The organism is Microcoleus sp. A006_D1 (assembly GCF_036702805.1).
Classification (GTDB): Bacteria; Cyanobacteriota; Cyanobacteriia; order Cyanobacteriales; family Microcoleaceae; genus Microcoleus.
The window spans coordinates 1-55,773 of the sequence record NZ_JAUBVZ010000018.1 but is presented as its reverse complement, the minus strand read 5'-3'; the positions used below and the strand labels follow the sequence as shown (position 1 = coordinate 55,773).

General features: G+C 43.0%; 67 protein-coding genes, 1 other RNA gene and 1 pseudogene (1 of these 69 only partly in view). 37 read left to right on the top strand and 32 right to left on the bottom strand.

The genetic code is table 11. The features are described 5' to 3' along the window. Window positions 1–87, bottom strand: partial view of a hypothetical protein gene (locus QUB68_RS24680; protein ID WP_332997400.1) — the 5' portion only. It extends 63 nt beyond the left edge of the window; the window shows 87 of its 150 coding nt (coding positions 1–87); its start codon is at window positions 85–87; its stop codon lies beyond the left edge, outside the window. A 34-nt stretch (window positions 88–121) separates the two neighbouring features. Between QUB68_RS24680 and QUB68_RS24675 the strand changes: the two genes are divergently transcribed. The 3 genes from QUB68_RS24675 (at window position 122) to QUB68_RS24665 (ending at window position 1,599) form a co-directional block, all read left to right on the top strand. Next, the gene (locus QUB68_RS24675; RefSeq protein WP_332997399.1) at window positions 122–322 is read left to right on the top strand and encodes a hypothetical protein; all 201 of its coding nucleotides are present in this window, start codon (window positions 122–124) and stop codon (window positions 320–322) included. A gap of 62 nt (window positions 323–384) precedes the next feature. Further along, a complete protein-coding gene (locus tag QUB68_RS24670) occupies window positions 385–564 on the top strand; it encodes a hypothetical protein (protein WP_332997397.1) in 180 nt (59 codons plus the stop codon). Between the two features lie 222 nt (window positions 565–786). Further along, window positions 787–1,599: a hypothetical protein gene (locus QUB68_RS24665; RefSeq protein ID WP_332997395.1), complete on the top strand. Its 813-nt coding sequence runs from the start codon at window positions 787–789 to the stop codon at window positions 1,597–1,599. Between the two features lie 97 nt (window positions 1,600–1,696). Here the strand turns inward: QUB68_RS24665 and QUB68_RS30010 are convergent, their stop codons facing one another. The 17 genes from QUB68_RS30010 to QUB68_RS24585 all read right to left on the bottom strand — a co-directional run bounded on the left by QUB68_RS30010 (window position 1,697) and on the right by QUB68_RS24585 (window position 13,097). Next, window positions 1,697–1,885, bottom strand: coding sequence for a transposase (locus QUB68_RS30010; RefSeq protein ID WP_442923122.1), 189 nt, complete (start codon window positions 1,883–1,885; stop codon window positions 1,697–1,699). Window positions 1,886–2,202: 317 nt separating this feature from the next. Beyond that, window positions 2,203–2,841: a hypothetical protein gene (locus tag QUB68_RS24660; RefSeq protein WP_332997393.1), complete on the bottom strand. Its 639-nt coding sequence runs from the start codon at window positions 2,839–2,841 to the stop codon at window positions 2,203–2,205. Between the two features lie 217 nt (window positions 2,842–3,058). Continuing rightward, on the bottom strand, window positions 3,059–3,634 hold the full coding sequence (locus tag QUB68_RS24655; RefSeq protein WP_332997391.1) for a hypothetical protein: 576 nt from the start codon (window positions 3,632–3,634) through the stop codon (window positions 3,059–3,061). Between the two features lie 63 nt (window positions 3,635–3,697). After that, window positions 3,698–4,123, bottom strand: coding sequence for a hypothetical protein (locus QUB68_RS24650; protein ID WP_332997389.1), 426 nt, complete (start codon window positions 4,121–4,123; stop codon window positions 3,698–3,700). 140 nt (window positions 4,124–4,263) lie between these two features. Further along, a complete protein-coding gene (locus tag QUB68_RS24645; protein ID WP_332997387.1) occupies window positions 4,264–4,860 on the bottom strand; it encodes a hypothetical protein in 597 nt (198 codons plus the stop codon). A 44-nt stretch (window positions 4,861–4,904) separates the two neighbouring features. Continuing rightward, the gene (locus QUB68_RS24640) at window positions 4,905–5,540 is read right to left on the bottom strand and encodes a hypothetical protein (RefSeq protein WP_332997385.1); all 636 of its coding nucleotides are present in this window, start codon (window positions 5,538–5,540) and stop codon (window positions 4,905–4,907) included. A 7-nt stretch (window positions 5,541–5,547) separates the two neighbouring features. Next, window positions 5,548–6,561, bottom strand: coding sequence for a hypothetical protein (locus tag QUB68_RS24635; RefSeq protein ID WP_332997383.1), 1,014 nt, complete (start codon window positions 6,559–6,561; stop codon window positions 5,548–5,550). 14 nt (window positions 6,562–6,575) lie between these two features. Beyond that, window positions 6,576–7,277 carry a hypothetical protein gene (locus tag QUB68_RS24630; RefSeq protein ID WP_332997381.1) on the bottom strand — a complete coding sequence of 234 codons (702 nt, stop codon included), beginning with the start codon at window positions 7,275–7,277 and terminating at the stop codon, window positions 6,576–6,578. A gap of 6 nt (window positions 7,278–7,283) precedes the next feature. After that, window positions 7,284–7,862, bottom strand: a complete 579-nt coding sequence (locus QUB68_RS24625) for a hypothetical protein (RefSeq protein ID WP_332997379.1) — start codon at window positions 7,860–7,862, stop codon at window positions 7,284–7,286. Window positions 7,863–7,906: 44 nt separating this feature from the next. Next, window positions 7,907–8,533, bottom strand: coding sequence for a hypothetical protein (locus QUB68_RS24620; protein ID WP_332997377.1), 627 nt, complete (start codon window positions 8,531–8,533; stop codon window positions 7,907–7,909). Window positions 8,534–8,608: 75 nt separating this feature from the next. Beyond that, a complete protein-coding gene (locus QUB68_RS24615) occupies window positions 8,609–9,268 on the bottom strand; it encodes a hypothetical protein (protein WP_332997375.1) in 660 nt (219 codons plus the stop codon). Window positions 9,269–9,291: 23 nt separating this feature from the next. Next, window positions 9,292–9,987 carry a hypothetical protein gene (locus QUB68_RS24610; protein WP_332997373.1) on the bottom strand — a complete coding sequence of 232 codons (696 nt, stop codon included), beginning with the start codon at window positions 9,985–9,987 and terminating at the stop codon, window positions 9,292–9,294. A 50-nt stretch (window positions 9,988–10,037) separates the two neighbouring features. Further along, window positions 10,038–10,601, bottom strand: coding sequence for a hypothetical protein (locus QUB68_RS24605; RefSeq protein ID WP_332997371.1), 564 nt, complete (start codon window positions 10,599–10,601; stop codon window positions 10,038–10,040). Between the two features lie 13 nt (window positions 10,602–10,614). After that, window positions 10,615–11,031, bottom strand: coding sequence for a lysozyme inhibitor LprI family protein (locus QUB68_RS24600; RefSeq protein WP_332997369.1), 417 nt, complete (start codon window positions 11,029–11,031; stop codon window positions 10,615–10,617). Between the two features lie 37 nt (window positions 11,032–11,068). Beyond that, complete coding sequence (locus tag QUB68_RS24595) at window positions 11,069–11,569, bottom strand: hypothetical protein (protein ID WP_332997367.1); 501 nt, start codon at window positions 11,567–11,569, stop codon at window positions 11,069–11,071. 114 nt (window positions 11,570–11,683) lie between these two features. Then, window positions 11,684–12,295 (bottom strand): hypothetical protein, encoded by a 612-nt coding sequence (locus QUB68_RS24590; protein ID WP_332997365.1) that lies wholly within the window; start codon window positions 12,293–12,295, stop codon window positions 11,684–11,686. Between the two features lie 7 nt (window positions 12,296–12,302). Continuing rightward, on the bottom strand, window positions 12,303–13,097 hold the full coding sequence (locus QUB68_RS24585) for a hypothetical protein (RefSeq protein WP_332997364.1): 795 nt from the start codon (window positions 13,095–13,097) through the stop codon (window positions 12,303–12,305). Window positions 13,098–13,531: 434 nt separating this feature from the next. On the opposite strand from QUB68_RS24585, the gene QUB68_RS24580 reads away from it, so the two are divergent. Then, entirely contained in the window at window positions 13,532–13,702 is a 171-nt protein-coding gene (locus tag QUB68_RS24580) for a hypothetical protein (RefSeq protein WP_332997362.1), read from the top strand. 116 nt (window positions 13,703–13,818) lie between these two features. Here QUB68_RS24580 and QUB68_RS24575 read toward each other — a convergent pair whose 3' ends face one another. Together QUB68_RS24575 and QUB68_RS24570 are read right to left on the bottom strand one after the other, a co-directional pair. Then, a complete protein-coding gene (locus QUB68_RS24575) occupies window positions 13,819–17,088 on the bottom strand; it encodes a helicase-related protein (RefSeq protein ID WP_332997360.1) in 3,270 nt (1,089 codons plus the stop codon). A gap of 2 nt (window positions 17,089–17,090) precedes the next feature. Further along, the gene (locus tag QUB68_RS24570; RefSeq protein WP_332997358.1) at window positions 17,091–20,372 is read right to left on the bottom strand and encodes an Eco57I restriction-modification methylase domain-containing protein; all 3,282 of its coding nucleotides are present in this window, start codon (window positions 20,370–20,372) and stop codon (window positions 17,091–17,093) included. Window positions 20,373–20,999: 627 nt separating this feature from the next. Here QUB68_RS24570 and QUB68_RS24565 point away from each other — a divergent pair. Next, window positions 21,000–21,485: a hypothetical protein gene (locus QUB68_RS24565; RefSeq protein WP_332997356.1), complete on the top strand. Its 486-nt coding sequence runs from the start codon at window positions 21,000–21,002 to the stop codon at window positions 21,483–21,485. A gap of 138 nt (window positions 21,486–21,623) precedes the next feature. Here QUB68_RS24565 and QUB68_RS24560 read toward each other — a convergent pair whose 3' ends face one another. After that, complete coding sequence (locus QUB68_RS24560) at window positions 21,624–21,995, bottom strand: hypothetical protein (RefSeq protein ID WP_332997354.1); 372 nt, start codon at window positions 21,993–21,995, stop codon at window positions 21,624–21,626. A 665-nt stretch (window positions 21,996–22,660) separates the two neighbouring features. Between QUB68_RS24560 and QUB68_RS24555 the strand changes: the two genes are divergently transcribed. The 3 genes from QUB68_RS24555 (at window position 22,661) to QUB68_RS24545 (ending at window position 24,553) form a co-directional block, all read left to right on the top strand. Next, window positions 22,661–23,251 carry a ParA family protein gene (locus QUB68_RS24555; protein ID WP_332997352.1) on the top strand — a complete coding sequence of 197 codons (591 nt, stop codon included), beginning with the start codon at window positions 22,661–22,663 and terminating at the stop codon, window positions 23,249–23,251. Beyond that, a complete protein-coding gene (locus QUB68_RS24550; RefSeq protein ID WP_332997350.1) occupies window positions 23,248–23,499 on the top strand; it encodes a CopG family transcriptional regulator in 252 nt (83 codons plus the stop codon). Before QUB68_RS24555 ends, QUB68_RS24550 begins: the two co-directional genes overlap by 4 nt. Before the next feature lie 151 nt (window positions 23,500–23,650). Beyond that, window positions 23,651–24,553 (top strand): DNA/RNA non-specific endonuclease, encoded by a 903-nt coding sequence (locus QUB68_RS24545; RefSeq protein ID WP_332997349.1) that lies wholly within the window; start codon window positions 23,651–23,653, stop codon window positions 24,551–24,553. Between the two features lie 3 nt (window positions 24,554–24,556). On the opposite strand, the gene QUB68_RS24540 is transcribed toward QUB68_RS24545, so the two are convergent. Then, window positions 24,557–24,727, bottom strand: a complete 171-nt coding sequence (locus QUB68_RS24540) for a LysM peptidoglycan-binding domain-containing protein (RefSeq protein WP_332997347.1) — start codon at window positions 24,725–24,727, stop codon at window positions 24,557–24,559. A 100-nt stretch (window positions 24,728–24,827) separates the two neighbouring features. Further along, entirely contained in the window at window positions 24,828–25,223 is a 396-nt protein-coding gene (locus QUB68_RS24535) for a nuclease A inhibitor family protein (RefSeq protein WP_332997346.1), read from the bottom strand. A gap of 484 nt (window positions 25,224–25,707) precedes the next feature. On the opposite strand from QUB68_RS24535, the gene QUB68_RS24530 reads away from it, so the two are divergent. Then, window positions 25,708–26,088, top strand: coding sequence for a hypothetical protein (locus QUB68_RS24530; RefSeq protein ID WP_332997344.1), 381 nt, complete (start codon window positions 25,708–25,710; stop codon window positions 26,086–26,088). 467 nt (window positions 26,089–26,555) lie between these two features. Further along, complete coding sequence (locus tag QUB68_RS24525) at window positions 26,556–28,262, top strand: pentapeptide repeat-containing protein (RefSeq protein WP_332997342.1); 1,707 nt, start codon at window positions 26,556–26,558, stop codon at window positions 28,260–28,262. 174 nt (window positions 28,263–28,436) lie between these two features. Here QUB68_RS24525 and QUB68_RS24520 read toward each other — a convergent pair whose 3' ends face one another. Beyond that, complete coding sequence (locus tag QUB68_RS24520) at window positions 28,437–29,603, bottom strand: hypothetical protein (RefSeq protein WP_332997340.1); 1,167 nt, start codon at window positions 29,601–29,603, stop codon at window positions 28,437–28,439. A 469-nt stretch (window positions 29,604–30,072) separates the two neighbouring features. Beyond that, window positions 30,073–30,438, bottom strand: a complete 366-nt coding sequence (locus tag QUB68_RS24515; protein ID WP_332997338.1) for a hypothetical protein — start codon at window positions 30,436–30,438, stop codon at window positions 30,073–30,075. Between the two features lie 206 nt (window positions 30,439–30,644). Between QUB68_RS24515 and QUB68_RS24510 the strand changes: the two genes are divergently transcribed. Beyond that, on the top strand, window positions 30,645–31,022 hold the full coding sequence (locus tag QUB68_RS24510) for a hypothetical protein (protein WP_332997336.1): 378 nt from the start codon (window positions 30,645–30,647) through the stop codon (window positions 31,020–31,022). Between the two features lie 47 nt (window positions 31,023–31,069). Here QUB68_RS24510 and QUB68_RS24505 read toward each other — a convergent pair whose 3' ends face one another. From QUB68_RS24505 to QUB68_RS24495, 3 genes are all read right to left on the bottom strand, one after another. Then, window positions 31,070–31,627: a hypothetical protein gene (locus tag QUB68_RS24505; RefSeq protein ID WP_332997335.1), complete on the bottom strand. Its 558-nt coding sequence runs from the start codon at window positions 31,625–31,627 to the stop codon at window positions 31,070–31,072. Between the two features lie 43 nt (window positions 31,628–31,670). Next, window positions 31,671–32,660, bottom strand: a complete 990-nt coding sequence (locus QUB68_RS24500; protein ID WP_332997333.1) for a winged helix-turn-helix domain-containing protein — start codon at window positions 32,658–32,660, stop codon at window positions 31,671–31,673. A 75-nt stretch (window positions 32,661–32,735) separates the two neighbouring features. Continuing rightward, on the bottom strand, window positions 32,736–33,107 hold the full coding sequence (locus QUB68_RS24495; protein ID WP_332997331.1) for a hypothetical protein: 372 nt from the start codon (window positions 33,105–33,107) through the stop codon (window positions 32,736–32,738). Window positions 33,108–33,242: 135 nt separating this feature from the next. Between QUB68_RS24495 and QUB68_RS24490 the strand changes: the two genes are divergently transcribed. Then, entirely contained in the window at window positions 33,243–33,947 is a 705-nt protein-coding gene (locus QUB68_RS24490) for an iron-containing redox enzyme family protein (RefSeq protein ID WP_332997329.1), read from the top strand. 79 nt (window positions 33,948–34,026) lie between these two features. Here QUB68_RS24490 and QUB68_RS24485 read toward each other — a convergent pair whose 3' ends face one another. Beyond that, entirely contained in the window at window positions 34,027–34,407 is a 381-nt protein-coding gene (locus QUB68_RS24485; protein WP_332997327.1) for a hypothetical protein, read from the bottom strand. 199 nt (window positions 34,408–34,606) lie between these two features. On the opposite strand from QUB68_RS24485, the gene QUB68_RS24480 reads away from it, so the two are divergent. From QUB68_RS24480 to QUB68_RS24375, 22 genes are all read left to right on the top strand, one after another. After that, window positions 34,607–38,716, top strand: coding sequence for a toprim domain-containing protein (locus tag QUB68_RS24480; RefSeq protein ID WP_332997325.1), 4,110 nt, complete (start codon window positions 34,607–34,609; stop codon window positions 38,714–38,716). A gap of 634 nt (window positions 38,717–39,350) precedes the next feature. Beyond that, the gene (locus QUB68_RS24475) at window positions 39,351–40,397 is read left to right on the top strand and encodes a hypothetical protein (RefSeq protein WP_332997323.1); all 1,047 of its coding nucleotides are present in this window, start codon (window positions 39,351–39,353) and stop codon (window positions 40,395–40,397) included. Window positions 40,398–40,488: 91 nt separating this feature from the next. Further along, window positions 40,489–42,051 (top strand): AAA family ATPase, encoded by a 1,563-nt coding sequence (locus QUB68_RS24470; protein ID WP_332997321.1) that lies wholly within the window; start codon window positions 40,489–40,491, stop codon window positions 42,049–42,051. A gap of 9 nt (window positions 42,052–42,060) precedes the next feature. After that, complete coding sequence (locus tag QUB68_RS24465; RefSeq protein WP_332997320.1) at window positions 42,061–42,345, top strand: hypothetical protein; 285 nt, start codon at window positions 42,061–42,063, stop codon at window positions 42,343–42,345. Window positions 42,346–42,364: 19 nt separating this feature from the next. Next, an RNA gene (locus QUB68_RS24460) (hammerhead ribozyme type II) lies at window positions 42,365–42,430 on the top strand. Beyond that, window positions 42,430–42,606 (top strand): hypothetical protein, encoded by a 177-nt coding sequence (locus QUB68_RS24455; RefSeq protein ID WP_332997319.1) that lies wholly within the window; start codon window positions 42,430–42,432, stop codon window positions 42,604–42,606. Before QUB68_RS24460 ends, QUB68_RS24455 begins: the two co-directional genes overlap by 1 nt. A 382-nt stretch (window positions 42,607–42,988) precedes the next feature. Then, entirely contained in the window at window positions 42,989–43,549 is a 561-nt protein-coding gene (locus tag QUB68_RS24450; RefSeq protein ID WP_332997317.1) for a Rieske 2Fe-2S domain-containing protein, read from the top strand. 91 nt (window positions 43,550–43,640) lie between these two features. Next, window positions 43,641–43,862: a hypothetical protein gene (locus QUB68_RS24445; protein WP_332997315.1), complete on the top strand. Its 222-nt coding sequence runs from the start codon at window positions 43,641–43,643 to the stop codon at window positions 43,860–43,862. Between the two features lie 154 nt (window positions 43,863–44,016). Next, on the top strand, window positions 44,017–44,247 hold the full coding sequence (locus tag QUB68_RS24440; protein ID WP_332997313.1) for an HNH endonuclease: 231 nt from the start codon (window positions 44,017–44,019) through the stop codon (window positions 44,245–44,247). Beyond that, on the top strand, window positions 44,231–44,599 hold the full coding sequence (locus QUB68_RS24435; protein ID WP_332997311.1) for a helix-turn-helix domain-containing protein: 369 nt from the start codon (window positions 44,231–44,233) through the stop codon (window positions 44,597–44,599). Before QUB68_RS24440 ends, QUB68_RS24435 begins: the two co-directional genes overlap by 17 nt. Before the next feature lie 109 nt (window positions 44,600–44,708). Next, a complete protein-coding gene (locus QUB68_RS24430) occupies window positions 44,709–45,260 on the top strand; it encodes a hypothetical protein (protein ID WP_332997309.1) in 552 nt (183 codons plus the stop codon). 10 nt (window positions 45,261–45,270) lie between these two features. After that, window positions 45,271–45,567, top strand: coding sequence for a hypothetical protein (locus tag QUB68_RS24425; RefSeq protein WP_332997307.1), 297 nt, complete (start codon window positions 45,271–45,273; stop codon window positions 45,565–45,567). A 30-nt stretch (window positions 45,568–45,597) separates the two neighbouring features. Then, the gene (locus QUB68_RS24420; RefSeq protein ID WP_332997305.1) at window positions 45,598–45,894 is read left to right on the top strand and encodes a hypothetical protein; all 297 of its coding nucleotides are present in this window, start codon (window positions 45,598–45,600) and stop codon (window positions 45,892–45,894) included. A 560-nt stretch (window positions 45,895–46,454) separates the two neighbouring features. Continuing rightward, window positions 46,455–46,793, top strand: a complete 339-nt coding sequence (locus tag QUB68_RS24415) for a DUF3846 domain-containing protein (protein ID WP_332997303.1) — start codon at window positions 46,455–46,457, stop codon at window positions 46,791–46,793. A 65-nt stretch (window positions 46,794–46,858) separates the two neighbouring features. Continuing rightward, window positions 46,859–47,092: a hypothetical protein gene (locus tag QUB68_RS24410; protein ID WP_332997301.1), complete on the top strand. Its 234-nt coding sequence runs from the start codon at window positions 46,859–46,861 to the stop codon at window positions 47,090–47,092. Beyond that, window positions 47,089–47,253: a hypothetical protein gene (locus QUB68_RS24405; protein WP_332997299.1), complete on the top strand. Its 165-nt coding sequence runs from the start codon at window positions 47,089–47,091 to the stop codon at window positions 47,251–47,253. Before QUB68_RS24410 ends, QUB68_RS24405 begins: the two co-directional genes overlap by 4 nt. Next, window positions 47,225–47,512: a hypothetical protein gene (locus QUB68_RS24400; RefSeq protein ID WP_332997296.1), complete on the top strand. Its 288-nt coding sequence runs from the start codon at window positions 47,225–47,227 to the stop codon at window positions 47,510–47,512. Before QUB68_RS24405 ends, QUB68_RS24400 begins: the two co-directional genes overlap by 29 nt. Before the next feature lie 177 nt (window positions 47,513–47,689). Then, the gene (locus QUB68_RS24395; RefSeq protein ID WP_332997294.1) at window positions 47,690–47,899 is read left to right on the top strand and encodes a DUF2997 domain-containing protein; all 210 of its coding nucleotides are present in this window, start codon (window positions 47,690–47,692) and stop codon (window positions 47,897–47,899) included. A 12-nt stretch (window positions 47,900–47,911) separates the two neighbouring features. Next, window positions 47,912–48,532: an HNH endonuclease signature motif containing protein gene (locus tag QUB68_RS24390; protein ID WP_332997292.1), complete on the top strand. Its 621-nt coding sequence runs from the start codon at window positions 47,912–47,914 to the stop codon at window positions 48,530–48,532. 20 nt (window positions 48,533–48,552) lie between these two features. Further along, entirely contained in the window at window positions 48,553–48,963 is a 411-nt protein-coding gene (locus tag QUB68_RS24385) for a DUF1257 domain-containing protein (RefSeq protein ID WP_332997290.1), read from the top strand. Window positions 48,964–49,136: 173 nt separating this feature from the next. Then, on the top strand, window positions 49,137–49,307 hold the full coding sequence (locus QUB68_RS24380; protein WP_332997288.1) for a hypothetical protein: 171 nt from the start codon (window positions 49,137–49,139) through the stop codon (window positions 49,305–49,307). 45 nt (window positions 49,308–49,352) lie between these two features. Beyond that, complete coding sequence (locus QUB68_RS24375; protein WP_332997286.1) at window positions 49,353–50,555, top strand: RNA-guided endonuclease InsQ/TnpB family protein; 1,203 nt, start codon at window positions 49,353–49,355, stop codon at window positions 50,553–50,555. Window positions 50,556–50,946: 391 nt separating this feature from the next. Here QUB68_RS24375 and QUB68_RS24370 read toward each other — a convergent pair whose 3' ends face one another. Further along, on the bottom strand, window positions 50,947–52,185 hold the full coding sequence (locus QUB68_RS24370; protein ID WP_332997284.1) for an RNA-guided endonuclease InsQ/TnpB family protein: 1,239 nt from the start codon (window positions 52,183–52,185) through the stop codon (window positions 50,947–50,949). 107 nt (window positions 52,186–52,292) lie between these two features. Here QUB68_RS24370 and QUB68_RS24365 point away from each other — a divergent pair. The 3 genes and pseudogenes from QUB68_RS24365 to QUB68_RS24355 form a co-directional block, all read left to right on the top strand. Further along, window positions 52,293–52,526 (top strand): annotated as a pseudogene (locus QUB68_RS24365) (hypothetical protein); the annotation flags it as partial. A 92-nt stretch (window positions 52,527–52,618) separates the two neighbouring features. Then, window positions 52,619–53,440 carry an ATP-dependent DNA ligase gene (locus QUB68_RS24360; protein ID WP_332997567.1) on the top strand — a complete coding sequence of 274 codons (822 nt, stop codon included), beginning with the start codon at window positions 52,619–52,621 and terminating at the stop codon, window positions 53,438–53,440. A 175-nt stretch (window positions 53,441–53,615) separates the two neighbouring features. Continuing rightward, window positions 53,616–54,089, top strand: a complete 474-nt coding sequence (locus tag QUB68_RS24355) for a hypothetical protein (protein ID WP_332997282.1) — start codon at window positions 53,616–53,618, stop codon at window positions 54,087–54,089. A 91-nt stretch (window positions 54,090–54,180) separates the two neighbouring features. Here QUB68_RS24355 and QUB68_RS24350 read toward each other — a convergent pair whose 3' ends face one another. Then, window positions 54,181–54,399 carry a hypothetical protein gene (locus QUB68_RS24350; RefSeq protein ID WP_332997280.1) on the bottom strand — a complete coding sequence of 73 codons (219 nt, stop codon included), beginning with the start codon at window positions 54,397–54,399 and terminating at the stop codon, window positions 54,181–54,183. Window positions 54,400–54,438: 39 nt separating this feature from the next. Then, on the bottom strand, window positions 54,439–55,773 hold a 1,335-nt coding region (locus QUB68_RS24345; protein ID WP_332997279.1), incomplete at its 5' end, for a hypothetical protein.

The window sequence follows — 55,773 nt, the reverse complement described above, 5'->3', positions numbered from 1 at the left end:
AATTGTTACTTTATCTGGCGCAACGTCGCAGGAAAATGAGGCACCATCTCCCATGAAAGTAGCGATCGCCTCTCCACTTTCTCTCATCCCAGACTTTGAGTGTGTTAACGAAGTTAGTCAATTGAGTGCCCGTGACTGTGACCCGGTGAATAAGACTTTGCGGATATGGGGTAAGGGACGTGGCATTAAGTCGGAAGTAGTGGACTTGGGAGCCGTGACTGTTCAAGCGATCGCCGATTGGCTGGAAGTTAAACCAATTCGAGCCGGGGAAACTGACCCCTTATTCACAGCGCTTGATTTTCCTAACTGGGACATCGGTTAATCGGCGACGGTATCCCCAAGATTGTTGTCCGTCACAGCGAAAAAGCTAGTATTAAAAAGCAGATGTCCCCTCACCGCATCCAAGACTCAGTTATCACGGCGGCACTGGATGCGACGGATGGGAATGTGCGGAAGGTTCAGAAATTCAGCAGGCACAGGAACCTCAACACGCTGATGATTTACGATGATAACCGGGGTCGTGACCAAGGAGATGTTACCGATTTATTGGATGAAATGTTTTAGTCGATCGAACAGTTACATACTTGGCTTCAATAAAAAGCGAGCGCATTAATTGAGAACTCGACATCTAAATATTTTGGGCAAAGGTAAGGTTATCCCTGGACAAACTAAAACTGCGTAAACTAACCCGTTGCAAAATTGAGAGCCAAGTAAAGGTTAAATAGGTATCTTTAAAAGCACCAACTTGTTTATGAATAAAAGTAGCGAATTAACTAGAATGCAATAATGAGTAGTGGATTTTCTTTCTGGCTTTGTTATGTCAAATTACTGGTCGGTGAGCCAGATACAAACTCCTGTCGGTGGAATTTAGTCTATTGCTCACTTCCTGCAAAAGTCTGTTCTGATTTACTGGGTTTTCAGAATGAAAATTTAAAAATAATTGCTATTTTTAAATTTCATCCTATGAATTGTTGTGCCATTGCAGAGATTGATGAACCTGAAGAGCTTAAAGACTCAATAAAGGTTTTAATGGTTGGAGATAATTTGTTAAATTTTACTGTGGCAGCGAGAATGTTCATGTTCAAATCGAATTTGGTTGCATATTATGGGTTTGACGTAGAAACAGCAATGAAAATCGCAACTAACAAACAAGTGAATATAATTATAGTCGATAAGATGTATTCAGGTAAATACAATGATAGACGAGTAGAGGGGATGGAGATTGTTCAAATGTTAAAATCTAATCCAGAAAACGCACAAATTCCCGTTATTTTAAAATTGTGTGGTCAAGTCATGGTAGGCGATCGGGATAGATACTTAGCAGAAAGTGGTGCTGACGATGCCATTCGGTTAGACCCTGCTAGTTGGGACTTCCTTATCGAAAAAATAAAATATAACCTCTCTGTGAAGGATTGCAGTCAAAACACGACAATTAATTTAGACAACAGATTTAACAATTCCCAGCCAGTTAAAATACAAAAAGAATCAGTATTAGAGTTTATAGCATTCAAAATATACCAACTCATTATGATAAGCGGTCAAGTTATTTTTTTAATTTTTGCTTTTTTACAACGCTACAAGAAATTATTTAGAAAATGATGCAAATAACTTGTTTAATTTTAATTTATGGGTTAACTCATTTGTCACAACCATATTGTTTAGGGTAAACAAAAAGTTCAGCAACTTATCTTTATCCTTAACCACCAGATGCACTCTTGAAGCCAAGGAAGCAGTCAACCGAGGTTTTGCCCCCTGCTGCCAGGTTCTTGAATACTTTGTGTAACTGAATGCGACAGTTATGGCAGACCTTGAGACTGGTGAAATCCATAAAACTGATACCCCTAGAGGTGCCTGAGAGAGCCTTGCATGAGAAAACAAGCCAGATCGATGCCTGTAAAGCATGGCAACGTCAATTTGGCGAGCGGTTTCCCTGTAACTTATCGTCAGAAAAAATAACTAGATTCCCCGACGTTTTAGGTGAGTTATATTGAGATAACAGACTGTGAACTCAGTAGCAAAGGAAAGATACGGAGTTCAGGAGTTAGGAAGGCGATCGCTATGTGAAATTTATCGGAAATAAGAAGCTTAGCCACAAGGAAAATTAACCAGCTTTGAAAGGCAAACTAAACTAAACGTTTAGTTTCCGATACCATATTGCGATTGCTGATGTACAAGGTTTTGCGATCGCCGAACCTATCCGTTTTAGGTTAAATTACTTCTTATCTGCGAAAGAGCTTGATTCAAACCCTCACTGTGAATCCAGCCCACGTAGCCGCCATAAATCATTCTGCCATCGGGATCGCCTAAAAAAATGTGGTCAACGCCGATGGGGTTTTTCCAAGCCCTAACCGCCGTCCCATCCCTGAGCCTAATTATTGGATGGGAACTTTTAAAATCCCTGTGGTGTGCTGGAGTCATGCCTGGAACAGCTTGTAAAATAGCGATTGCCGAGCCTGTGATATCAGGAATATTAGTAACGATCGTCGCTGCCGCACAACCACACCCATCCGTCACCGTCATTTGAAGCCTTTCCTTAATGTCGCCGTCAAACAAGGACAATTTCTCAATCTCTTTTAAAAGTTTCCCGTGCGGTTCAGATAAGCGCCTTTGGCAATAAATCGCTGTCAGCAAGTCCTCCACCCCCACTTTTGTCAAAGCATCTGCAATCAATCCTGTCAAACCTAGCACGGCAATGCCGCCTAACATTCCCGCAGGGCCACCCAGAAATGCTAAAGCTGCTGTAATGGCCGCTGCTCCTGTAAAACCTGTCGCAGCCATCGTCACCACCAGGATGACACCGGGTAAACCCAAACCAGCTACTTTCTTGACGACTTCATCCATTTGACCAACCTTTGCTATTGCTTTGGAAACCTTACCAACCGCTTGCGGGCACAGAACACGGGCTAGCGCAATAAGTTATTCGAGATTCCTTATTCTTGCATTTACTGCACGACTGCATCAATCTGTGGATTTTCTTAACGCGGTAGCTGAGTTCAGGAAACATTTGAACAAAAGGTAGTTGGTAGTACTAAGAGATTGAGAGTTTGGGCGATCGCTGTTAAGCACAACCTTCTATGTATTCAACTTGAGGAAGTTGCCCAGACCGGAAACTTGTCACCCGATTTTTGCTGGTTTCAAAAATAATACGATAGTTTTTGTCGGCAGCATCTTTAGGAACAAAAGTTAAATATTTTCCGTTGTAAGGTGAGCGACCAACATAAGGATGTGGAGTTGCTTTAATCTGACTTGGATATAGCGAAAAAATCCTGTCTTCAGTATCTCCAATCTTAGCTCCTCTAATAGTAGTAACCTGCTTGTTCCTGATATCTACTCTAACAATCCGACCTTTTGTTAACATAAAACTCATTCCTTTGGGTTCTCCTTGTGGTTGAACATAGGAGCACAACTCTTCGCTTAGACCGCCAATACCAGCTTTGAGCAACCTAACTTTAGCAGACCGCGATGCTTCATCAACGGTCATTCCTACTCGTATCGGCCCGATTCCATTAATCGCCAATTTCGATCGTTCTGTTAGTTGGGCTTGACCGCTAGCTGATGTTGCCCAAACTGAAACAATGACAACCGCGCTGATAAAGAAGGTCAAGAACTTTCTGAAACTGTTTAACTTTTGCATAGCCCGAACTCCTTTTTTTATAGTGTTTAACAGCATGATTGCCATTTTATATAATCTGTCATTTCATCTAAGCCAGCAGATTGATTTATCTCCTACTTGGACGCAGGCAATGCGCGACTGACGGTTTATCGCAGGCTTTTGACGCTCTTCTTCAGAGAGCCGTTTGAATGTTGTAGAATCACGCAAATATGTCACGCCACAGACACCATCGATACCATTATTATCACCACAAGGTTTTTCTCCACGTTCTTGAAAACCTCTAGCTATTTTTGTTTGCACACCATCTTCCCAGCGCAAGAAAATTACTCCTCCTCCTGCCCACGATCGGGACTCGTAGATGCAGGTTTGCTTGAGTTCTACTCTATCTCCCCGAAAAAACCAACAGGAAACAGGTGTTGGCTCAACTCTCCCTGCACGTCCAGGGGCTACAAAAATGCCCATTGCTAAAATGGGTAATAAAGTAGCGAAAATCTTCAGGTTTTTGTTCATAATTAACATAAATTTGACTAATGATGTGTTGTGGCAACAAAAAATGTGTTCGAGCTTTGCCTTGAATCACTGCTTAAGTTGTGCTTGTTATGGCATTGATTTAAAGTCGATCAAGTCGATTGTCTAATCTTTGAGTACAGTTACTTAACAAAAGCAAATGAAGAGATTACTCTTTGGAAAACTCGTTCATCAATTGGGTTGATTTTTGCTGTATAACTAAACGCAACAACAGTAATTTTGTACTTAGTATTAGGAGCCATAAAACTAGCTGTCAAAAAAGTGTTTACACCGTTCGCCGTGCTTATTTTGACGTAAACTAATGCTTTTTGATTGGCAATGGTTGTTGGTTTGATATTTTCTAATCGCTCATCTGCACTAAGTTCGGGAAGCAGGCGAGTGTTAGGCTTGGCTTGCTCTATTTTTACATAAACCAATGAGGGATTACCATCACAACCTATTTGCCTATTTTTCTTACAGCAAGCATTTAATTCCTGTTCATTAGGGTTATACAAAAGTACATGAGTGATATTATCGCTGCGACTTGTTTCGCTGGTATAATTCGCCGGAATATCAAACAAAAATCCCAAATCTGGGTTTCTAACCTTTTTGCTTTCTCTAGCTGGATCGACAAACGCTCCTCTTTTACAAACTTGACGACTTTGTGCTTGAGTTGGGAAGGATTCAAATCCTAAAACAGTCAAGCAAACCATTAAGCTAATTAGCGATATTTTTTTCATGCAATTCCTTTTTAGTTTCCTTTAGTTAGTTCAGCAAGATTAATCTATCGTTGTTTTGGCAAAGACTCCGTACAACCAGCTTCTTTGAATTGTTGCAGGAAGCGATTCCTGTCAACTTGGGGAATACCGCGCATTAATTCAGCAAGATTTCTTAGCGGTTTGGGCCAAGCGTATTCGTAAATGCCCGGTCGATCGTTGCTAGTATTGATAAAAGCTACTCCTAAATAGTTACCTTTTAGAACCAAAATCGTGCGTTCGCTAGTTCTAATATGTTTACCAGATATAGTTCCTTTAGCAAAACTTATCCCAATTTCATCGCTAGGCGGAATAAAAGTTTCTATGATACACACTTGACCTTTGATAGTTGAGGGATAGATATTCATAGTTTCTTCTAACGCCGTCCATTGACCGAGGAAAGGCACTACATCAGGATTAACGGGCAACCAAGCTCTGACAAACGCTATCAACTTCTGAGACTGAGCTGCATTGCGAGTATCCCGAAGATAAAACCCACGAGAGCCTTCAGGAGGTGAATCAACAAAATTGCGGAACTGATTCATTAGTTGTTGTAACTGATTTTCAGTTGGATATCGTTTAGATTGTTGTGCAACAATGGGTAACGATGTAGCCGCTAAAATGGCTAAACTGATTGTAATAGTGAGTGGCGATCGATTTTTCATATTTACCTTATTTTTTCTGTTCAATTCTTCTTTTAGAACGCAGAATGCGACTAATTTCCTCATTAGTCATAAAAGGAGCTATTAAGCAATTAGTCCTAAAGCAACCAGTTCCCTTTTCAGTAAATCTAATTTGAGTATCATTGGCATATTGTAAACCAGAGTTCCCTAAGTTCCAGTAAAACTTGATTGCTTTGCCAGATTTTACATACTTTTCGCCTAGATTTGAATCAATTTCCTCTATTCCAACTTTTATAGGTGGGTAGTTAGATAAACCTTGCTTGAGAATGTAAGCATCAATAGAGCTACGTCTATAATTAAAATAGACGAAACCATTCCTAAATTCTTTAGGTAGGTCATAATCAGTACGGATTTCGTGTCCCCCACCCTCTTCTACAAATTGTTTCCAAGTTATAAGCTGAGATTTTGGTTGTTGAGTAACCTGAAAAAGCGATCGCCCGCTGATTACCTGAGAATTAGCTACCATCGAACGAGCAACCTCAATTAATTCATTGCGACGCACAGTTCCAGAGTATATTTTGAAGTAAGTATTGTCTTGAACCCACAATACTGTATTCCAATCAGCACCTTGAAAATGGTAGCCGCGCACGTTGCTCGATAGTTGAACGGCAGTTGCCCTCGATCCTCGCTGTCCATCTTCTTGATAATATTTTGATGCAAGAGTGCTTGAGGTAACTGAGAAACGCAGGCAAACTAGATTGTATCCTCTGGTTCCTCTTCCTCCCCTACTAAAGCGTGGAGGGCAGTCTTTGTCTTCAAGGGCAAGATAAGCACGTTCGCTGTTGGCCTCAAATGTTAATTGGGGAGACATCTTTCTAGTAATAGCTTCAGGCAAACGACTGGGCAGCCGAAAGACTAAGTTGCTGGGGAGTTTATTTCTAATCTCGCCGATAATTGGTTTGAAGACAGGATCGGGTTCGGCAATTGCAGGTATTGATGCAAATCCTCCGACACCGACAATTACAGAACTTACCATTAAACTCAATAGCGATTTATTTTTCATAACTTTTTACCTACTTACTTAACACTTTGAATCGGAGGTTCGCTAGCCATAGAAATAGCTAAGTCAATCAAATTTGACCGATCGCGTTGCGTAACTTTGCCGTTGCGATCGAATCCCACTCCCATCATGCTTACCCAATAATTTAAGCCGTTTTGCTTCCAAATCACACTCGCCCTCGGTGGGGTAGAAGCACCCGCCCCATCTTGAACGATAAAAAGACCCTCAATTCCTTGCTTTAAAGCGATATGTGTCCTTTCTAGCACTGCCATCTCGGAGCGACTGAGTAATTTTTTATCGGCTTCCGTCCAAGTTTGAAAATCGCGCTGTCTAATTGCCCTGACTCTTGCGATATCCTGTTGGGAAAAAACGGGTTTGGAACGCAGATTGTTAGCATAGGCTGAATTTTGCGCTACCGCAATAACTCCAAAGTAACAAAATCTAACCTTGCAGTTGGGTTGTGAATTTAAGAAGACGGCAAACTCTCCGGGAATAGTTCTCACTTGTGAGTAAAGTAGATTGTCACTGAGGTTAACGGCTGAAGGCAGGCGCATTACCCATCCTCTAGGAAGCTGGTTTTGAATATCGCGGAGAATTGGTCTAAACATAGGTGCTGGTTCAGCACTTGCAGTTTGTGGTTTGGTCAGACAGTAAACTCCCAACACCGCGCAACTGAGTATAACTCCTAAAAGCGATCGACTTTTCATTCGTCCTCTCATTATTTTTCAGTTTGTAGGCTTAATAGGCAATTCATTTGCCATCGAAATAGCAACATTGATTACTTGCTCTTGAGACATTGAGCGAGACATGACTCTGAAAATCATACCGTCTTGTTCCCATGAAATTTCATTCATTTGTCCTCGGGTAGGCTGAATATAAGAACGATAAAAGCCACGAACTCCTGTTTTGAGTTTGATTGAACTCCCTTGTTGCTGATCTTCACGAAGCCTCTGGTTGGTATTTGAATTACGTTTCTCAACAATAATACGTCCCGTATCGCATACGGCTACAAGACGTGTTTCAGGGCAATTAGATGTAACTAATACAATGCCAAAATATCCTCCTTCTCGATCGTTAGAAGGTATTATTGTTGGTCGGTATCCAGGTATGCCACTTGGCGGGTTGGGAATAGCAGCAGGCAATCGCATCACCATACCTCTAGGGAGTTGACGTTGAATATCCCGGAGCAGTGGTCTAAAGATAGATGCTGGTTCAGCACTTACAAATTGAGGCTTTATGAAAGCTCCAATCCCTAAGATTGTCAAGGTTGCCATTACACTAAGAATTGATCGCACTTTCATCATTTTTCTCCTCATTTTTTAGTTAATTGGTTCAGCCAGAGCTTAAGTTATCGTTGTTTTGGCAAAGAAACCGTACAACCAGCAGCATTGAATTCTCGAACTATCCGAGAATTTTCTTGTGGGCTAGCTTTCGATAGCGGTAACTTTGTTGGTGCTTGCGGAAGTTCAGGATATGTATAAATAGCAGAACCAGGCGAGGCTGTAGCTATGTTATCGCTACCAACAGAAGCTACTAATAAAAAAGTATTGCCACTCGTATTTCTTTGACTCAAAAGCACCCAACCAGCTAAATCACGACTGAGGTTAATTTGCCTGTTAGATATAGAACCTACACTAAACTTGTAGTCTAGTCCAGGAGAAACGTGAATAACGCACACACGACCCCTGATATTTGAAGGATAAACGCCTATTTCGCCATCATTGTTCACCCACCAACCGAGGAAAGGCGCTACAGTTGGAGCTGCTTGCGACCAAGCTTTTACAAAAGATTCTAGTGGCTGTCTTTGGGCTGTTGTACGTGTATCGCGTTCGGTTCCACCGCAACATTCTCTTGAGTAAGGTGGCGAGGACGCTCGTTTTTGAAATTCTCTGAGAATTTGCTGAATCTCTGCATTGGTTGGATATCGTTGAGATTGTGCGTAAACTGATAAAGAACCAATCGTTATAATTGTCAAGCTGATTATCAAGCTACAGGGCGATCGCCATTTCATACACTTTTTCCTGATTTTTTATGGTACAACAGCATATATCTATCGTTGGCTTGGCAAAGAAACGGTACAACCGGCAGCCTTAAATTGTTGAATTATCCTCGAAGTCTTCTGCGAATCTGTAATCGATGACTGGATAAAATTCGTCAGTGGACTTCTCCAAACATAAGCAGAGATACCTGGTCTATTATCGATAACACTCATTCCTCCTAAGTAATTACTTTCTCTGATAAAAATCCTATAACTTTCACCTGTAAAACTTTCACCTTTAATTCTGAGCTGACCATTCGATACAGAGCCTAAACTAAAATAACTATTGTTGGGTGTACCGCCACGGCTAGGCTGATTGAAAATAACGCAAACACGACCTCTGGTAGTTGATGGATAAATGCTCCAATCAGGTGCTCCAGCATTCCAAGTACCCAAAAAAGGTGCTACGGCTGGATCGACTTGCGACCAAGCTCTTTCAAATAACTTTACCTGCTCAAATAGTTGTTTTTGTCTTGGATGTTTAAGGTAATCACCTCCCAAGTCACTTGAACGTCGAAAACTAGGAATATCATTACGAAATTCTGCAATTAATCTCTGTATTTCCCTATCTGTTGGATACCGCTCAGACCGTATCTGTGCAAAAGCTGGCAAAGAGCAAATACCCAAAATTATCAAGTTAACTATTAAACCAACAATCGATCGCCCTTTCATAATTTCTCCTATCCTTTATCCAATTATCTCACAAAAGCAAATGATGAAATCACTGTGTTAAATACCTTCTCTTCCACAGCACTAATTTTTTCTCCATATTTAGAAGTAGAAATAGTAATTTTATTTCGCTTATCTGGGGTAAGGAAACTAGCTGACAAAGAAGTTTCTACGTTGTCGGCATCTATTTTACCTGTCATCGTAGACTTGGTAACATAAATAAAAGCTTTTTGCTTAGCAATAGAAGTTCTTACAATAGGTTCTATTCTCTTAATAAATACACTAAGTTCAGGAAGTAGAGGAGTAGCAGGTGTAGCTGGCTCTACTTTTATAAATACAGGTAAAGTTTGATAGCCGCAAGCAATTGGATCATTTTTATGGCAACATTCTAAGAATTCATCATCAGCAGGATTGTGTAAACTTATCGTCAAATTTTTACCATCCTGCCTTTTTTCTGTTCGATAGTTAGTGGGAACATTGAAGGAAAATTGAAATTTCTCTTCTCTAATCTTTCTGGTTTCTTGAGCCGGAGCAACGCTGGAGCCTCTTTTACATGGATTTTGTCTCTGAGCTATTTTTAACTGACTGGGTAATCCTGGTACCAGCAAGCTATCGGTTTTCATTGCTAACCCCATGCTGTGCTTTGATTCAGCTAAACAGCCAATGCCTAAAACTGTCAAAGTCACGGCAGCAATCAAAAACTCTTTTCCTTTATTCATCATTTCTTTATCTCCTTTACAACTGATATATCAAACACAGACTATTTGCCACATTACGAACAACCTTCTATGTACTCAACTTGAGGAAGCTGACCAGACCTGAAATATCTAACACGCCCCTCAATGCCTGTTTGAAAAATTAAACGATAGTTGCTATCCGCTGCATCTCGTGGAACAAATGTCAAGTTGTTACCTCGACCGCTTAGCGGATTTTTGATGATTCTAATTTGTCCCGGATATGCTTTAATAATTTGTTCTTCAGTATCACCAACTTTAAATCCTTTGATAGTAGTGATTTGTTCATTACTAATGTCTATTCTAACAATGCGACCTTTTGTTACCATAAAGTTAATCCCTTGTGGCTGTTCTTGTGGCTTAAAATAGGAACAAAACTCTTCATTGGGAGGGGCATAGCTTTTGATCAACCTAACTCCCGCAGCCCGTGATGCTTCAGCAACGGTCATGCCAACTCTAATCGGCCCAATTCCATTAATTGCTAGTTTCGATCGCTCTGTTAGTTGAACCTGAGCATTGACTGAGGTTGCCCACATAGAAACAATTACTGCTGTGGCAATGAACAAGGCGAATAATTTGGTGAAAATGTTTATTTTTAGCATTGAGTGTTCTGGTTTATTTTTGTAAGTATTTCTCTAACTCGGCTGTACGTTGTTGGGTAAGTGTTTCCAAACAACCATTGAGATAAGTTGGATAAAGACTCCCTCTTTCATCTATCCTATTTGTTGATAGAACTTTGTTTTTACAAGTTGGATCGCGACGGCGAATCCATCCTAGTTGTTCGTCAATCAGTTTTTCTCGCTCGCGTCGGTTCAGCTTCGATATTACTTGCTTGTAGACTTCATTAAGTAGGCGATCTGCTTGTTTATAAAGAGCAGCCGCACAATTGCTTATTTCAGTTTGAGTTTGAGGTTGGTTGCAAACAGCAGGTTCGCTTGCAGAGGACGATCGCCCTTGACCAAACACTACTGAACTGCTGGTACTCAAGAATATTAAACTTATTATCAACCTAAACAGCGATCGCTTTTTCATTATTTTTCCTCGTTGAAGTAGCAGAGAATATTCAGCCTCAGTATAAACAAGGATCTCCCCAACTAACTGCCCGCCGGATTTGCGACCATTCCGACGCTAACGAAGTTTCTGAGGGTTTTATTTTGCGGTAGCCTAACTCTGGATAGCGAGTATAAAAGACTGCATCTGCTACTTTGTTCAATACGGTACTGGATAGTAAAATTGGTCCCGCTATCACCCCCGGAGCGTCATACTCGGAAAGTCGCCACTCCGATCTCACGTTACATCCTCGCTGGTAAACCAAGTTACCATCACCCAATACTTTTTTGATAGCCGCCCATTCCTTGATGTACTGCGTTTCGTTAGAGCGGATTTTGCGGCTGTTCAGTTGTGGGTACAATTTGTAGAAAATAAAGTCTGTTGACTCATCGATCGCCTTTTCAGGCGCGTTGTTAGCTGCAATCGTAACCGAATCGGCGACAGGATAGCTAATTGGTTGTGCGATCGCCTTCACGGACAACAAAGGAAGAGCGATTAATCCCAATATCAAATAGTTCATGGCATACCTCGATATTTCATCATTTTTACTCTCTATTTTCTGAGATATTTTGTTCGTAAGTTCGGCTTCTAGCTACTTGTTTTTAGAGGAAACGATCGCACTTTCATGTTTACCTCACTTTTTCTGTTTTATTTTTCTTTCAGAATGCAGAATACGACTAATTTGCTCGTTGGTCATAAAAGGAGCTTCTAAACAAGTAAGTCTTAAGCATCCCCAACCAGGGTTTCGCAAAAATCTAACTTCAGTATCTTTTCCATAAGTTTGATAAGCACCGGCACCACCTCCCCAGTTAAACTTAATGGCTTTGCCAGATTTTACATACCTCTCTGCCACAGCGTAATCAATTTCTCTTATTCCCGGTTTAACTGGTGGGTAACTAGATAAACCTTGTTTAAGGATATAACCTCCAGTATTATCGGCTCCTGCATTGATGTAAACATAGCCATTCCTAAGCTCGGGTGGTAAGTCGTAATCGTAATTGACAAAACGTCTGCCACCCCGTTCTACAAATTCCCTCCAAGTGATAAGTTGAGATTTTGGTTGTTGAGCGACTGTTTGCGATCGCCCTTCCAATATCTGTGGGTTTGCCCTGAGCGATTGCCCCTGCGCCAAAACTGATACTGAAGCAACGCCCAATACCGCCAAACTCACCGCTACACTAAAAATTGAGTTTCCTTTCATCTGTTCTTTCTTCCTCTTATTAAATTTGCCAATTTGTACTAACAAGAACTTTTTAGCGAATGTACCCAGTCTCTTGCAAAAACTTTCGCAAGTCACTGAAAAACTTCTGGCGATCGCTTTCTCGATACACTTCTCGCAATCGTCGCCACCCATCCTCACCTTCCCCCAAGGAATATTTATCAGCTAAATATGCTGCTAAGATCCCTTTTTCCTCGATTTGAGTTTTGGTTGTTATGTATTTTTGCCAGAGTTGAACGGCATGGTTTTTAACTGCTTGGGGATAGCGGCGGGTTACATCTGTCATTTTTCCCTGACTGTATCGCCAGATTTGTAATGGATAATACGAACCCGCAAAAGATGCAAACTTATAGGCAAAGCGATCGTCCCTAAAAACAAATTCTACAGTGCCGTCTCGATTTATATCTTCAATGCTGTAGCTTACGCCGTTGCCCCAACGATGGGCGATCGCCGCATATTTTTGAGTTCGAGCGTTGTAGCGGTAAATCAGAGATGAGGTGCAGCAGTGAGCGCCGCCAGAAAATACATCTAATATAATCTCTGGTTCATTGTCTTTATCTAAGTCCCGAACTTGAAGGCCCAACAACCAACAGTAACCAATTTCTTTTTTCGATATATCTTCATTTAAAACTGTTTGACCGTTCCGAACTAATCTCAGTCGCGGATTTTGCCAACAAAGTCCATTCCTAGATCCCAAGGAAACTTCTGCTTTCACATTCCCAGATTCAGCACTTTTGGTTTCTGCTTGGGCAACTTCAGCTAAAAATAAAGAACTAGCCGCCAACACCGCCAAACTCACCGCTGCATTAAATATCGATCGACTTTTCATCATTTCCTCCCTGTTTACTCAAATATCATGATCTAGCGAACTCTCAACGCTACTACACTGCAACGCTGCAATACCCAGAACCCTCTTATGTATCTATCTGCCTTGACCCGCTACTTTTATGCAAAATATCGAGTATTGTTACAAAAGTTTATATAAAGTAGTCAAGTCTGGGCTAATTCGAGCGATCGCTTGTTGGGTTATGTCGATCGCTGTGAGTTGAGAAGGCTTCAGTTTCTCAAAATATTTAACTCACTGCAACTCCACAGTTCTTGTGTCTGCTGAGAACGTTGGGGAAAGAGCGATCGCCAGACACCAGAATAATGCAGGTGACGCAGCCCAGGCATTAGGTTTTGTTGTGTGGGCAAGCAAGCAGCCGTCAGTAACTTTATAGCAAGGGACTAAGGTTTCAGTAACTTAGCTAATCACCTTGGCGGTTGCTATACGATCGCTCTGAACTCAAAAAGCATAGCGGTGCGTTTTTGAAAGGTGTGGCGGATCGCTCAGAACTCAAAAAGCATAGCGGTGCATTTTTGAAAGGTGTGGCGGATCGCTCAGAACTCAAAAAGCATAGCGGTGCGTTTTTGAAAGATGTGGCGCGATTTTGAAAGATGTGGCGCGATCGCTCTGAACTAATAGCGGTGCGTTTTTGAAAGATGTGGCGCGATCGCTGGCACAAAAGTTTCGATATAGCTCTGGCACAAAAGTTTCGATATAGCTTATGTCAACTTGACTTAAACCATTCATAGCAGACAAGCTGTACATCCTCCTTTTTGATGATATCCAAAGTAGTTTGCTCATCATCTTCAATATCCTGCCCTATTTCCTTCTCAATAAAATATTCATCAAGCTCTGTAACTAGATTGGTTAAGTTTCTATCCTCCACAAATCCATCCCAAAACACTTTAATTTCTTTCTCAAAAGTTTTCAGGTTATCAACAGAGGTAATAATTCTCACAACACGCTGTTTAGCATCTATTTCTGATTCATCATTATTTGCTGATTCACTTTGTGTTAATGCTGTGTAGATGCTATGCAATAATTTTGATAATCTGGGCTTTAACAAACTGCTAGATTGCTGTTTTTTGAAGTCTTCAATTAAATTATTTACGGCACCGGGCAAAATAGCAAAGATTGCATTATCAAACTGAACGGGTGGTAAATCATCAGGATTGGGATAATCAGTTTCTTTGCACTGAATCATTTTGAAGATTCGGCGCTTTTCAGTAATCATTAAATCTTTATAAGTTGAGTTTCGGTCAGTAAGTATCGCACCCTTAATGCGTGGGTAGAAATGCCATATAGTGCGGTCTTTGGCACTAAAAGCTAGAAATATGCCATTAATCCCATCCTTGCGAGTGCTATGGATTCCCATCGGGATTTCTTCAATCAGTTCTCTGCTTTTTTGGGTAAGAAACTCTAACAAGGGGAAACGCATCTCATCTAGGGAAATTAGTTCGACGGCTTGCTCTAACTCTTCCAGAATGGCTGCTTTCTCCGCGTCGGTGTCGGCTTGCTTAAGTTTGCGTAACTCTTCAATTGACTTGTCTGAAATGGTTTCCCCTAGAACGCTACCATCTAAACCAACTTCGCGATCGATTGTAGCTATCCGTTGTTGCAATCGCTTCACCAAGCCTAACAGCTTTTCTAAACCTTCCTCTGGGAAACAGTTGTAGATAAATAATTCTTCAAAATTAGTACCCAAACGGTCAATACGTCCCGCCCGTTGAATCATGCGAACTGGGTTCCAGTGTAAATCGTAATTTACTAGCACTCCTGCATCTTGTAGATTTTGCCCTTCCGATAGCACGTCAGTACAAATTAGAATGTCAATAGGGTTGTTTGCACACTCCTCCCTGTCTTCTTCATTATCACAGTTAGCTTTGGGAGCAAAGCGCTTGACTTTATCTTCCCGCATTTTGCCAGACGTTGCACCAGTGATGATATCGATCGCCGGATTGCCCATAGCCACTAACCATGCCTCATCCTTGATAACTTCTTGGTACAAATAATTAGCGGTATCTTTAAAATAGCTAAATACTAGAGTTTTTTTACTCTGTAACTGCTGTTGTAGTAAATTCTTGAATGCTACTAACTTTAGATCGTTTTCTTTGCCCTCTGCCACTGCTTCGCGAATGTTTCGTAATTTTTCGATAATATCTTCTAGGTTCTGAAAATCTTGAGAGATTTGTTTTTTAAGTTGAGGAACATCGTATTCTTTTTGATTAACTTCTTCAAGAGAGTTCACTATTTCTGTAATCGAGATATTTTCCTCTTCTTCTTCTTCAGCAGCGATTATTTTACGAAACTTATCGGTGGTTAACAGTTTACCACTTTGCAAGCAAGTATTAAACTCAGTTTGAAACCTTTGCTGTCTAATCATACTGGATTCAAAGGCAACTAACGAACTTTCTAAGCGCTTTAACCATAGGGACTTCATTAGGGCAGCTAGTGCCTCATTTCTCTTAACTTCTTTCTCATCATCTTTGTCTATTTTACGTTTAAATGACTTGATATTGTACGGTGCTAAGTTTAAAGAATCGATTTGGTCAGCTATCCCGGCATAGAGTCCTTCATAAATGTCTTCAAAGTTATAGGTAAAGTTTTCTAATTGACGGGTAGGAAAATGAATCTCTTTGCCACTAATAAAGATTTGTTCCCCGGCTTGCTGACGTTTGATGACATCCAAGCGCGATCGCCTCACCATTGTCTGCATCAGCAGTTCTGTAATTTCGATTTTGCCTTGATTTAAAGCTTTAAAGTAACTGGTAAGGTTGCTGATACCCCATTCGCGATAATACGTTGGAGTATTACGCGCCATGAGCAGCATTTGGTGATAAAGGTCAAAGACAGTGTTATTGATTGGTGTTGCTGTCAATAGCACGATTTTCTTGCTACGTTTACCTGTACCAATTAGCTTCTGAAGATTAATATAGCGGTTAGTCCCAGAATTACGGAAATTGTGGGACTCATCAATAACGATGATGTCGTGTTTAGTAAAGCGTCTAATATCAAAGGTTTTTCGCCCCAATTCTTCCTGAGAAACGATATCTGCTTTAATACCATACTCATCTAGTTTCTTAATCCATACTAAATCTCGCAACTGAGCAGGACAAATCACAAGAGCACGGGGTACATAACCAGGACTGCGTTCTTTCTGTAGGTAATGTTCGATCAGTCTCAACCCGATATACGTTTTACCTAAACCCACTGCATCAGCCACCATACAAGCATTATGGCGATCGATTAACCTGACTGCTTGCTCAAACCCTTGTTGTTGAAAACTTGCTAGTTCTAAGGTTGTCCGATCGCTCCCTTCGCTCTGCGTTTCATTCTTAAATAGTTCGTACAGAGCTTTAACAAATACCTGATACGGTGTGTATGCTTTACTCCCAAACTTGGATGACTCTAGGGTCTGGATTAGTTTGTCTTTGTAGTCTAAGTCTACACTGCGGTCATTCCAGAACTTCTCAAACCAGTTATGTCTCAGATCGTGAGCGATCGCACTCTGTTTTATCAGGACGTTTAGCTCGGTGTTTCCGTCTAGTCCTGACGGGGTGAAGTTACTAGAGCCAATGATGCTGTAGTCATCAAAAATATAAGCCTTGGCATGGAGAAATGAGACTTTATCGCCATTGACACCGTACAGCCTTACTTGGATATGTTCTTGTTTGAGATAGGTTATGATGCGATCTATCTGTTGTTTGTATGCCAGATTGAAATTACCCTGCTCTAACTGCCCTTGCATATCACGGCGAAAGAACTTTTTGAGGTCGATTTGACTGCGTTCGGCTGGCAATATCGTGGGGTCGCGCCCTATCAGTAACCGTAAGTTTGTGAGGTTGTTAAGAGGTTCTTCGAGCCTTATCCATGCTTCTATCCGAAAGAAACCTGTGGCAATATCTAGCTCGGTTTGGCGATCGTCCAGAATTATTTCTCGTAAGATGCCTTCGAGTTTGTGGCGATCGTTGTCGATGTAGTCGGGTAGGGGCATAACTACTGCTCTCCTCTAATAATCTTCATTTCATCATCAGTTAGCCCATATAAATGAGCCACTATTTCATCTATCTCTGCTTCCCATTTCTCCACACCCTGTCCTTTAGCATCAAGGCATTTTTGGACTAGAGCTTCTATGATTTTTTTGTCTGCTTCGGATGCGGTAGGTATGGGAATTTGTTTAACATACTGTGTTTTATATCTAAGAGATCCTCCTCTAACTTGTGAACTAATATTTCTATAAAAAAAGAGTACAAATTTTGAATTTAGAATACCAAGAAGATATTTATTATCATTTGGAATAACAAAAACCGTTGTGTCAGGAAAACTATTTTCATTGTCAATTGTAAAACAAGAACTTGATTCAATATCTGGAAAGACTATTTTAGGTTTGTCAAAGCTTCTAGAGTAAACATATTGAGGTTGTTGAATTTCATACCAAGCATGAGAATTGCTCGTGGATCTTTGCTCTAATTCTTTTTTATACTGAAATAAATATTTAAAGATTGCTGGATAATTATTAATATTAATTTTATGATATGTGTAAATCAAATATGTGTTTGGATAATTAATATTCCAGCGTTTTATATTGCGTCCTCTGAGCCAAAGTCTAATAATGTCCTGGGAGTTACTATTTTCAGATAAAAGTTCATCTTTGGTTGCTTCATCTATTTCAAAAGCTTGATTTAGACCCGATTTTATTCCATAGTATATATCACCATTCACATACTCACCCAACTGTGTACCAGCACCTCTCAACTTGTCCATTAACCGTAACACAGCAGGAGATCCTAACCGCCATCCATCAGTCCCTAATTCCTTCTGAGGCATATAAAAACTTTGGCTTTTATACACCATATTAAACTCTTCAAGAGTTTTCCCAGTTTCCCAATTCAATACACGAGCTTGATGATTATCTGGTTTATTTTTATTGACTAAAATAATGCTAGGATATGCGATCGCTTCAAATACTGGTGCATCACCGAAATCAATCAACACCTGAACTTGTGAATTTTCCCCTAAAAATTGGCGCAGCTTCTCACCATACCCTGCACGAAAGTATTTGTTAGACGTAATGTAAGATAAATGCCCCTTAGATTTGAGTAAGTTAAACCCCTGTTCATAAAAGTAAACGAATAAATCAGCTACCCCTGTATAACACTCATATTCTTTCTGTAAAGCGGGTTTTAATTCCTTAATTGATTCCTGTCTAACATAAGGAGGATTCCCAATCACCACATCAAACCCACCTTTAGACTCAAACACATCTCTAAAGTGCAAATGATACTGAAAGAAATTAGGCGATCGCTCCCCACTTTCCACCTCAACCGCAAATTTATCCAACTCTGCCAACTTCGCTGAAATCTCAGCCCGTTCTTTCTCCTGGGGCTTGCTAACTTTGCCATTAATCGTCTGAATCTTACGCTCAAGCTCTCGTTGCTTGCCTACCCAAAATTGACGACGATCTGCCACAGCGACACGAAACACATTAGCCTCGGCTGTTAAAATCTGCGATCGCAACTCATGACGTTCCTCTGTTTGAGCATCAAAATACCGATGCTGCAAATCTAGTAGTGGTTGAATCGCTATCTGAATCGGAGTAACAGCCAACATCCCCTGTTGTGTCTTAGTTGGGTCGGGAATTAACTGTTCACCATGAATCGTGCTAATCAGACTATCCCCGCACATCATTTTGTAGTCCAGATTAGGCAGTGGCTCCACATCATCAATATTGGGAATGTCCACCACCAAAGACAACCACATTCTTAACTTAGCAATCTCGATCGCCCCTGGTTTAATATCAACCCCATAGAGATTGTTCGCGATAATATCGCGTTTCCATTGGCTAATCGTGAGGCTACCGCGTTGTACGTTCATTCCCTCCCGCCGTGCGATCGCCTGTCTTACTGCCAAAATCGTTTGCATCATGCCCAACGGGAAAGCACCGGAACCTACAGCGGGGTCAAGCACTTTGAGAGTTTCGAGTGCTTGTTTGAGGGTTTTCGCCTGCTGCGGAGTCATCAACTTATTAAACTCAGCATCGGGCAAATCCGGGTCAAGCTCAATCAGATGGTGAATTGTCTCTAAGTCCATCTGTGACTCATCAGCCAAGTAGCGAGTCAGCACCTCAGCGCACATAAACTGGACAATGCCTCTGGGAGTGTAGAACGTGCCTGATTTTCCTCGTTCCTCAGCCACCAGCATATTCTCAAACACTTTGCCCAACATTTCCGGGTCAACTGCCACATCTTCATCACCAGCAACGTTCTCAGAAACGGTGAAGTTGTAGCCATTAAAGAATCCCAGAATGCCATCACTACTGCCAGGGTCAAACAAGGAATTTGGCAGGTTGATGCTTTCTGGCGTTTCCCGTCCGCTTGCGTCTCGAATACCTGAGCCATAATCGCGGTCAAACAGTCCGCCATTGAGATAGGGAATTTTGCCCCAACGTGACTCAAAATTAGGACGTTGCGTGTTGAGAGTTTCAAAAAACAGGGGTTCTAACACATCCGCGTAATAGTTCGTATCGTCTGGGTTAGGTTTGAGGCGCTGGTACTGGGTGGTAAGGAATCGACGATCGCCTGCTAGAAATTCTTTCTTTTGCAGGAAGTAGAGGAACATGACGCGCCCCAGCAAGCGCTGAGAAAACTGGTGGAGGCGGTCTGAGTGATTAAAGTAGGGGTGAACGTTGTGTTTCTTGACAGCAGCCTGCACCTTGTCAAATAGCTCTTTGTAACCGCGATAGAACTGTTTGGTCAGTTTTTCAACGTCAAACGCTTCGCACTGAGTCTTATACAGTGCCAAAGGAGCCTGATTTTTAGCGGCAATGGCTTCTAATCGATCGCGGTCGTAGGCGGTGGGATTCGTGCGATCGATTAATAGTTTACGGATGCTGGCTTTGACATTCATCTTCTCGTCAAAGGTTTTGCGGGGATTGACCAGCATCAGTTGGTTGTAATCTTTCGTTGCCAACAGCAAAAATTCGGTAGCACTTCTGCCCAATTGAGACGCGATCGCTTTCATCCGAGTGCTGGCTGTGCTGGGAGAAACCCACTCATTAGGATTTAGCTGAAACAGTAAAACTTGAAGTGCAGCATTTCCCTGGTTAGCTATGAGGTATGTTTGAGAAATTGCTTCAGCATTCCTAGCCGATAGCTGGAGGTCTTCTATATAAAACGGTTGAGCTTCGGCAACATAGCCCAATTTCCGAAACATAGATGCTATCCTTTCCGGGCTATCTATCGTTCGTAAATCGTCAAGTTGCAATAACCGCTCTGCCATAATGCCTTATTCCTTTCGTCTCACTGTCTGTTTTAATGCTGATTTTTAAATTACACACTACATGGATCTGTAACAATTTGCAACACCAAGCGCATTAGTGCGATCGCCAATTTCATCGTTTGTTCGGCTATAGCCCAGATACAGGCAAATAGGACACAACGTAAAATTTTGTAACCACACGCAGAACCGAGGCTGAGTTATTGGCTCAAAACCTCAGCGCTATCTTCACATCCAACGCCTGGGGCACAGCAGCCAAATCAATCAAATAATCCCCAAAGCCCTTGATACAGCACTTCCAGCTAAATTGTGCTTCAGAATAGCCGGAATTGCTTGCTGTAAATGAAATTTAAGTTTGTTCGATCGCGAGCGAATTGGTCGGATTGCTCCAGATATTCTTCGCAGCTAGGATATGAGTATGTTATTTTGTGCTATAAAATGCTACTATATCGGCTTATCTTGCGTTGTCGAGATGCCACACTTATTTTGAGTATGCTTTTAAGGCACACCCACGGCATATTCCGCTCTGCCAGCGAGGGCCCGCAATGAGTTATCGACCAGCCGATTCGGTTCTATCTCAGAAAAATAGTGCGGGTTCAGTTTGAATAAACATCCCAAACCAGAGTTTTCATGGGAACCAAGAACATCAGAATTGTGGGGTACTTGCCGCCAAACCAGCACCAAAAGTTACGCGACTACATGGCAGAGCAGTCTCTAACGGAAAGTGCCGCGCTTGCCAAAATCATCAAGCAATTCTTTGAAGCAGCCCCAGCGCTCTCTGCCGAAACGGTAGCTGCCGAAACCAGGGAAACTTTCGCGCAACTGCGATCGGAAATCGCCGATTTACAGGGACGAGTCGCAGCCTTGGAAACAGCAGGAATTCCACGCCAATTCAAGAAAAGTTCTCCCAAAAACTTGGGAACAGAACACACTCCAATAACGCTGCGCCCCCTGAAAGCTGCTGAACTAGCAAAACGGCTGGGAGTAAGTGCCGAAACTATTGAAAGTGCTGCTGCTAAGGGCACTAATTCCTTTGTTGAATGGAGCAAGCGGCGAGATCCAGGTTCCAGAGCATGGCACAAGAAGGGCAACTTTTACCATCCCAATCAAGATTGAGGTGGGGAGCGACTAATATCGACAGCGGGCGATCCAGGAACTCTGACAAATTGACGATCGCAATATGAAAGCCGAAACGCCAATCGCTTTGATAAAAAAAGTGATGTTACAAAGCGATCAGTGGCAATGGCGATCGCCCTACACTTCTACATCCTTGAGCCCATCCTCTAGCAACATCCGCACAATATCCACTTTCTTGCGCCCCGTCCTGGCTGCCAACATCGACAGTTTACGGTGCAGGGATTCGGACATATCCACCGTAAACCTGACCGTCGCTTCTTTGTCGGGTGCTTGGAGTCGGTGAGTCAGACTGCTCTCCTTGGATGGAACGGGGACTGGTTCTGCTGCTGATGCTGCTGATGCTTCTGGTGCTGCTGGTGCTGCTGATGCTGCTGATGCTTCTGGTGTTGGTGGTGTTTCCCCTATTGATGATGCTGTGGGTGTTGGTGCAGGCGATACAACTTCTGGTTCTGGTAGTGCTGGTGCAGCTTCCTTGGCTATCGAAGACAAATGCTTCGAGGGCGCTGTCGCCCGGGTTTGCGTTTCTTGGCACCCATAATAACGCTCCCATGATTTCCTTAAACAGTCGGCCGTACTTTTTCCCGGAATCTTTAGCCGATTGACCGCTCAAGTGCCACACCATAGCTGCTTGACCTGAAGAATCAGCAATCACTTGTTTTTGGTAAATCACCGATTTGAGCACGGTTTGATGGTAGGTGCAAGTTTCCCCAACAGCTCCATTGCTTCGGTTTTGAGCTTCGTTCCTTTCACCGCACGGCTGAGAAACATCAACGCCTGGGGCGGGCCTTGCCTTACTGATTGAGCTTGTTTGATGAGTCTCACCGCATCGGCTGCTCTTAATTATTCAGTCAGACATCTAGACGTTTAGATGATTAAATAAACCACAGGTGATGGCCGTTGACAGTATCACGCCATTCGAGAGAGCACATGGGGGAGCGAACTCTTGCAGTGCAGCAACAGCTTGATTTTTAGGAAGCTCCACCGCCTCCAATTGCCCGCAACCGAGCGCTACGTTGTTATCGTTAATTTACCGAGCCAACCCGACTCATAACTGGCAAGATATAGCACCATTTTAAAACATTCAATCATTCAGACATCTGGACATTTAGATGATTTAGCGGTAAAATTCAGTTAATCAACGTATCGGTACACTTATGATCGTGACAATCGCCTCATTCAAGGGCGGAGTCGGCAAGACAACTACAGCGCTGCACTTAGCGGCTTACCTGCAAACCAAAGCACCTACTCTGTTGGTAGACGGCGACCTCAATCGCAGTGCTTTAGATTGGGCAGCGCGGGGTTCCCTACCATTCAAAGTAGTGGATGAAAAGCAAGGTGTGCGGTTTGCCAGAGATTACGACCACATCGTCATAGACACGCCGGCCCGACCCGACCCTGACGAACTCAAAACTGTAGCTGAAGGGTGCGACTTGCTAATCTTGCCGAGTTCTCCCGATGCGATGGCGCTCACAGCGATGGTGCAAATGGTGGAAGCTTTGCATTCCCTCAAATCGAATTACCGCATTTTGCTCACCCTCATCCCGCCTCTTCCCAGCAAAGTTGGGATAGAGTCTCGGAGAACGATCGAGAAAGCTGAGTTGCCCATATTCAAAGCTGAGGTAAGGCGGCTGGCAGTATTTCAAAAAGCAGCCCTCGCCGGGGTTCCCGTAAGTGCTGTCAAAGATGCCTATGCAAAAGCTGCTTGGGGTTGCTATGCCGCTGTAGGCAAGGAGATACTGCCGTGAGCCGCTTTGACGATTTACTGAAAGCCAAGAAGCTCAAACCTGGGGAACCCGACATCACCCCCACACCCGCACCCGCATTACCCAAAAGCAAAGACCCAAACTTTGTCCGCGCTACTGTTTACCTGCCTAAACAAATGCACCGCGACCTCAAATCTGCTGCTGCACAGTCAGGTGAAGAAATCAGCGAGCTGGTTGAAAAGTCCGTCGCTCAATACCTCCAGCAACTTAGTACCGACAAAAGCATCTAAGCGTTTAAATACTTGGACGTTTGGACGTTTGGATGCTGTGAACTTTCTCTCTGATCTGCGGCGGTTGCTTCTCCCGTCAATCGCTGCATTTTTGAGGCAAGCGTACTGTTGTTGGTAAGCTAGCACTGGACTTGCAAGGGAGCGGCGAAGGATGAAGAAAATATGGCAGTTGGGGGCGACGCTGGCGATTCTGGGGATAGTTGCTAGCTGCAATCTGACATCAGCCCCGCCATCTTCACTGCCGCGAGTTTCTCCTAAACCAGGGGTCGAAAAGCCGAGACAGAAACCCACACCCGCAGCGCAGAATCCCGTAGCTTCGGCAACCAACAATCCCAATTTGCTCCTGGGGAATCCGAGCAACGCCGCATCCAACGCAGCCAGCACTGACAACTATTTGATGGTGAAGCCGCAGTACGTGCTCTCCTACAACAACAAAACGCACACGGCTAACTGGGTTTCGTGGCAACTGAATCGTTCTTGGATTGGGGTAGCCGATCGCCAAGACAACTTCCGCCCCGACAACGCACTCCCTGCTACTTGGTACAAAGTGCGACCCACTGATTACACAGGTAGCGGCTACGACCGGGGACACATCGCACCAAGCGCCGATCGCACTCGCAACGAAGCGGATAACAGCAGCACTTTCCTGATGTCCAATATGATGCCGCAATCGCCAGAGTTGAATCGGGGCGTGTGGGGTGACTTGGAAGAGTATTGTCGGGAGTTGGTGCAGAGCGGCAAAGAACTTTACATCGTTGCCGGGCCCGTGGGAAGCAAGGGAAGTATCGGCAAAAAGGAAAAGATTGTAGTGCCGGCAAAGACTTGGAAAGTCATCGTAGTTTTGGATAGACCAGGGCTGGGACTGTCGGGAGTTACAGCAAACACCAGGACGATCGCTGTGGAGATGCCCAACGATGCCACCGTCAAGGGTAGGGGATGGAAAAGTTTTCGAGTTTCGGTGGCAAGAGTTGAACGAGAGACGGGGCTGAATTTCTTATCTAATGTGTCGCCACAGGTTCAGCAAGTCATTGAGAGCCAGATTGACAGCCAGTAAAAATTATTTGTCAGGAATTGTTAATTCCTGTCCGGGTTCAATTAAATCGGGGTTATCTCCAATAACTTCTTGGTTTGCTTGATAAATCTTGTCCCATTCGTTGCCGTCGCCATAAAACTGTTCGGCAATGTCGTAAAGCGTATCGCCTTCTTTGACTGTGTAAGATTGAGCCATACATTCCTCTTGGTTGACTAAACCATTATTTAGTGAAAAAACACTATTTCAGTTTCCCCATTTACCGTAGCTTTTTTCTCTACCTTGAGACTGAAAACTGTTAAGTCTCTACCAGCTTTGTCGCCAACCCAGCCCAATCACCACTATCCGTCACCCCCACAATATAAGCATCAATCTCAACGCTGCCCACTCGGTAAACCTGCAACTGCGATAAGTTTTGCTTGAGGATGCTAACCAAGTTCTGAAAGCGCTGCGCCGTTTCCCGTTCATCCTGGTCGTGCCAATCCTCATCAACGGTGCTGACCTCAAAGAATTCGTCAACGCTTACCACTTCTACGGGAGCATCGGGTGGATGTTCGGTGAGTTGCAGCAGCTTCGCCGGGGTGAGTTCTCCCTGTGCCTGCCAATGAATGACTTCAAAGGGCGCGTCGGTTTCGCTGAGGAAGAATAAACCCTCGGAAGCTTGTTTGAGTTGGGTGGCGATCGAGTCGGTCATGGTGGTTGTTAGTTAGCTGAAAACAAGGCAACTTAGAAACTTTAGGGATGGTTGACAATTAAGACGAACGCATCCATCAACGCTTGCGGAATGACCTTTCACCAGTCTAAAGCATCGTTGTCTGTACGTTCCTATGTCTAGCGCAAATCTTCTTAAACCGTCCTGATGTCGCAACCATACTCCCGTAAATGAGTAGAGGCGGTCAAAGTTTTATGTATGCAAGAGTTTTACCTCACGCCCGAACGATCGTGATGCGATCGCTCGAACAGCTTTTGAGGAGATGCTGCGACTTGTGAATTATCAAAAATAGCTTGGGATTGGTCAGTTGCTCGTTGCTCTCGGCGGTTTCGGTTAAACTGTCTTTGGGGCAGGCAACGAAAATTCCTTGAATTCACTTTCGCAGGTATCTAGTCACTCAACTGCAATTTGAGACTATGGACATTCCTTACATTTCTTTTTGTGTCAACACTTATCAGGCAACATAATGACTCAGCAAGTTTTATTTCCTGGATGGAACAACTTCTCGTTGGAGCAAAAAAGCTCAGCAAAAAAGTGGATTAAATCGGTTTTAAAACTCAGAGTAGCTAGTAAAGATTTATTAGAGAGTTTCTCCAATAGCACCCCTACCACTGAAAATGCTCTATCTAATCCCCTGGATGAGCTATTAAGTAATTTTCAGTTTGAAGTCGTAGATTCTTTGACTAACTCAGAAGGAATTCAACTTCAGGAAATAATTCCCAGCGTATTGTTAAGTGCGTTAGAAGATCCCGGTCAAGACTTATGTAAAGCAGTTTGTCTCTTGTCCCAGAACACAGAACCTAGTTGTGTATCTAACTGCCTTGAGAATTTGCGTTCATTCTTCTAACATTAGACATTTCCAATAATTCACCTGAAAGCCTTATTGCGTATAGAGTGAAAGTTAATTTCTGGAGATGTCTATTGAATAGTGAGAAACTACTCCGCACCAGCGATGTTATGTATACACAAACTTTTAGTAATTCTAACCTAATTGAATCTAATTTTGACAATACTTGTTTGTTAGGAAGAGACTTTAGTAACAGAAAATTAGAAAAAGCTAGTTTTAAGGGAGCTAAATTTTGGATTCAATTACAATGGAAATTTTTGCTAATTGTTACTATCTTGCTGTTAGCTATTTTGTCAAGTTCTGTAATTGGTGCTGGCAGTCTATTTTCAGTTTTTTTGTTAATAGGTTTCTCTCAACCCATTCACGGACTACCAATATTACTTTCTTTGTTAGTTTCATTAGTTATTATTACACAGCGAGGTTTTACGTTAGGAGTTATTACAGGGGTAACTCTTTTAATACCATTTTTGCTTTTATCAACTGTTTATTCACCCAGCACCAACAATAACACTCTTGGTATTGGAGTACCTTTTTTTATTGGTGTCGGGTCAGTAACTCTGGTTACTTTTGGTATTGCCTTAGCAACTCTTTCAACAGTTATAGCGCTAATTGTATTCGAGTCGGTTTTTATTACTATTAGCGGTGCAGTTTGCGTGACGCTAGTTATCGCTACTCTAACAAGTCACACTTATAAAGTGATACCGATAACAACCATAGCAGCTATCCTTACGGGCTATATTGCCTGGGAAACAATAAACAGCAGTCGGCTATTTATGTGGATACTTCAGACTGCAATTGCTATCGCAGCTAAAAAAGGCAATCTTTTTGTGAATGCAAATTTAAGTGGTGCCGATTTCACTCATGCAACGCTTAAACTTTGTGACTTTCGAGATGCTAATCTAACCCAGACTCGATTTGTTCACGCTAGAGGACTGCAATTTTGTCGCTTAGGAAACACTTACCTAGCCAATCCCCACATTCGGCAACTCGTTGTCACGCTCAACGGACAGTCTCAAAACTTTGATGGCTTAAATTTGGAAGGGGTAAACCTGCAAAGGGCAAAACTACAAAACGCCAGTTTTATTGGGACAAACCTCAACAACGCTAATTTGCGGAATGCTGATTTCTCCAGAGCCATCCTGAAGCAAGGGCAACTTGATGGTACAGATATGACGGGAGCAATTCTTACGGGAGCTTGTATCGAAGATTGGGGGATTACAGGTAGCACCAAGCTAGAGGATGTGCAATGCGACTATGTATTCATGCGTCTTGAAACCAAAGATAATCCCAACCGATTGCGAAAACCGGATAACTGGGGAGAAACCTTTGCTGAGGGAGAGTTTGCAGATTTCATTAAACCTTACGTGGATACTCTAGATTTGTACCACAGTCAGGGTATTGACCCCCGCGCTATCTCCATTGCACTCAAAAACTTATCAACCAACCATCCAGAGCAAAAGCTACGGTTTGTGGCGATCGAACGGCGGGGCAACAATGGCTTGAATCTCAGGTTTACTACTGCACCAGGAGCCAACAAATCTGAGTTAAGCAACGAGTATTTTACAGATTACGCTCGAATCAAAAAGGAATTGCCGATCGCCGTTCAGTTAAAACTAGCCGAACAAGACGGTGAAATTCGTAGCCTCAAGGGAACCATCGAGCAGTTTATTGAAACAGGTACACATCACTCTAAGATTCAAGCAGAAACAATTCAGGTCATTCAAGGAGAATTAATTATGACTCAGAATAAGGGAATCAACATTCGTTCAGGCGGTGGCAGCATTGGCGACATCAGCGGCTTAGTTGGCGGTGATGTCGGTGGAGTTGTTAATCTGGGAACAATTAGCGGCAACGTGAGCAACACGATCGAGGGGTTGCCAGATGCGTCCGAACCCGATGAACCCAACATCAAAGAACTCCTGACACGACTCCAACAAGCGATCGAAAATGATTCGGATCTATCAGAGCCTGACAAAGCGGATTTATTAGAGCAGGTGCAAGCTTTAGCAGAAGCTAAGCAAACAGAGGAACCTGCTAAAAAGGAAGGGCTGACACGAAAAGCAAGGAAGATGTTTGAGGCAACATTGAGCAGTTTGCCCCAGACTGCCAGCATTGTAGAAGCGTGTAGTAAGTTATTGCCCATGATTTTGAAGGGGTTAGGGTTGCCTGCGTAGCGGATTACTGCGTTGGGACAGCGGGCTTGGAGGCGATCGCGATCGTTATTTTCAGCCAAATCTTCGATTCTTTCAGCAAATTGGAGAAAAGAGTTATCAGTAAAAAACAAAGGGTATTTTAGGACAGCAAAACTTTTTTGTTAGCTAGCTGTCCCATACCTCTCAAATACACTGCTAGGCTACAAAAATTGTCTGACCGTTGGTTAGACGGCTAAAGTCATATTTTGTGCTGCCAGCTATGAGTTCTTCAAACCCCGAAGTATTCATGATAATGCTATCCTTGGTGAACTTGACCGCTGTTCCCGATATTCCAACGGTATAACTTCCTGACGTTAATTCCAATGCGTCTTTACCGTTTCCACCATCGAAATTACCGCTACCAAAACCCTTGAGATAGTCTTTACCATTTCCGAGAAATACGCTACCACTGCCATTAAAACCTCCATCGGCAATGATGGAGTCGTTACCATTACCAGTATTAATCGTACCCTCGTTATAGATGCCATAGGTAGTGCCAATACCAGTGATTATGTCGTTACCATCACCAGTATCGATAGTGGCAATGGCGCCGTTCGAGATACCCCAACCAAGGAAGTTAGGCCCATTGTTAATACCAGTGATTATGTCATTGCCCTTACCAGTATCCATAAGTCGGCTGTTGGAGATGCCATATCCTCCTCCAAAACCCAAGTTATATCCGTTGTTAGTACCAGTAATTATGTCGTTACCATCACCAGTAATGAAGGTGCTAGAGTTTGTGAGACCAAAACGACCAGTCCCAGTGATTATGTCGTCGCCATTTCCAGTGTCGAAGATGCCATCTGGGTCCATAGCTATGCCAATATCCACGGAAAAACCCGTAATTGTGTCGTTACCCTCGCCAGTATTTATGATACTGCCATATCGGCTGGTGATTCCCGCCGTGTTTGCCTCGGCGTAACTAATGCCACTGATTAAGTCATTACCATCACCGGTATCAATGATGCCTCTGTCGTTGTAAATGCCATCGACAAAACCTATGCCTTCTTCGATAATGCCCATAATGATGTCGTTACCATCGCCAGTAATAATAGTGCCTCCCTGGTTGTAAATGCCATAACCAAAAGGGCCAACAAAAGGGGATTCTTCTTTGGGGCTGCCGATGCCTGTGATTATGTCGTTACCATCAGCGGTATTGAGCGTACCGATGTTGAGAATGCTGTATTTGCCCCCAGTGCCACTGATTTTGTCGTTGCCACCAAGAGTATTAGCGATGCCAGTATTGACTATTTCCTCTACCCCAGACGCTGGGACAACATCAGCCCGGTTCGTAAACGTTATACTTGAAAGTTCGATCGCCATAGAAAAACCTCCGAATTGAGAGAGAAATGAAAGTAGGTTAGATGTTACTGCTTATATTTGTATCCCAAGCCACAATATTTTATTCTCTTGTGTTTTATTTCTTAACACAGTCAAAGCTATTTTGATGAAACAGCTTGCTCCGAAAGGTTTTCTAGGCTAAAAAGAATTAATAATTGACGGCTATTATTCTGACAGTAAACGGTTTCAACAGTAAAATAAAAAATGACATATTCAACTAGAAACAAGAGTCTTGAATCAGAAGTAATGGTTTATTACGCTTCGGTTTAATAGAATTTGAACAAATTCCCAGCGCAAACAGAGCATCGAACCTCCTATGTGTGTGGCAAGTACGTCACCATTATCTAGGACTTGCTGAATAAACAATCGCTTTCCCAAGACTAGGAGCGATCGATATATTCAAGCCAAATTAAGTAAAAGTCTTGGCGGTTCAAGTTTCACAGGATCGCCCTCAATCTCCTTCAACTTCCATTTCCAACTGATACACCCGTAAACTCGGATGTTCGCCAATCAGCCGCCAGTGATAGCCCTCTACGTTGGGAGTAGGTCGCGCTCCCAATCGGTACAAGAATACTGGTTCGTGTTGTAGCAATGCAGTGAATATCTCGCGCTCTCTATCCTGCCCGTTATCCCAGAACAAATGAGCTTTTCCGAAATATCCAGCACCCATCAAACTGCTGAACAGCCATTCCATCAATTCTTGCTCTGCTTCCTTGGTGAGCTTGGTTTGCCCGTAGCTGTCGATACCTGGTTGCTGAGATTGGGGTTTGGGTTTGAACGAGGCGAGGAAGGCACTGGCGAGGTTGAGGTATTTCATCGGTGGTAAAGATGCTACCTTTTTGTTATAGCAACTAGATGACACAGTTTCGATCGCCCATCGCAGAAATGTTTCATGGGAACAGTCGCTCGAACTAAAAACTATTCGGACTAAGGTAAACCGAATATTAAGCTAATGAATGGTAACAATTCCATAATCAAAGCTACCTGTTCAAGTTGTCGGTCATATCTTTTTATTCAAATAAAATGCTAACAGAAGCGGAAATCCAACAAAATTTAGAGCAAGTTAAAGTTGCTTTCCCTCACCTGACTAACTGCGAATACAACAACGAGAAGAATCAAGAATATTTTGGTTTCTCCATCTGGGGTCAATTCGCCGTTAACTCGGATGAACTAATACCTCGTTTGTTCTATGTCACATTTGATATTTATGACAATAAATGGCAGGGACATTTAATAGTAGGTCAGCCATGCTACCTGTGGTCTAGTGCCGATGTGGGAGACGCTCATTTGCTGGAAACAGAATCTTGTATGTCGCTAGGAGAAGCCGTTGCAGCACTCAAAGTCAAGATAGCAGAACTGTGCCAAGCTTTCTCGGTAACTAGCGATTTGTTGGTTGAATGATGCGCCAACACTCGACAATCCTTGATATCTTTAGTACAACATCGGTTTTACTTGCCAAAGGGTTGTCCCCACCATTGCCAGCACTCTTTGTTAAAAGGCGATCGCCATTTGTAAATTAGCTCTGATTCCAACTTCAGCCTTTGTTTCCGATTCGCGGGTGCTCCAAACCAAAAAGCAATCCCCACAGTCACATCAAGAGAATAGCGCCGATGCAGTTCGATGTAGTTGCCGATGTAATTGTAGCAATAGTGATTCATCCATCGCTGTTTCGGCGATCGCTCCGTTTCCCCGATGTACAAGAGCAGTGGTGTCGGTTTGGCAATGTCGAGCGCGAAATAGAGACAAGTGCGATCGTTTGAATCAGGTTTATCGCAAAACGAGAGATTGTGGAGTTGTAGGGAAAATGGATCGAGGGTATCAACATTGCATGGATTTGGTGCTAGCTCGAATAATGTTTGTTGTTGAGGTTGGCTGGTTGAGGCAGATTGCTGATAATCGAATATGTGCTGTTTCCATTGGTGCAGAGCATCAGCAGTCATTTCTAGTTGAGAGGGTTGACTGACATAGTTGGGTTTTTGTGCAGGAAATAGTTCGAGTTGTTTCATGGTATTAGTTCTATGAGGCAATGCTCCAGTTCATTCGACCGAATTACAACAATTTTTCCCGACCAATGGCAGCCAAACGAGCTTGGAGCACCAACAGATTCAGAGGATCGATTGCAATGCCAAAAGTCATGAGCTTATCGTCCAGGACGTACTGAGTAAGCTGATTCTTAAGTGGTGGGGAACAAATTACTAAATCAAATTCCTGCAACTTTTGAGTCTTTTGAAAGCACTTTAACGTGACAGCCATTGATTTTATATGATTGATGCTGTAATCGACCATTTGTTTCATCACTTCACTACCATCCTGTACTGGAGAGACGAACAACACTTTAGCATTGCGAGAGAGCGCAGAAATACGGCTTAAGAGCTGCACATTCGGGTTTACGTCGATTCCAATGATTTCTTTGCTAGAACTAGGAATCAACTGAGCCACATCCCAGATATTTTTGATGCTCGTTACGATTAAATCAGCAGCTAAGGTTTGCTCTAACGCTTGAGAATCCTGGGCTTGTAATTTGGTGCGATCGATTGATTGTACGGATAGCCCCGTTTCTAATTGCAAGCTTTGAGTTATATCGATCGTATCAGGAAAAAAGTTAACAAATACTACACTTAATTTATGGCAATCTTGGATGGCAGCTTTAGCGTAGGCAGCCGCCGAAAACTCTGCTGCTGTGATTCCAAATTGAGATGCTGCATTAAAAGCTTCACCAAGCAAATCATAGAAATGTTTGCGGTTTGTTAGCTGTGCTACCAGGGGAGAATCAGCAATAAAAGTGCCTTTGCCACGATGAGCCACTAAGTAACCGCTAGCTATTAATTCGTTATATACCGCAGTTATCGTACTGTTACTAATCCCTAAATGCTCTGCCAAACGGGCTAGTGGCGGTAAAACTTGGTTGGGTTGCAGTTTACCCAGGACAATCAATAATTTAATTTGTTCGGTGATTTGTGCTGCCATTGTAATTGGTGAGCCAGGATCGACAACGATAGGCGGCAGCACCGGTTCTTTGATTTTGGTGGAAACAGGCATAATACTTTTTCCTTGAATTTAGATGCCTGCCCCCAAGACATTAGGGTTTCAGGCTAATCATCTTTATCAATTAAGTTACTCAGTTAATTTAAAAACCCACATCCTACCGGCATAGATTCCGTTTGTCCATAGAGGTTTGGAGTGGCGTTCTATGTGGCGACCGTCTCGAAGCTGGATGATTTCGTGAAGCTCTAATTCTTGATTCGCATATATCTCCGCCATCTCTCTCAAAAAAACTTGAGGATTGCCGAACTGCTCCGAAACCACATTCACAACTAACTCCTCCGACATCGCTCTAAATACAACTTCGGGCAGATGCCAGATTTTTACCAAACTGGGAGAGACCCCAGCTATTTGCCGCTGGCTGTTGACTAGCAACACGGCATTACCTGATTTTTTAAAATCTGATGCTAACTCTAAACCGAACGACATCCTGTTGACTAGCACGAGTGCTGCACCCTTAGAAACTATGGAATCTAGTTTAACTGGCTTCCCACACCTTACCAAAATTAACTTGATTGACAAGTATTATAAAATTGGTCTACTATAGCCAAATCTACAAAAACTCTTAAGGGGGAGCTTATGAAGTGGCTTTTGGATTTAGCAGCAGAACACCGCCATGTCTTACTTTCGACATCTTTTTACCAAACGCTGGCACAGGCGCACCATCCAGAAAATGTCAGGGGTTGGGTGCGTCAACTATACCACCAATCCAGTGATTTTACTGCTGCCTTAGCGATGCGCTATTCGATGTGTCGCGACTTTCGGTATCAAAGCTGCTTTGCCCACCACGCAGCGGAAGAAGTAGAACACGCAGCCATGCTCATGGATTGGCTGCACAAACACGATTTCCTCAAACCGGGAGAAAACCCATTTTCGATCGCCCCAACTTTAGAGACACAATTAGTCAGCGCCTATTGTTTCCGCTCCGTCCTCCGTGAATCCTGCGAACATCAAGTCATTGCCATGAACCTGATTTCTGAGGGCGTGAGCTACGATTTCTTTTCGGCTGTTATCCCGGTTTTTCAACGTTTGGGACTCAAAACTAATCGGTATTGGACGGTGCATAAAGATGTAGACCAACAGCATTTAGCAATGGGCATCGACCTCATTCCCCAGTGCAGCCCTGACTCTGAACAAGGCAAAGAGTACGCCCGCATCGTTGAAGAAACGGCTACTTTGTACGATCGGATGCTCGATTCTTGGAGTACCGCATATTGCCCCAGCCGTGAAGCCGAACTTATTCCAGCTTTCACTGCACCTTTACCTTTGTTGGCTGTTGGCTAGTGTTTAGCACTAGAAAATAATGGCAATCGGTGCGAATTGCGTCACTGTTTTTTAGTTCAGCCAACTCTCGAACGTTGATTTAACCAACCTTCTTCTGCGATTCCCTCAAGCACCTAGCCATCAACAGCATTGCTTGATTCTCCTCAGTCTCGTCTTTGAGCTCGGATAGCGCCCGTTCGATCCTCAAGAGCGGGTGTTCTTCTCTTTCCCTTTTCTTATCGAAGGCGTTCTTTTGAGAGCTGACGATGCGGATCACCTCCGCACACTCGCTACGCGGACGCAACTGGGCGATCGCCTCCATGCAACGCCATAGCAAGTCACTCGACAAATCTTGCTTTCCCTGCCGCACCCTACTCCATGTCTGGGGCGCAATATCTGATAGCTCAGCAAGGTCTTTTCCATGTATGTCGGCTTGTTCGTCGCACAGCCACTTTAGTAAAGGGGTTAGAGGTTCAGCCATAGTAAAGATTTGTCAATTTGTATAAACATATCTGCGAAGTAACCTAAAATAGTGCTTAACGGATTTGTTGATTCAATCACTTAAAGGGTAATTAAAAACTAGCACATCTGACGCGCAAGCAAAAAAAATAACCCGCAGCACTGGAATGCTTCGGGCTCAAACAATTTATTTCATTTCAATAATCTACTAGGAATCTAACATGACACATATTTTGGAAAACGGCAACACCAAAACAGATATGAGTTTGCTGAAATTTTGGGAACAAGAGGTATTGCCCCGCCTCAACGCAGATTTGGTGTACGACCATCCATCACACGCCTTCCAGCGTTCGTCCTCTAAGTGGCGAGGAGGCAGCCCGTTCCGCAAAAGCAAATCGGGGACTTCGTTTGCAGTGTGGCCCGATACTCTTCGCTTTTATGATGCTGGGTGTGAATTTGCAGGCGATCCGATCGCTTATGTCCACAGTATTAAGGTGAATCGCTGGGAACATCCCAAGGGCATTGATTGGGTAGAAGCGTTACGGGAAATAGCTTTGAGAGTCGGTGTAGCTCTGCCAGAGAGGGAACTCAATTCGCGGGAAATCGAAGTAGCAGCGAAGTGGGAAGCGCGCCGGGGAATATTGGCAGCGGTGTACGCTCAGTGTCGGGATTGGCTGTGGAGTGAAGAAGGAACCAGCGCCCTCAACCATCTGATTGCAGAAAGGGGGATGAGTCGAGAAGCGATCGCCGAGTTGGGATTGGGCTACTACCACAGCAAAGATGCGGTTGCAGCAACACTCAAAGAACACAAGCACAACTTAGAGATAGCTGAAGAAGTTGGTGTGTTGACCCGCAAGTGGGAAGGATACGTCACTTTCCCCTGGCATACAGCTTTTGGCCAACCGCTGACGGTTTACGGTCACTGTCCCACCAAACCTTTACCGCTCAAGAAAAATCATCAGGGGTGGAAGGGCGAAAGGGATGCAGCTTATCGAGCTTGGGGGAAACTCTCGGAAGCTCAGAAACTAGAGGAACCTTGGACAGAGCCGACCATCCCCAAGAAATATGCTTGCTGGAATCCCAAGGACGAAGAGGGTGTTTGGTTGGCAACCAAAGCATCACCGCTTTACTTTGATAGAGCCATCGCAGCAAATCACAAAGAAGTGGTGGTAGTCGAGGGAGTTACGGATGCAGCGGTAGCTCAAGCACTTGGAGATACCAGAGTTGTAGCTTGTGTGGCAGCTAGTTTGTCGGGAGAACAGGTGCAATCGTTACGGCGATCGGGAATCGAGAAAGCGATTATTTGTCTAGACCCGGATAGCGCCGGTGATAAGGGCATCGAAAGCTGCATCAAATCTTTGTTGCTAGCGGGCATTACACCATTAGTAGCTCCCCGATTGCCTGTGGGTGAAGATGGTGACGGCGACCCCGATAAGTTCATCATTCAATTTGGCATCAATGCTTGGCAATCGCATACAAGTTTGGAGAAAGCGACTCACGGGTTGAGGTGGAAAGCGCAACAGATTGCTGCACGATCGGGAAACACCGATGCCCACCAACAAGCAGCTTTGGCGGAAGCTACCAAATGGGCGGCACAGTTTAAGGATAAGGATGCTGTAGCGCTCAACATATTCTATTGGCCCACAATTGGCGAAGCCTTGGGAAGTTCACCGCCTTCTTGGTTGGTGGAGTTTGGTAAGGAATTTAGTAACTCCATTAATCCTGGAAAGGAGGATAACTCCGAATCTTCGGAAATCCGGCGGTGTCCCGATCGCCAGCGGGATAAGTTTTACCAAAACCTCTGCGACAAGTTGGGACTTGACTTCAATCACTACACCAGGGGACGCACTTTCGACGACTTTGCAGCTAGGAAAGTGTTTGGAGCGGATTACAAAGCCATCAACAGCGCTATGTACCAATACACCGGTAGCGGATGGTGGCAACGGCAGGATGAGAAGCGCTGCGAACACATGATTGCCGTTAAGAGCGAAAAGGTATTCAAACTAGGGCAGGTCAGCAAGTGGGAATGGGAAGAAACTTTCCCCTTTTCCAGTGAAGGCTGCACCAATTCAGCATTCAAATACGCATTGAAGCGGCTTTACCTAGAACCTCCACCGAACAGGCATTTTCGAGCTTTCTCGAACTGCACCGTGGATATGAGAACCGGTGAAATGCTGCCTCACGATCGCAGCTACTATCTCACATCGGCGATCGATTCCGAGTACGTCCCCAACCGCCCCTGTCCCGAAGTTTTCCTCAACTTCATCATCTCCGCATTCGGTGAAGACCAACTGGATGCTGTGAGGGCGTACACTTCCATGTTGCTCGACCCCACCGCACCCTATGGCAAGTTCATTCACATCATCGGGCCTTCGGGTTCGGGTAAGGGAACCTTACTCAGGCTCTGGGGTGAAATCTTTGGGTTGGAGGATTCACACTCCGGTGACTTCGCAGAATTGAGCAATCCCGAATCTCGTCACCAACACCTAACGGGTAAATCTTTGTACACCATTCCCGACACCGGGGGCTACATCACTGGGATTCGACCATTTTATGAATTAGTGGACAACGGCAAATTATCGGGTCGCAGCCTCTACTCGTCCTGCGGGTACACCAAAGAATGGAACTGCCGCTTTGTCGCAGCTTCTGTAGACCACCTGCAAATCGAGAACGCGGGTGATGGTTGGGATAGGCGGTGTCTGCCGCTGTTGTCTAAAGGCAGACAAGGATTAGAAGACCCCTACCTGCGCCATAAACTCTCTGCGGTGAAGGCGGATATCGTATCCTGGGCATTGGCAATGAAGCGAGAAGAACGCGATGCCCTGCTGCTGCAACCTTCCAAAAACAGTCGCATCCGCCTTGCCAAACTTGATGCCGCTACCTACGGCGACCCGGTGCGGAGCTTCGTTGACCTGTGTTTGCGACCTTCTGAATCAGCTTCATCCATCCAAAACCACGAACTCCACAGTTGGTTCATCGCTTACTGCAAAGCGCACGGGTATTCGGATAACCGGGGTATGAGTAAGTTTACGTCCCACCTCAAAACCGTAATCCCTCAAAACCACGTACCCCGACACCGCCAAGACGGCGAATTAGTTGTGGCTTCCTGGACTCACATGACTCTCTTACCCAGCGTCATGCTCGATGTTTCCGAAGCTGCGGAAACTTCCAACGGCTACCAAGGTACACCCAACCAACACTCCGAACCTGAGTGGCGCTGTGCCAAATTCCGCTGTGTTGAAGGTGGCTTACTTGCTTTTGAGGAATTCTGGAGCGATCAAGGTTCTTTGGGGGGTATTACCCCTGATTCTGCCCTGATCGCCTTTAACAGTTTGGGGGGTCAGACCATTCATTCTGCCCTGATCGCTCAAAATACAACGCAAAATCAAGGGTTGAACGGCAATCAACCAAACGATCAGGGCATAACGGGGGGTCAGACCCTACATTCTGCTCTGATCACCTTAAACACAACGGAAAAGCAAGGGTTTGAGGGTAGTGATCAGGGCGATCAGGGTGATCAGGGTACTACTCCCCCAAAAAATGAAGGGGGGGGGGGGGTTCTTAGTCAACAAACTACCCCCCCTTATAAAACAGAGGAGGAGTTCGATCACACCCTGATCACCCCGATCGCTTCAATCGAGCTTACTGAAATCCATACAGAACAAGGAAATGAGGGAATAAGTAAAGCCGATCAGGGTACTTCGAGCAGCCCTGATCACCCTGATCACCCTGATCACCCTGATCACCCCGATCGCTTGGAGCGAATTGGTGAGTGGGTAGTTCAACTCTCCGAAGTAGCGCAGCAGCAAGGTGTTCATTACGAAGCGGTGAAGGAACTAGGAGTGCCGGAATCTTTGCGCCAACAAGTATTCAGTGCTTTGTCTCCCGAAGTGAAGGATCGGCTCACAGAGTTGAGGAAAGAGTTCGAGGGGCGGATTCCTGAAGATACTCTGAGGTGGATCGGAGTCATCGAAACTTGGTCGGCTGATGTTGGGGTAGATGCGCTCAACGCTCAGTGGCAGCAGTTCGATCTTTGGACTCAGTGTTTGTTGGGTATCGGGGATTGGGTACACAGCCTCAAGGCATCGGGATTGTTCGACAACGCCGCAGCCCGGTATGCCCAAGCGATCCTCTTCGTTGGCGTAGCCCCCGTAGGGGCGGGCTGCGCTAACGAATCAACTTTGGGGACGGTGGCAGCAGAACCTCTAGGTGAGACAAACGCCGAAGCACCCATCGCACCAAAGCAACTCGATTTACTTCCCGACTTTAAATCTAAGCCTAGTGCTGACACTGACAACCGATTCTCACCAAATAACGAGAATTGGTTGTGAATGGGTTGAATTGTCCATCAATGAAATCAGGAATATGAGAATAAATAAAACTCATATTTAACTGCTATCGATCGAGTGAAAAAGATAGTAATAGTGACGAATTTAGGATGAGCTTTACTTAAGCTGATGATTCTAGATTGATGGTTCTCGTTGCTCAAATTTAATCATTGATTACTCAGCATCAAAAATATGGAGGAAGAGTAAAGATGCGGTTACCCAGGATTTAAAAGTAGAAAAAATAATGATTGAAATACTCAATAAACCCTTGTAAAACTCTGCATTAATGTTGTAAAATTAATACATACGACATTAAAACAATAGCTACTAATCTTAGTAAAAAAGATAGTAACTAAGGACGCAAATGAATTGTATTTGAGGTTTAGATTGCACTGCAATGGGCTTACTAGGGGATGGAGAGTGCATCAAAAAAAGCCTAAGCATATCTTACATTTTGAAAGCAGGTAGCCTCGCGTAACAAACGATTTGCGGGCGTGTTGCACGGCAAAAGTCTATCCAAGCAGTCAAGCAAAATCCATTAGTCCTTTGTTTTTGTGATAGACACGCAATCTGTTCGTCAAAAATTCCAGAAAAACAACGCTAACCGTTTAGAAACTTATTGCATTAGGAGACAATAATGGCAAAATTACCGACAACATTTACCACGCTTGACTTACAAGGATTTGACATCGACAAGAATCAGACAGCAATCAACCGAGAGATGCTTGATGTCGCTTGTGCGGTGCTTCAAAAAAACAGACTAGGGATTGTGAGTCGATCGGTACAATCGGCGCTCAAGCATATCTATGGCATTGGTGGTAGCACAGACGTAATCTGTCAGTTACTCAAAGAGTGGCGATCGGAAAACCTAGCGTCGCTCAAACAGGGACGCAGTGAAAAAGACTTAGCTTCAGTAATTCTGGAAGCAAGTAACGACGGTTTGCTAGAAGAGTCAGATATTCCTGAAGAATACTTGGCAGTGATGCGTCAGATGGCGATCGCAGGTTTTCAACTGGCTTACCAAAAAGCTGATACCAGTGTTTCGGGTGATCGCATGAAGTTGTTGTCGCAAGAAAATAGTGCGATGCAGCAGCAACTCAAGGATTTTCCTCAGTTGCAAGTAGAACTGAGTTTTTACAAATCAGAGTACGAGCGCCAGCGTACAGAGTTGCGTGAAGCTTACATGAACCTGAACAAACAACAGTTGGCTGATTCTGATACTTTCAGGCAACAATTGGAAACTTTGGGTTCAGAACGTAATGATTTACAGACATCACTGTTGGTTGCTGAAGGAAGGCTAGCAGAACTGGCTCAGATGGAAGTGAAAGAGCGCGATCGAACCCTAGAAATTGCTCGAATCAACGGTCAAGTTGAGCAAAAGCAGTCCGAAATTAGCGAATTGCATGGTGAGATTCAATCACTGCAAACGGTGGTTGGGGCTAAAAATGCGATCGAATCTCAGTTAGTTACCTTGAAGGGACAACTCAAACAAGCTAACGAAACCATAACTCGCTTGCAATCCCAACAAAAGTCTACATCTGCTCTCGAAGTTGATGTGGATGTTGAAGGTTTGCAGACAGCTAATGAAAGCTTGGCTGCTGAAGTCAGCAATTTGCAGGCTCAGTTGCAAGAATTTCAATCAAGCTCAGGCAAAAAGAGTAAAGCAGTAGCAAATAGCAAATAATGTTTTGCTACTCAGGAGCAAAATTTATGTTTTGCTTCTGAGTAGCGTTTTTTGTTTTGGGTAATGAGTAATGAGTAATGGGTAATGAGTAATGGCGAAAAGTATGGGCATTAAATCAGAGTTGGAGTTAATGTTGACAGCACGATACCCGCTGCTGTATGTGGTGAGTGCAGAGGAAGAAGTGGCGGAGGAAGCGCTATTAGAGGTGGCACAGGCTCGAAAGTCGCAGATTTATTTTTGGTGTTTTTCGCGCGGTTGGAGCGATAAGGAAGGTGCGGACAAAGGCAATCCGATGGCAGCTTTGGCTCGTGTAGCAAAAATGTCCGGGGATGTGGGGAGTATTTTTGTGCTCAAAGATGTGGCGACTCTCATAACGCCGGGAGCTAATGGGCAGATTACAGCGGGGCAATTGCCGATCGTCCGTGAGATTAAAAATTTGGCTAGGGAGATGGCGCGCGATCGCCGATGCTTGGTTTTGATGTCAGAACAGTTGCGGTTACCGATCGAATTACGGGAAGAAACGACGGTTGTAGATTTCAGTTTGCCCAGCATCGATGAGATATCTGAGCAGGTCGATCGACTGGTTGGGAAGAAACTGAAGTTAGTAGGTTTAGAAAAAGAGCAATTACTGAAAGCCTGTCAGGGCTTGACTCGGTGTCGCATTGCACGGGTGTTGGCAAAGTGTTTGGCAAGTAATGGAAAAGTTGATGAAAGTGCGATCGCTCTCATCATCAAGGAAAAACGCCAGAACATCCGCGAGACTGGAATTCTCGAATTTATCCCCGTGCAATCGGGTATGGAATCTGTGGGCGGATTGGAGAATTTGAAGAAATGGGTGAGAGTGCGATCGAACTCATTTACCGACGCTGCCCGCGAGTACGGGTTGCCCGCTCCCAAAGGTTTGCTGTTGGCTGGCATCCAAGGTACGGGTAAATCTCTGAGTGCTAAGACCATCGCTGCTGAATGGCAGTTGCCGTTGCTGCGATTGGATATTGGTCGCTTGTTTGGCGGCATCGTTGGGGAATCAGAGTCGCGGATTAGACAGGTCATTGGATTAGCAGAAGCAATAAGCCCATGCGTTTTGCAGATAGAAGAAATTGACAAGGGCTTTGGCAACATCACCAGTGGCAGCGACGGTGATTCGGGGACATCCCGGCGGGTATTCGGCACATTGTTAACTTGGATGCAAGAAAAAACGGCACCGGTATTTGTGGTGATGACCGCCAACAATGTTGAAGTGTTGCCAGCGGAACTGTTACGCAAGGGAAGGTTAGATGATTTATTTTGGGTTGGATTGCCCACACAGTTAGAGCGGGAACAGATTTTCAAAGTTCACTTGAATCGGGTGCGTGTCGATCGCATCAACGATTTTGACATTGAATCACTGGCTAAAAAGAGCAAAGATTTCTCCGGTGCTGAGATTGAGCAGGTAATCTACGAAGCTATGCAGCATGGGTTTAGTCGTGATGAAGAATTTACGATGCTCGATTTGTTAGATTCGATCGCCTGTTGCATTCCTTTAGCTAAAATTGCTCAACCTCAAATTGATGCGCTTAAATCCTGGGCTGTTCGATCGGGCGCTAAATCTGCCAGCTTTGAAGAAGTTTTGCAACCCAAATGTAATGCTTCGCTTTTGATTGTTGACCAAAATTGAAGAAAAACAATGATTGACGTAACCGGACGAAAAGAAACTTTTGCAGAATTAGCGCAATTGTTGAATGTGGAAAAATTTGGGATCTTAGATTCTGATAGAGAATGGAGCTATTTGGGTCTTACTGAACAAGGAGGGTTTGCATGGAGCAATGGAATAGCAGGATGGGCAGAGCCAGTCCTGCCACATTTCCCCGAACAGACTAACGAATCACCACAATCTGTTGTTTCTAAAACCGTTTGGGAAGACGGAATAGTTCAATATGCAAACATAGTAAAAGTGTTTGCATACGATTAGTTAGCTGATTAGTTAGCTAAGCCGAAACACCCCGAGGGGTGTCTGCTGGGTAAATTGTACTCCCAGCACTGATGAGGAAATCAAATGCCTAAATATATTGCCGATGTAAATCGGCAAGGTTTAAAAACAATAGTGGTTGAGGCTTCTTCAGAGGAAGAAGCATTGGATAAGTTAGAGAAAGAATGGGAGGGGAAAATCATTATTCCCCCTCATCTAGCTCAATCTCAACAGCATCTTGAGGCTGTTGAATCAGAACAATAATAATTAGCTTTAGCGGGAGTAGCGTCCCGCTCCACCAATCCATAGGAGCAGAATCAAATGAAAACAGCAACATATATAACCGGGTCAGTTCAACACAGAATAGAAGAAAGTCATGGCTATCTATACCATTTTTATGATGTCTCACGTCATGAGAATGTGGGACATTTGATGGGAAAGACCAAGATCGAATGTATAGATTATTGGGAACGATCGTTCACGAAATCGGGAAAGAATACGAGAAATTTTCTGGAATTCCTTTGGGAATATTTTCCAGAAGTTAGATAACAAATAAAAGGTTTAAATTGAGCAATCGTTAACCTTTGCTTCAATTTAAAATAAATGCAATCAAACACCAAACTAAAGAAACTTAATGGAAAGACTAATGGAAAGAGTAATTGATTTAAACAAGCCTCCAATTGTAAACAGAAAATATTTAGTCAGGTGCATAGAAACCATTGGTTTTAAGTATGAAAAAACCTATATGCTTCCGGTAATTGGGGATTTTCATACAGATCAGGAAATTATTGGATTTCCTGATGAGCATATTCATATTGACTGGCGATTTCTTAGTCGCTCTGATTGGTCTGATTTTTCTAATAATGGACTTGGAGCTGACCTAGTTTACTCAGCAGTTATCTCCCGCCAATATGTTGTAGGTGAAACCGAAAAAGTGTTGCGCTGTAATCGCGATTTCCCACCATTTCCTTTGCAAATTCCTGAGCATCATATTGAATGGTTTCCCCATCTTGAGAAATTCTATTGTACATCTTCATCTATGCCTGATGTTGATGCTTCTCAAGAACGTTGTCCACATCGAGGCACTAAATTGAGTTCGGTTGCTTGCAATAAACATGGAATTAAAGTTTGTCCCGCTCATGGATTGCAATGGAATTCTAAGGGCAATTTAGTTCCACAAGTTTTTTGTGAAAATCCTTTTTCTTAAAAGCAAATAAATCGCGTTTTTGGTGGTTCGCTTCCACCAATTAATTATGCAGAAATACGCAGTTTGTTTCATTTATTGTTCAATTGGCACAGTGACAGAGAACAGCCAAGTAGTTTGGTTAACAGATTCCCCATTAGCGTGGGTAACTGAGCTAGAAGATGCAAAGATTTGGGATGATAGAGCTACAGCCGAGGTTTGCATGGAAAATGCCAATCAATTAATCACTGGAGTTGAAAAACAGTTTCTCAATGTAGTGACGATTAATTGGCATGAAGAATCTGAATATGAATTTGAAAATGAATGTGATGAATAAGTGAGATAATTAATGTGTTGTTTAGCCTTGCAGCAAACACATTAATCACTTCCCCGCCAACGGGGATTTTACTTCATTTTCTTAATTTATTTTCTCGCTTCATTTTCAGAGATAATGTTTCACTTTGAAGTTTGATGTTCTTATTGAGGGAATTATGGGTAAGTACAAAACCAAAACTTTTCTTGTCCATCGGCTTGTGGCAGAACAAAAGTTAGGACGTACATTACGATCGGGAGAAGTAGTACACCACATTAATCACGATTCTCAGGATAATCATCCTGAAAATCTCGAAATTTGCTCTTCGAGTTTTGTTCACGCCCAACATCATCGCAAACGTGAGAAAAAGGTTGAACGATTAATTCAAATAAATGGTTTGTGGTTTTGAATTCACATCAACAACAATAGGAAAACAAATAGGAACAATGATCATAGAAATTTCAACATTAGGTGAAGCAATTGTTCACAAAAGATGTTTGCTAGGACTTACCCAAGCATCTTTGGCAAAAAAATTGGGAGTAGATAACACGTATATCTCAAAAATTGAGAATAATCATTCTATCCCTAACCGTGAATTGCTGCGAAAACTAGAAAATGTTCTTTCATTTGAATACGGAGAACTGTTACCTTTAGCTGGATTGCATTCCCAAGAACTTGAACAATTGTTTGATGAAGTAGTGACGTTAATTGGTGAAAAACAACTGATGAAAGAACTTGAAAACATCAAGTACAATGCTTAAAATTTAGGCGTTCGTTTCGTTAGCGAAGCCCGCCCCTACGGGGGCTACGCCAACGTAGAGGATTAAAACGCTTTGGCGAGATGTAAAAAGGTAGAAAAGGTTAAAATGAATGAGAAAAGCTAATGATTTTTATCCAACAGAAAGTGCGGTAACAAAGCAATTGCTGAAGCGAGTGTCGATCGCAGGAACTGTACTTGAACCTTGTGCTGGAAATGGTGCGATCGCCAGTGTCATTGATAAACATGAGGGCATTGATGTTGTTTATACCAATGATATTAACCCTGCTTGGATTTGTCATTGTCATGCTGATGCCACAAAACCAGAGATTTGGAGGGGATGGCAAGAAGCAAATCAGTGTGATTGGGTTGTCACAAATCCACCATTCAATCAAGCAGCATTGATACTTCCTTTGGCTTACGAAGCAGCGACAGTTGGTGTTGCATTTCTGTTGAGATTGAGCTATTTAGAACCAGCGGGTAATCGAGGTGAATGGTTACGATCGCACAAAACCAAACTCACTAACCTGATAATTCTTGGGCAACCTAGACCAAGTTTTACAGGGAATGGGAAAACAGATTCATGTACCGTTGCATGGATGGTGTGGCGGAAAGAGGCAAGAACTGACACAATAATCGATTTTGTGACTGATTGGAAACAATAAGTTAGCGTATTTGGCGGTTCGCTACCGCCATTCAATTATGCAGCAATATAAGTTAACTTTTGGATGGCTAGTTAGATGCGGAAGAGAGTGCGATGGCTTAAGTCAACAAGGGCTTTGTTTAATACTGAAAAATCATTACAGTATTTTGTTGAGTCCCCAAGAAATTGATGATATTGAAAAAGATTGTTCACAACTTGCCCAGGATAGTTCCTTAGTTGAAAGTCTTTGTGAATTGTTTGAAATCCATCGCGATTGGGTTCAACAAATTAGACAACAAACAGAAATTAAAGCCAATGCTTCGCTTTGAATATTGATAGTTTTTGGAGTAAATCAAACAATGATCATAAAAACAATTGCCGTGAGTTATGAACGCAAATTTAATTTGCAAGATTTTAACAGTGTTACCATCGGTTGTACACTGTGGGCACAGATTGACCCATCAGAAAATGAGGATGCGTGTTTGCTAATTGTTCAAGATAAATGCCGAGAAGCAGTTCGATCGGAGTATCGCAAAGTCAAAGATGGCTCTGAACCTGCGGAGATATTCAGTGTTAATGATACTGAAGAAACCAATGCTGTGCAAACAGAAATGATTGCAAATGGTGATGTTTCCATGAAGTACAAAGAGTTTTAAACTTTAGCGGATTGGCGGGTTGCTCCCGTCTATCTTTGCAAATTAGGTATCAAAATGATGATGTAATGCTTTGCTTTGAGTATTGATTTTGAACACTTATGGGAGAGGAAGATGCTTTTTTTTGATTTGGTACAGATTCTACAGTAACTCCTAGAGCAGTTATTTGTAAAAGTATAACTAAAGAATGGACGAAACAAAAAACTTTTGAAATGAACCTTTATATCTGGGAAGTTTCTTCTGATGGATCATTTCATTCTGATGCAGTAATTCGTAGTCCTTTTGGACATAAAACTTTAGTAGAAGTTATTGATGACCTGAAAATGTTTAACAACATTCTAAGGTTTACATCTTCAGGTCAAGCAATCTTTAAACCTAGTTTGAAACAACCCGTAGGAGTAATGAAATGTCATGATTGTAAGTTTGTCAACAAACAACCGTTTTGTTGTGCAATAAATCCAACTGGAATTTACTTGGATTATTGCAACGATCGCGAAGTATAAGCCGGATTGTTTAGCACCATCGTCCTAATAGCGTTTAACTGGATCGCTCCCAGTCAAATAATGTTTTACGTTCTGATTGACGACAAAAGTATCACCGTTCACAATGCTGATGAAATGCTAACTCTCAAAGAAATGCAGAATCTGGTAGGTATTGAAAATGAGCCAGCTTACATAGAAGTGGCTTCTTATCATAGCTATTCTGATCGCTCAATTATCATGATTTGTGATGACGAGTTTTTACTAAAAAGTTATAAACCAACTTGTTATACTGCTGAAAAAGTTGTGATTCATGGACAAGTGCTTATTTTGGGAACTGATGCAGCCAACGGAGATTTTGGTTTGTTAACACTGAAGCAAACTGAAATAATTAAACAAGAAACCAAACTGTATCAGAGGTAGGAATTTAATGCTCAGTACCACCAGGAGCTAAAAGGGGTGGTAATCAATTATCACGAGGAATTCAATTGAAAACAGTTTTCTATCGGTGGTATGAACCCGACGGTTACCACAAGTTTACATTTGAAAACACGAAACTTTGGGATGATAGTCCAGGAAATCAATTCAAAATATGCGTGTATTTTGAAGGTGAATTGTTGCTATCTACTTTGATTGATACTCCAAAAACTATCAATCCCCGTGGAGAGGTGGAAAAGATAGCTATTAAATTGTACGAGAATTTGAGAGGAATAAATCAATGAGGAAATATGCTTTAGTAGCTGTAGCAATCACATTAATTGGTTGCCAATCAGCTACAACTACAACTAAATCTGAAGAAAACGAATACCAGGAAGAAGCTTATCCAATCGGTCAACAACAAGAGAGATATCACCATGAAAAAACCACAACTCAACCCCAATGACATGAGGACTTATCCAGTCCAGAAATCACCTTGTCTAACTTGTCCGTTTGCCGGGAGAGAACCGCTAATTTTGGCGGATTTTGAACAATACATCGAAAATTTGATGGGGAATGGACAACATATTTGTCATTCAACTGATAAAAATATCTGTCGTGGCGGACGCGATATTCAGTTGGCATGGTTATGTTCGGTTGGAATGTTAGATGAACCAACTGATGCTGCGTTCGATCGCGCAATTGATGATGCTTGTCCAAGATAAGTTTAATAATTTAATCTGTGGCTGTCACCAAAAATCTCAAACCTAAAACCAAATAATCGTATTTGACAGAATGCGATTTTAAGTAAATCCGCTTTCATAAATTAGCGCTTACACATCACCTCAAAGTCGGAATGTGTAAGTTTGCCGGATACTCTGATTCCCGGCTATTTGCAACCAATGCAATATTACAAAATCGAAATTACTATCAACAAAGATGGCACTATTACCGAGAAAGTTCTTGCCTCTGGTACTGACTGTACTGCGATAACAGCAGAACTAGAAAAAGCATTGGGTGAAGTTCAATCGCAAGAACTATTACCTGAAGCTCAAGAAACAAATTTGTATTCTGCTTCCGAAACAGAAACAAATGTTCAAAATGTAATTTAAGGAGAATGTCAAATGGCTACTAAACTCAATTTTTCGCTTGAAAAACAATACGAAATTGCTCAATATGCAACTAATCATACGTTACAAGAAACTGTTGAAACCTTTGGAATTAGCAAAGATTCAGTTGTTAAATACAAGCGAAAAAATGGTTTAGCAAAACTAAGACCAAAATATTTACCACTTAGCCAACGATTAGAAAATCACATTACTAGCAAAGATAACTGTTGGTTAACAGATTTGCCAAACAATGGTCATGGTTATTGTAAGATTAGTGTGAATGGTAAAACAAAATACGCTCATCGTATAGCATACGAGGTTTATAAAGGTAAAATTCCTGAGAATATGCAAGTTTGCCATTCCTGCGATATCCCAGGTTGCATTAATCCTTCTCATTTGTTTATCGGAACTCAACAGGAAAACTTAATTGATTGTATAAACAAAGGTCGTTCAAACAAGCCTAAAGGTGAAAATCACCACAAAGCAAAACTGAATGAGAGCAATGTTCGTCAAATCAAGTCCTTGTTAGTTGAGAGTAACCTAACTCTCAAGCAAATTGCTGAGATTTTTGATGTTGGAATAGGAGCCATTTCTGACATCAAGAAAAACAAAACCTGGAAACATATAACCATTTAGTTCTTTACATCAGGAAAACCATGTCTCATTTAAGTGTAATCAAAACAACCATCAAGAATGCCATTGTCCTTGAATCTATTCTTAACCAAATGATTGCCGATGGTCTTAACGGTATTCTCACAGGAGCACATCTCGATCGAGATGCCCAAATTCACGATCCATTCGGTAACAGTAAACTTGCTGAGTTTGTGATCAGACGCAAACAAAATTATCAAGGTGGCTACGATTTTGGTTTTAAACTGGTTGAGGATGAGTTTGAATTTCTGACGCGCGACGGCAGCAAACAGGATTCTCAGAAGTTTATGGAAGCGTTGTTGCCTTGGTATGCGCGTGAAAATGCCATTGCTGCTTTGGTAGCTCAGGGGTTTGAGATTGAATCTCAGATTGAGCAGGATGGCACATTGAAAATTATTGCAGGTAAATGGAGTTAATGCCAAAACTATCATTTGGTTTAACCCCGGGATGATTTCAAATGCAAAGCAAAACATATACTTTGCTTTGCATTTGAAAAGCAAAAGCAAAGTAGATAGCGAACAAAAACTATCTTTTGAGCATACGTTTCAACAAAATTAGCGTTTTAGCGGGTAGCTCCCGCTCTAAAAAAATGAAACTAATGATTTGGGATTTAGATGGTACATTGCGGGAAACCGCATCAGGTCAGACATTTATCAATGACCGAGAAGCGAGACGCAAGCCCCTGGCTTTAGACATGGGGACAAGTCGGCAGCGGTTTCAACCGCCTTCTTTCCTTTCTTCAAATGAGTCATATTCTTAACATATCTATTTATGTCAATGGTTGTTCTAATGCTAAAATAGTTTCATGAAACAACGATACAAATATCGCATATATCCAACTCCTCCGCAAGTTCACAATCTTGCTAAATTGTTTGGTTGTTGCCGTGTTGTATGGAATGATTCACTAGCCTTATGTAATTCATCCGAAAAGCTACCAAGTAACGGAAATCTGCAAAAGACTTTCATTACTCAAGCCAAAAAGTCGGAAGAACGGGAATGGCTAGCAGAAGTTTCAAACATCCCCTTGCAGCAATCAGTTGCCGATTTGGGAGTGGCTTGGAAGAACTACTTTGATTCATTCAAAGGCAAGCGAAAAGGTAAAAAAGTTAGCCGTCCGAAATTCAAGAAGCGTAACAGCAGGCAGTCAGCACGATTCAGAATCGGAGGTTTTTCCATTAAACATGGAAAAGTCTACCTTGCCAAAATTGGCAAAATCAAAGTTGTTTGGTCAAGGGAATTGCCATCTCCGCCAAGTTCGGTCACGGTAATTAAAGATGCTGCGAACCGATACTTTATCAGCTTTGTAGTCGAAGTAGCTCCAACAATATTGCCCGACAATGGACAATCTGTTGGTGTGGATATTGGTATAACCGACTTCGCTACTCTGAGTACAGGCGAGAAAATAAAAGCTCCCAAGCCTCTTAAAAAGCATCTAAGAAAGCTGCACAAGGCACAGCGTAAGTTAGCCAGAAAAAAGAAGGGAAGTAAGCGAAGGGAATTAGCACGTCGCAGAGTTGCAAAGATTCACGCCAAAATCTCTGATATTCGCAATGATTTTCTACACAAATTGAGCACTAGAATTATTCGTGAGAACCAAACGATAGTTCTGGAAGACCTCAACGTTGCTGGCATGATGAAAAACCGTAAATTATCCCGTGCTATTTCCGATTTAGGCTGGCGAATTTTTCGGACAATGCTGGAAGCTAAATCAGAAATGTACGGCAGAGATTTCAGGGTTATTAGTCGCTGGGAACCAACCAGTCAACGCTGCTCTTGCTGCAAACAGATTGGTGGAAAGAAAGAACTTTCAGTCCGTGAATGGACTTGCTTATTTTGTGGAGCAGTTCACGATCGAGACGAGAATGCAGCGATTAATATAAAAGTCGCGGGCGGATTGCCTGAGACTATAAACGGACGTGGAGGACGGAGTAAGACCACATCTAATGTGGCATCTTCCAGCGAAGCGTCAACCCACCAGTTCCCTAGGCAGCTTTTGTTGTTTGGGTAGATTGGAATCCCCCTGATTCATCAGTGGGGAGGATATCAACCCACAGATCAAAAACCGATTGCAGGCGCAACTGAGGCACTTGCATATTACACCAGTAAAGGCTTTCTCTGTGTTGGCGCGACTAATCAAGGTGGATGTGCTGCAATTGATCCAGCAACTGATTTACCTCGAAAATCGATTAAATCGAAACGAACGCAAACATGATTTTGGAGCAACAAAAAACACTTTCGCTGTTTCCGGGGTTAAGTAGAATATTTGCTTGTCCTGATTTTGCTGGTGATATTTGTTGGAATATTCACAAATATGGATATTCGAGAACTAACCGAACAACACAGAAACCATTTCTTGACATACTCCCCGACCTGAAGGCACGGGGATTCTAATTCATGGTTCACAGAAGTCCACTTGCTATATCAGGTTGCCCTTCAACAGTAGAGGCGGTCTTCTCCCCATGCTTTCCCTCTTCCGAGGCGGATTCTTCTTGCCCAGAAGTACCGTTTTTCTGCCACTCAGTACCCAGCAGATTCATTCCCCTTTGCAAAATATTAAGGGCTGCATTAGTATCCCGGCATATCTCAATCCCGCAATTCGGGCATGAATGAGTTCTGGTGCTGAGTGATTTCTTCACTCGATGACCGCAATTAGAGCAATCTTGAGAGGTGTAGTTAGGCGATACCGCCACCACCGCCTTATCCCAAATCTTGCCATAGTAGTCTAGCCATTGAGTGTACTGATACCAACCTGCATCAGAAATCGACTTAGCCAAGTGATGATTTTTCACCATATTAGCAATCTTCAAATCTTCATAGACAACCACATCGTTAGAGTGGACTACGCACCGAGCTTGCTTAATTGCCCAGTCTTTACGCTGTCTTTGGATTTTTAGATGGATTTTACCCAGCCTTTTCCTTTGCTTATGATAATTATTTGATTGGGGTTTAGCACCCTTAACAAATTTCTTACTCAGACGACGTTGAGCTTTCTTGAGCCGCTTCTCTGTCTTCCGTAGGAATTGAGGGTATATTACTGCGTTGTCCTTTTGGTCTTTGGTGAAAAACTTTAACCCCAAATCTAAGCCGACAACATTTCCTGTATATTTTCCTGTTTCTTTCCGGTCAGCATCAAAGCAAAACTGAGCATAGTAACCGTCTGCCCTTCTAACTACTCGCACCCGATTAATTTTCAATCTGTGCAAGTCTTCCTGAGTTTCATTGTTACAAAATATAGAAAAAGTTCCAGCCTCGAAACCATCAGTGAAAGTAATTGACTTACAATCTTCTGAGAGTTTCCAGCCTGAAACTTTATATTCTACCGAGCGACAATGTTTTTTGAATTTGGGATAGCCTTTCTTCCCCGCACCTTTTCTGCATCGGGAATAAAAGATAGAGATAGCAGCCCAAGCCCGTTCAGCACTAGCTTGTCTAGCAGCAGAGTTCAACTTCTTTGCAAAAGGAAACTCCTTAGCTAAATCCTTGCATAGGCTATACAAAACGGCTTTACTAACTTTTTGATTATCCATCCAAAAACGTACAGCTTTGTTCCTGATGAACTGGGCTGTGCGAATAGCTTCATCAAGGGCTAAGTATTGCTCTTTTGTTCCGTTCTTTAGCTTGGCTTCTCTTACTATCATGCTCTAAGCATAGCATATTTATCTGGTATTGTAGTAGATAAATATAATAGAATAATCAAAGCCGTCCTGGAAGGACGGGGCTTTAGACCCAATTTTTTCGTAAACCAGATCAAGGAATGATTGAGCTAGCGATCGCTAGTTGTACTCCCTATCATCAGAATCATCGAACAAAAATTGATATTTGGATGTTCGGCGATCGACCAGAAGATAAAGGGTGCGCTGATGCAGCCGGAATCAATTTTATTTGGGCTGATATTGTCCGCAATAAATTTGTTCCCGGCGAACATGAACAAAATACGCAAATTGACGGTGAAATTTTGTCGAAGTTTTTAGCAATTTAATGTTCTGCTTTTAGAATCAAATGTACAGCAGAAGTAGCGTTCTGCTGTGCGTTTAATTCAGTGCTACAATAGACAAAACATTGGTGGCAAGAATGATTAATTGTCAACTAGCACAGAACTACAATCCAACTAGAAATTACAATGTACCCGGTTGGTACAGCAGCCCTAAAATTGATGGAGTACGTTGTCTTTTTATCCCAGGAAAAGGGCTATTGAGTCGGACTCAGAAAACAAAATACATTGGGTTAGAACACATAGAAAGCCTATGTTATCAGGGAATAAGCACCATTTTAGATGGTGAATTGTACATTCCTGGGGAGTCATTCGATCGCATCTCAGGAATTGCCCGTGATTCGGTAAAGATTAATGTCGCAGATAAACTGCGTATGCAATTCCATGTATTTGCACAAAAGATTGAAAGTTATCAATTCGTTAGCACAGAGTTGATGATTGAATCAATTACTGAATCAATCCCTGATAATCAATCAATTCTTGTACCAGTTCCTTATGTTTATGTTGAAAATAATCCTGTAGCTATTCAAGCGCAGAATCAGATTAACAACGCTGCTGGTTTTCCTGAAGGCACAATGCTAAGGAATCCGACGGTGGCATATCGAGAAGGTCGATCGCACGATTTACTGAAAGTAAAAAACTTTGTAAAATCCGATTTCACGATTACAGGTTTTGACCGTGGCACCGGGAAGTACAAAAATTCATTGGGAAGGTTAATAGTTGCTGGATTAGTTAATGGAGTTACTATCACGGTCAAAATTGGCACAGGCTTCACCGACGCAGAACGATCGAATATCTGGGAAAATCAATCAATGTTCTTAGGTCAACAAATAGAAGTTATTTATTTGGGGATAACTTCAGGCAGAAGTTTGAGACACCCAGTTTTCTCAAAGTTTGTTTGACCAAAAAAAAACAGCACCTGGAAGCGAGGCACTGTTTTACCGCAATATGGAAAAAGCATAATTAATTGTACAATAATTGTACAATAATTTAACACGAATTTAACACGAATTTAACACGAATTTAACACGAATTTAATGATAAAATTGAATTAGTTTCTACTCTTAATTAAAACTTATGACTGTACCAACGGCTGGCGCGATCGTGGCTGCTTTGCGAACGATCATCAGAGATTACAATTATTGGGGAACCTCAGAATCAGATTCTCCGTTGACGATTCGGCGAACCAAATCATTTACTGACCCTCAGATTTTATCTGCCGATGCTTCTATGCGTCGCAGAATTGGTGGTGCAAGTTATCAGGTTCCGATTGATAGACCGATCGCTTGCAAAACTTTAATAGAAGTATTCACCCCATTGGTAGACGGTTGCAAGTCCGAAGTAGCATCGGCTATGGGTGGAATCGAAAATCTGAGATTACCTGCTGAAGGACTGGAGTATTATGTCCAACTGTACTCGACTTTCGCTTCCCTTGCTGAGACTAAAGTTTGTTTTGTTGACGCGCCCAATGATCCTTATGTGGGTTTGTTTATCATTGGAAAAACAATTGATGAAATTGTAGTGGCTCAAGCTTTGTTGGTTCAAACCTAAACTAGCTAATTGAACTGAAATTGCCAATAAAAAACGCCTCTGGAGCAGAGAGGCGTTTTTTGTTGATCAAGAACAAAGTTAAAGAAGAAACTTAGATTTCTTCAATCGTTACACAAACTTTTACTCGTCCCCAGCCGATGCAGAGAGAGAAATCTTGAGCCATTATTCGCGAATCAATTCCGTTCATGCGATCAATGACTTGCTGGCTTTCGGATAACAAAATGCTAGCTTGTTTCTGAAGCATTGCGGAATCTTCCATAGGTGTTTGATATTTCATGGTTTGCTGTGATTCGGTAAATTCGATCGGCATAGCAACTAGCCTAGCTCAACTAATCAATTGTAACATCAATTATTCATGCCAAACTAGAATTTTGAAGGTCATTTGCTGTCCAAGCACAAACGAGTTTGGCTTGATAATTATTCGGACTGCGCTACTGCCAGCACCAAATGTAAAATCATAAGTGCCATTTGGTGGAATCTGACCGGGATTGCCAACTGGGGAGTTAGGCGTAACGACCCAGTTGGCTGTGGCGTTACTCATGTGGCACGTTCCGGTAATTCCTAGAATTTGCCATGAACCAAAATTCAAAGGAATTTGGATTAAATTATTTCCGTTGTAGGTCAAAGGGTGATTTATTACGGTGCATTTAGGGCCCGGAGCCGAAGCGCCTTGCTGAGCCAAAAGCATCCAATTTGAGCTGACACCCGGTAAAGTATTGGTGTTCGCAACCAGGGCTACATAACTGCTGCCGTTGTAAGAAATGCCATCTGATACGACATAAGCAGTTGATACATTCCAAGCACCGCGCCACCGAATTGAATCACCTCTGTCACCTTTGTCTCCCTTTGCACCGGGAACACCTTGAAGCCCGATCGCACCTTGTGGTCCTTGCAAACCGCGTTCGCCCGTTGCACCCGTTGCACCCGTTGCACCCGTTGTACCAGTTGCACCCGTTGTACCAGTTGCACCCGTTGCACCCGTTGCACCTTGAGAGGCTAACAAATTCCAACTCGAACTCATGGCGGGAACTGAATTTGTGTTGACGGCGGTGGCAATATAACTGCTGCCGTTATGCGCTACACAATCTCGGGGAACATACGCAGTTGTCGGTGCCCAAGTCCCGCGCCAATTAATTCCAACTTCACCTCGATCGCCTTTTGCGCCGGGTTGACCCGATGCACCAGCAATCCCTTGAATTCCTTGTTCGCCTCGATCGCCTTTTCCACCAGTTGCTCCAGTTGCTCCAGTTGCTCCAGTTGCTCCAGTTGCACCAGTAGCTCCAGTTGCGCCGGGAATTCCTTGAGCACCAGTAGCACCAGTTTCACCTCGATCACCTTTGCTTCCGGTTTCACCTCGATCGCCTTTAACTCCAGTTGCACCAGTTGCACCAGTTGCACCAGTTGCACCAGTTGCACCAACTGCGCCGGGAATACCGGGGATACCAATTTCACCGCGATCGCCTTTATCACCAGCAATCCCTTGAATTCCGTCAGCACCGCGTTCACCTCGATCGCCCTTTATACCTGGCTGACCATCAAAACCAGTTAACCCAATTTCTCCCTGTTCTCCTTGAATCCCTTCTTTACCAGTTTCCCCGCGTTCCCCGCGTTCACCTGGTTCCCCACGTTCACCTGGTTCCCCACGTTCACCTGGTTCCCCACGTTCACCTGGTTCCCCACGTTC

What these genes read in the sequence shown, in the direction of transcription:
- QUB68_RS24515 (WP_332997338.1), bottom strand. Translation starts at nt 30,438, where the DNA reads ATGAAATACCTCAACCTCGCCAGTGCCTTCCTCGCCTCGTTCAAACCC.
- QUB68_RS24455 (WP_332997319.1), top strand. Translation starts at nt 42,430, where the DNA reads ATGCCTAAATATATTGCCGATGTAAATCGGCAAGGTTTAAAAACAATA.
- QUB68_RS24350 (WP_332997280.1), bottom strand. Translation starts at nt 54,399, where the DNA reads ATGCCGATCGAATTTACCGAATCACAGCAAACCATGAAATATCAAACA.
- QUB68_RS24655 (WP_332997391.1), bottom strand. Translation starts at nt 3,634, where the DNA reads ATGCAAAAGTTAAACAGTTTCAGAAAGTTCTTGACCTTCTTTATCAGC.
- QUB68_RS24595 (WP_332997367.1), bottom strand. Translation starts at nt 11,569, where the DNA reads ATGAACTATTTGATATTGGGATTAATCGCTCTTCCTTTGTTGTCCGTG.
- QUB68_RS24475 (WP_332997323.1), top strand. Translation starts at nt 39,351, where the DNA reads ATGGCAAAATTACCGACAACATTTACCACGCTTGACTTACAAGGATTT.
- QUB68_RS24450 (WP_332997317.1), top strand. Translation starts at nt 42,989, where the DNA reads ATGGAAAGAGTAATTGATTTAAACAAGCCTCCAATTGTAAACAGAAAA.
- QUB68_RS24565 (WP_332997356.1), top strand. Translation starts at nt 21,000, where the DNA reads ATGGGAACCAAGAACATCAGAATTGTGGGGTACTTGCCGCCAAACCAG.
- QUB68_RS24520 (WP_332997340.1), bottom strand. Translation starts at nt 29,603, where the DNA reads ATGGCGATCGAACTTTCAAGTATAACGTTTACGAACCGGGCTGATGTT.
- QUB68_RS24420 (WP_332997305.1), top strand. Translation starts at nt 45,598, where the DNA reads ATGATCATAAAAACAATTGCCGTGAGTTATGAACGCAAATTTAATTTG.
- QUB68_RS24370 (WP_332997284.1), bottom strand. Translation starts at nt 52,185, where the DNA reads ATGATAGTAAGAGAAGCCAAGCTAAAGAACGGAACAAAAGAGCAATAC.
- QUB68_RS24665 (WP_332997395.1), top strand. Translation starts at nt 787, where the DNA reads ATGAGTAGTGGATTTTCTTTCTGGCTTTGTTATGTCAAATTACTGGTC.
- QUB68_RS24555 (WP_332997352.1), top strand. Translation starts at nt 22,661, where the DNA reads ATGATCGTGACAATCGCCTCATTCAAGGGCGGAGTCGGCAAGACAACT.
- QUB68_RS24645 (WP_332997387.1), bottom strand. Translation starts at nt 4,860, where the DNA reads ATGAAAAAAATATCGCTAATTAGCTTAATGGTTTGCTTGACTGTTTTA.
- QUB68_RS24435 (WP_332997311.1), top strand. Translation starts at nt 44,231, where the DNA reads ATGGTTTGTGGTTTTGAATTCACATCAACAACAATAGGAAAACAAATA.
- QUB68_RS24375 (WP_332997286.1), top strand. Translation starts at nt 49,353, where the DNA reads ATGAAACAACGATACAAATATCGCATATATCCAACTCCTCCGCAAGTT.
- QUB68_RS24635 (WP_332997383.1), bottom strand. Translation starts at nt 6,561, where the DNA reads ATGAAAAATAAATCGCTATTGAGTTTAATGGTAAGTTCTGTAATTGTC.
- QUB68_RS24415 (WP_332997303.1), top strand. Translation starts at nt 46,455, where the DNA reads ATGTTTTACGTTCTGATTGACGACAAAAGTATCACCGTTCACAATGCT.
- QUB68_RS24575 (WP_332997360.1), bottom strand. Translation starts at nt 17,088, where the DNA reads ATGCCCCTACCCGACTACATCGACAACGATCGCCACAAACTCGAAGGC.
- QUB68_RS24535 (WP_332997346.1), bottom strand. Translation starts at nt 25,223, where the DNA reads ATGACCGACTCGATCGCCACCCAACTCAAACAAGCTTCCGAGGGTTTA.
- QUB68_RS24360 (WP_332997567.1), top strand. Translation starts at nt 52,619, where the DNA reads ATGATTAATTGTCAACTAGCACAGAACTACAATCCAACTAGAAATTAC.
- QUB68_RS24615 (WP_332997375.1), bottom strand. Translation starts at nt 9,268, where the DNA reads ATGAAAGGGCGATCGATTGTTGGTTTAATAGTTAACTTGATAATTTTG.
- QUB68_RS24490 (WP_332997329.1), top strand. Translation starts at nt 33,243, where the DNA reads ATGAAGTGGCTTTTGGATTTAGCAGCAGAACACCGCCATGTCTTACTT.
- QUB68_RS24385 (WP_332997290.1), top strand. Translation starts at nt 48,553, where the DNA reads ATGTCTCATTTAAGTGTAATCAAAACAACCATCAAGAATGCCATTGTC.
- QUB68_RS24465 (WP_332997320.1), top strand. Translation starts at nt 42,061, where the DNA reads ATGATTGACGTAACCGGACGAAAAGAAACTTTTGCAGAATTAGCGCAA.
- QUB68_RS24380 (WP_332997288.1), top strand. Translation starts at nt 49,137, where the DNA reads ATGAAACTAATGATTTGGGATTTAGATGGTACATTGCGGGAAACCGCA.
- QUB68_RS24670 (WP_332997397.1), top strand. Translation starts at nt 385, where the DNA reads ATGTCCCCTCACCGCATCCAAGACTCAGTTATCACGGCGGCACTGGAT.
- QUB68_RS24355 (WP_332997282.1), top strand. Translation starts at nt 53,616, where the DNA reads ATGACTGTACCAACGGCTGGCGCGATCGTGGCTGCTTTGCGAACGATC.
- QUB68_RS24470 (WP_332997321.1), top strand. Translation starts at nt 40,489, where the DNA reads ATGGCGAAAAGTATGGGCATTAAATCAGAGTTGGAGTTAATGTTGACA.
- QUB68_RS24505 (WP_332997335.1), bottom strand. Translation starts at nt 31,627, where the DNA reads ATGAAACAACTCGAACTATTTCCTGCACAAAAACCCAACTATGTCAGT.
- QUB68_RS24500 (WP_332997333.1), bottom strand. Translation starts at nt 32,660, where the DNA reads ATGCCTGTTTCCACCAAAATCAAAGAACCGGTGCTGCCGCCTATCGTT.
- QUB68_RS24605 (WP_332997371.1), bottom strand. Translation starts at nt 10,601, where the DNA reads ATGCTAAAAATAAACATTTTCACCAAATTATTCGCCTTGTTCATTGCC.
- QUB68_RS24530 (WP_332997344.1), top strand. Translation starts at nt 25,708, where the DNA reads ATGACTCAGCAAGTTTTATTTCCTGGATGGAACAACTTCTCGTTGGAG.
- QUB68_RS24570 (WP_332997358.1), bottom strand. Translation starts at nt 20,372, where the DNA reads ATGGCAGAGCGGTTATTGCAACTTGACGATTTACGAACGATAGATAGC.
- QUB68_RS24650 (WP_332997389.1), bottom strand. Translation starts at nt 4,123, where the DNA reads ATGAACAAAAACCTGAAGATTTTCGCTACTTTATTACCCATTTTAGCA.
- QUB68_RS24440 (WP_332997313.1), top strand. Translation starts at nt 44,017, where the DNA reads ATGGGTAAGTACAAAACCAAAACTTTTCTTGTCCATCGGCTTGTGGCA.
- QUB68_RS24545 (WP_332997349.1), top strand. Translation starts at nt 23,651, where the DNA reads ATGAAGAAAATATGGCAGTTGGGGGCGACGCTGGCGATTCTGGGGATA.
- QUB68_RS24405 (WP_332997299.1), top strand. Translation starts at nt 47,089, where the DNA reads ATGAGGAAATATGCTTTAGTAGCTGTAGCAATCACATTAATTGGTTGC.
- QUB68_RS24540 (WP_332997347.1), bottom strand. Translation starts at nt 24,727, where the DNA reads ATGGCTCAATCTTACACAGTCAAAGAAGGCGATACGCTTTACGACATT.
- QUB68_RS24585 (WP_332997364.1), bottom strand. Translation starts at nt 13,097, where the DNA reads ATGAAAAGTCGATCGATATTTAATGCAGCGGTGAGTTTGGCGGTGTTG.
- QUB68_RS24630 (WP_332997381.1), bottom strand. Translation starts at nt 7,277, where the DNA reads ATGAGAGGACGAATGAAAAGTCGATCGCTTTTAGGAGTTATACTCAGT.
- QUB68_RS24510 (WP_332997336.1), top strand. Translation starts at nt 30,645, where the DNA reads ATGCTAACAGAAGCGGAAATCCAACAAAATTTAGAGCAAGTTAAAGTT.
- QUB68_RS24395 (WP_332997294.1), top strand. Translation starts at nt 47,690, where the DNA reads ATGCAATATTACAAAATCGAAATTACTATCAACAAAGATGGCACTATT.
- QUB68_RS24640 (WP_332997385.1), bottom strand. Translation starts at nt 5,540, where the DNA reads ATGAAAAATCGATCGCCACTCACTATTACAATCAGTTTAGCCATTTTA.
- QUB68_RS24400 (WP_332997296.1), top strand. Translation starts at nt 47,225, where the DNA reads ATGAAAAAACCACAACTCAACCCCAATGACATGAGGACTTATCCAGTC.
- QUB68_RS24625 (WP_332997379.1), bottom strand. Translation starts at nt 7,862, where the DNA reads ATGATGAAAGTGCGATCAATTCTTAGTGTAATGGCAACCTTGACAATC.
- QUB68_RS24600 (WP_332997369.1), bottom strand. Translation starts at nt 11,031, where the DNA reads ATGAAAAAGCGATCGCTGTTTAGGTTGATAATAAGTTTAATATTCTTG.
- QUB68_RS24430 (WP_332997309.1), top strand. Translation starts at nt 44,709, where the DNA reads ATGAGAAAAGCTAATGATTTTTATCCAACAGAAAGTGCGGTAACAAAG.
- QUB68_RS24480 (WP_332997325.1), top strand. Translation starts at nt 34,607, where the DNA reads ATGACACATATTTTGGAAAACGGCAACACCAAAACAGATATGAGTTTG.
- QUB68_RS24660 (WP_332997393.1), bottom strand. Translation starts at nt 2,841, where the DNA reads ATGGATGAAGTCGTCAAGAAAGTAGCTGGTTTGGGTTTACCCGGTGTC.
- QUB68_RS24390 (WP_332997292.1), top strand. Translation starts at nt 47,912, where the DNA reads ATGGCTACTAAACTCAATTTTTCGCTTGAAAAACAATACGAAATTGCT.
- QUB68_RS24610 (WP_332997373.1), bottom strand. Translation starts at nt 9,987, where the DNA reads ATGATGAATAAAGGAAAAGAGTTTTTGATTGCTGCCGTGACTTTGACA.
- QUB68_RS24485 (WP_332997327.1), bottom strand. Translation starts at nt 34,407, where the DNA reads ATGGCTGAACCTCTAACCCCTTTACTAAAGTGGCTGTGCGACGAACAA.